This is a genomic window from Alteromonas sp. KUL150 (genome assembly GCF_009811475.1).
Lineage (GTDB): Bacteria > Pseudomonadota > Gammaproteobacteria > Enterobacterales > Alteromonadaceae > Alteromonas > Alteromonas gracilis.
Genome location: NZ_BLIJ01000052.1, coordinates 1 through 57,671, shown reverse-complemented (window position 1 = coordinate 57,671; position 57,671 = coordinate 1). Strand labels below are relative to the sequence as shown.

Genomic DNA, 57,671 nt, shown 5'->3' with positions numbered 1-57,671 from the left:
TAAAGCCCGCAGGGTTTATGCCGTAAGGCGTGTCGTCTAGAATATTGCCTTCCAAATCAACTTTCACTAAATTTGAGGCCGTGACTTCATCAAACCCAAGGCCAAAGGCGTTAACCAAGTAATGATCAGTGCCCGGTACCTTAGCTGAGATATGCGTGTAGATAAGGTCTCCCCATCGCATGTCTGCAACTAAGCGGTAGCAAGCGGCCAAATCGACACGTGTATTCCACTCTTGTTCAGATACTTTGCCTTTAAGGCTTAGGGTCGGCAGTGAAAACAAGCCAGTTCTCCTTTTTAAAACGTGTAGACAATTTACCAATACAGATATAGATGAACAACGATTTGTCAGTGCTGGTTTATAACGATTTGGGTATAGCCATCGCGCAAGGGAATAAGGTCGTCTGCAAATCGCATTGATTTCTCATCAATAGAGAATGGGTCGACCTTTACCAGCCCTTTTACCTCTAGTTTAGCCCATGGTGGAGCATCAAAGGCATCTGGAAGCGTTTCTACACCGGCATCTAATGCGCAGCCGAAAAGGGCTAGGCCATTTTTTGTCGTCGCTAAATATTGTGAAACCTCTACATTAAAACCGGTTTCTTCCCATGTCTCTCTATGAGCAGTGCATGCTGGCGATTCACTATTTGCAAGCCCACCCCCAGGGAAATCAAGTTTATTTGATAAGCGGTGTCGTATTAGCAGCACCTTTTTGTCAACTTTGATTAAGCACGCTGCAGCAGTAGCCACTGATGGGTTATCTATTTTTAGCGTGTCCAACCTAGCTGATAGCTCATCCGAAATACGACACAGAGGTTCGCTAGGTGCGCCTCCCGTACAGGAGAAAAGCGTTAAAACAGCGAATAAAGCTGATAAGTGAAATAAGTTGCGCATCGATTTGAGTAAAATACAAGTTGTGTCTGTTTAAGGTTATTAAAATATTAACGAAAAGAAAGCCACAGACTCTACGCAAAAAATAAAATAAAACAACAATAACGCAGTACATGAATTAACGTTTAACGACGCTTACCTAACAAATAAGCGATTTTTATGTACTTGAGTACCCATTGACTGATATTGACGATAAAAACTCATGTTCGATGGGACGCTTTTACCTATAGGAAAGGTTATGTCTTCACGATTTTCTTTATCGCCATTACTCATTGGCGTGGTGTTGCTTACTGGTGTTGTGGTGTACTTAAATATCCCTGAAGAACAAAGCGCAAACCAGAGCGGACCAAGGGCTACCCCCGTCAACACAGCGTTTGTTTCCTCACAAGCTTTTCCTATTACTATTGAATCTTTGGGCACTGCAATTGCCAACGAGTCAGTCAACATAACCGCCCAAGTTACCGACACGGTGAAAGTAATTAACTTTGAAGATGGTGATGAGGCGAAAAAAGGCGAGGTGCTTGTGCAGCTGAACGATACAGAAGAGCGAGCACGAGTCGAAGAGCTAAGAGCAAATATTGAGGAAGCAAAGCGTCAATATACGCGTATTGCTGATCTGCGACAGTCGAATGCCACATCTGAACAGCTGCTTGATGAGCAACAAGCTCGAGTAAAAGCGCTTGAGGCTCAGCTGGACATAGCGTTAGCCCAGCTTGATGATTTGCAAATTCGCGCGCCATTTAGCGGGCTTTTAGGTAACCGAGAAATCAGTATTGGTTCATTGGTACAGCCGGGCGATACCATTACTTCGTTAGATGATATCAGCGTGATTAAAGTTGATTTCAATATTGCTGAAAATCACTTGGCAAGTGTTGCAAAAGGGCAAACGCTGACCGCGTCTTCCGTGGCTTATCCCGGTGAGACTTTCAAAGGCAATATTTCGAATATAGATACACGCCTTGACCCCATTAGCCGCTCTATTCGAGTAAGAGCAACAATCGATAACCAAGACAAGCGTCTACGACCGGGTATGTTATTAACCGTCGTGGTTGAAAAGCGCGTTTTAAATACACTAGTGCTTCCTGAAAAAGCCTTAGTACCCGTACAAGATAAACAGTTTGTATACGTCATTAAAGATAATGTTGCCCATCAAACGGAAGTAGAAATAGGTGAGCGCCGTCCTGGCTTGGTTCAAATAGTCAGCGGTCTCAGCGAAGGGGATGAAGTCATAACCGAGGGGACGCTTCGCGTGCGAGACCAGTCTCCGGTTAACGTTCTTAACCGCTAAGGGAGCTCACTGCTATGTTGTTATCAGACGTTTCCGTAAAGCGCCCGGTATTTGCTACCGTTATCAATTTGCTATTGATTATCTTTGGTATTGTTGCGTTCACTATGTTGAGCTTGCGGGAATACCCAGATATTGACCCCCCAATCGTCTCGGTTAGCACAACGTATACAGGTGCATCGGCAAATATTGTTGAAACCCGTATCACCCAACTTTTGGAAGATAGAATTTCGGGGATTGAAGGTATCAAAAATGTTACCTCTACGTCTCGCAACGGTCGGTCTGACATTACCATCGAGTTTAAATTATCGCGGGATATTGATGCCGCCGCGAATGACGTACGTGAGCGAGTAAGCCGGGCGTTAAATAACTTGCCTGATCAGGCGGATCCCCCGGAAGTATCAAAAGCTAATTCAGATGAAAGCGCTGTTGTTTGGTATAACTTGCGAAGTACCAATCTAAATACGATGGAGCTAACGGATTACGCTGAACGTGTACTGGTAGATAGGTTATCTATTGTAGATGGCGTGGCGCGAGTGCAGCTAGGTGGTGGTAAACGCTATGCCATGAAAGTGTTTTTAGATCGCAACGCAATGGCCGCCCGAGGGATAACCGTAAGCGATGTCGAGCAAGTTATTCGTGCCGAAAATGTTGAACTACCAGCAGGTGAGGTGGAAAGTACCGACAGAAATTTTGAAGTGCGGGTGGCAAGAACCTTTCTATCTCCCGATGACTTTGCTGCGCTAACTGTTGCAGTAGGTGACAACGGCTATCTCGTTCGCTTAGGTGAAATTGCTCATGTTGAACTCACCGCAGAAGACGACGAAACCGAGTTTCGTGGCGATGGGGTAAATATGATAGGGCTGGGTATTATAAAACAGTCCAAAGCAAATACTCTTGACGTTGCACGAGCAGCAAAAGCGCAAATAAAAAAAATAGAGGCAACGCTTCCCGACAATATTTTCATTGTCCCAAGTTACGACTCATCTGTTTTTATTGAGGCGTCAATCGATGAGGTCTATGAAACGCTTGGCATTGCGATGTTGATGGTTGTTATCGTGATTTACCTTTTTCTAGGTAATATTCGCGCCACATTAATTCCAGCGGTTACCGTGCCTGTTTCGATAATTGCTGCTTTTATTGTGATGTATGCATTGGGTTTCTCTATCAACCTGCTTACCTTACTAGCAATGGTACTTGCCATTGGCTTGGTGGTTGATGACGCTATTGTTGTACTTGAAAACATTTACCGTCGTATCGAGATGGGAGAGCCTCCAATATTAGCGGCTTATCGCGGTGCAAAAGAAGTAGGTTTTGCCGTAATAGCTACAACTCTTGTGCTTATTTCTGTGTTTGTACCTCTGGTATTTCTAGAAGGAAATATAGGAAGGTTATTCACTGAATTTGCACTGGCGATTGCCGCCGCCGTTGCGTTCTCAAGCTTTACTGCGCTTACCCTTTCACCAATGATGGCGTCAAAAATTCTCAAAAAACGCACTCGCTCATCGGGTTTTGGGAGTTGGATGGATAAGCGTTTTTCACAACTTGAAAACGGGTATTTCAATACGCTGGGCAAAACACTGCATCAGCCTATTCTGATGTTATTAATGCTCGTTGTTGCGGTCATTGCGCTTGTTCAGTTGTCAGAGAAAGTACCAAGTGAGTTTGTTCCCAAAGAGGACAGGGGAAATTTCTTTATTCTGATGAATGCACAGGAAGGGGCAAGCTTTGAAAGTAATGCGAAAAACCTAGAGAAAATTGAAAGCATCTTAATGCCCTACAGAGAAAATGGAAAAATAAATCGCTTACTTGTACGAACCCCAGGGTTTGGCGGTAATGCGGGTATCGCGATTGTAGGTTCAGCCGATTGGGATGAGCGTGATTTTAGTACTTTTTCTCTTATGGATGAAATTAGCGGAAAACTGAATTCTGTTCCAGATGTGCGTGCTTTCGCCATAATGCGAAGCGGGATCTCGGGAGGCGGTTTAGGTCGGCCGGTGCAGTTTGTGCTACAAGGTGATACCTATGAAAATCTAGTTGCATGGCGTGACATCGTGCTTGAAAAAGCCACTAAAAATCCAGGTCTTATTCGCCTTGACTCAGACTATAAAGAAACGTCTCCTCAGCTCTTGGTAAATATTAATCGTGACAGGGCCGCAGATCTTGGTGTGTCTATTAGCGATATAGGTGGCACATTAGAAGTGATGTTAGGGCAGCGACGCGTATCCACTTTCCTTGATAGAGGTGAGGAATACGACGTAATTATGGAAGGGATCGAAGAAGATTTTAGAAGTCCCAACAGCATAGAAAACCTTTACGTACGCTCTGCGAGAACCGGAGAGCTTATCCCCATGGATAATTTGCTGACGTTTGAAGAGCAGGCAACATCAGCCCAGTTAAATCGTTACAACAGGATGCGAGCAGTAACGATTTCTGCAAACCTGGCAGACGGTTACACATTGGGAGAAGCGCTCAACTATCTTGAAAACATTGTTGCAACGGAGCTACCTGATAACGTATCGATAGATTACAAAGGTGAGTCTCAGCTTTATCAAGAAGCCGGCAACTCTTTTGTGTATGTATTCATTCTCGCTCTCGCCATCACATATCTTATTTTAGCTGCTCAGTTTGAAAGCTGGGTACATCCACTGGTGATAATGCTCACAGTGCCATTGGCACTAGTTGGTGCCTATATCGGTTTGTTTTTCAGTGGAATGACAATTAACATTTATAGCCAAATTGGCCTGGTTATGCTTATTGGACTCGCAGCTAAAAACGGCATACTCATTGTGGAGTTTGCCAATCAGTTGAGGGACGCGGGCATGGAATTTGAATATGCATTGAAACGCGCTGCAGCCCAGCGTTTGCGCCCCATCGTTATGACTGGTTTTACTACTGTATTTAGCTCTCTTCCCCTAGTACTTGCTTCAGGGCCCGGCGCTGAGAGCCGAATGGTGATAGGGATGGTTATTTTCTCCGGCGTCTTAGTTTCAGCGTTTATGACACTATACGTCGTGCCGACAGCCTATAGCTGGCTAGCTCGTAATACCGGTTCACCACTTAAACGAACCAAAGAAATTGAGCGACTTGAAGAAGAAATTCCTTACAAAAAAGGTGAATCATAATTCTATATGCAGGGCATTTGCCCTGCATTGTTAACCTCTTGGTCTGATAAACCATAAATTAATAACGTATTTTTCTTAATACGTTAGCATGTCTCGTCATCACTTTGTTAAAGTTTTGTTGAAATCTATCTTTTTGATATATTTGTTCTTTTCTAATTTTAAAGCGTCAAATTTTTCTATCTTATTCAGCGTCATAAGTATTAATTGTACCCATTAGACGTAGGTATAGTTGCTTAACTTTTTTCTTCCACTACACTGCGCAGCAATTACAGGTGTCTATATAAGTCACTCATTTATAGACATTAATTTTTTATGCTCAAATTGGCGATTATGGCGTTTGTGACTAATACTTACCACGTCGTAATTATATGAGCGAGCATGCCCATATTTGCCAGCCGCGACAACACACTCGAACTAAGATTCAAATAATAGTGTTTAAAGAGTAGATGGCGGTGAGCGCGTATATCAACATACTTTAGAGGACACATCATGAAGAAATGGATACTAGCAGCAGCCCTTTGTTGTAACGTTGCGGTTGCCGACGTCGCTGTTATCGTGCATCCCAGCAATGGTGACTCATTGGATAAAGACAGTATAAGCCGAATCTTCTTGAATAAGGCAAAAGCATTTCCTGGCGGCACGCAAGCAGAGCCTGTAGCGCTTGCGGAAGGGCAAGCGGCGACTGACGAATTTAATGGCAAAGTGTTGAACAAAACTGCAGCCCAGCTTACAGCGTTTTGGTCAAAGCTTGTGTTTACCGGTAAAGGTCAACCACCAACAGCATTAGGTAGTGATGCAGAGGTTGTTTCTGCAGTAGCGGGTAATCCTGGCGCCATCGGCTATGTCGATGCTAGCGCTGTGAACGACAGCGTGCGCGTTGTTGCAACCTTCTAACCTACTGTGTAATTAAAGAATTAAAGAATTAAGGAATACGCATGAAAACCAAACTTGCTATCTTATCTGTGGCTGGCCTTTTAGCTGCTCCAACAATGGCAGACATTCAGATTAATGGTTTCGCAAACTTGATTGCCGGCATGACGTTAGATGACGATGAATCAGTTTACGACTACGACAGTGACTTTAGCTTTGATCCAGCCAGTGTATTTGGTCTCCAAGTTCGTGGAGAAGTGAGCGATAAACTATCGGCGACGGCTCAGTTAGTTGGTCGCGGTAGAGATGACTACGACGCAGACTTCGAATGGGCTTATATGACTTATGTGTTGAATAACAATGTCAACATCAGTGCAGGTCGCCTACGTATGCCGCTCTTCAAATACTCAGCGTCACTTGATATCGGTTACTCTTACCACTGGCTTACACCACCAGATGCGGTTTACGGTATCGACTTTAACAATATCGACGGTGTTCGTGTGGATTACATGAACTATTCGGGGGACTGGGAATACGGTGCACAGTTTACAGTTGGTCGCGTTGAAGCTGACACTACTATTTCTGGCACACCTGCAGCGCTAGAGCTAGAAGATGTTGTTGCTGTTTCTTTTGAAGCGACGCGCGATTGGTTCAGTGCGCGTACATTGTTAGCGCGCGGTAAAACGAGCGCCGCTAATCCAGATTTCGACACCTTTGTCGGTGGTTTGGCGCAGTATGGCGCTTTCATACCTACCGCTTCAACCGCGGCTGAAGGTTTTAGTGTTAACGAAGACACGGGAACCTTCTTTGAGGTTGCCATTGATATCGATAAATACGATTGGTTCGTAGGTGCAGAATTTACACAAACAGAAGTTGACGGTTCTGTTATTGCTGATAACAAGGCATGGTATGTAACTGCTGGCATGCGTTTTGGCAAGTTCACTCCGCATATCACCTATGAAGTTGAAGAAGCTGATAATGGCGCCCAGTTAGGTCTAATAGCAGCTTTGCCTGCAACAATCGCCACAGGAGACGCAGTTGTTGATGCAACATGGAATGGGGCGGCTGGTACGGCTGGCATCTACCAAACAGCTGCGGGTATTGCTGCGCAGCAAAATCTTGATGTATCTGCAGTCACCGTTGGTTTGCGTTACGATGTTGAACCGGGTTTCGCGCTTAAAACTGACGTAACCTGGTACTCAGACGACCTAAACGATTTGAACGATGCTACACTTCTAAAAGTGGGTGTAAACTACACGTTCTAATACTCTGCTTGGCCTCGTATATCAATGCGAGGCCATAATTAAATTAAAGATTTTCGCTATTAAGTAGATAAAGTAGAACAAGATAGTTTTTCATTCATACTTAGAAAACTATTGAGCAAATATAATAACAGTGGAACAGCGAATGAACTTTTTAAAAAAAATGCCAATTGCGACTAAGATTTTCCTCATTCCGGGTATCGCAGCGCTAAGTTTTATTATTTACTTGCTTATTACTGTCTACACCGCCTTAAATAACGGTGCGACCCTTGAGCGTGTTCAAAAAGTTCAGTTCCCTGCGCTACAATTATCTGCTTCCACCCTTGTTGAAATGCAAAAAGTTCGTGATACCCTTTCAAGTGCGGTTACTACTGGCGACCAAGATACCCTTGTCATGGCGCAGGAACTTGCTGATGAGGCAAAAGCCGGTCTTTATCAGATAGCGTCTATTAGCCCTGATTTTCGCAATGATATTTCTCGAATTTCATCAGGGTTCGATGATTATTTTAAAGTCGCTTTCGACGTTTCTCAGTCCATGGTCAATGGAACCGCTGATTTTAGCCGCCTTGGTGAGCTTTCCTCAAAGATGAACAAGTCTTATGACGGTGTTATCGCGTCCATGTCCAAGTTCAGAGACGAACAACAAGCAGCGTTCGAGGATGCATTTGAAAATACAGACAGTGCAAATACCTCGTTAATCAGTACCGGGGTAATTTTAGCCATCGTTGTTACCATTTTACTGTTTGCTACTGCCGTACCTATCGTTAGGGGCATTAAGCAAAGCATCGACGATGTGGTCCGTTCACTTAAGGATATCGCACAAGAAAATGGCGACTTGACGGTACGCATCGAAACAAAAAGTGAAGACGAGATTGGTGATCTGGTTTACTGGTTTAATCAGTTCATGGATAAATTACAGGGCGTTGTGCGAGATGTAGTGGAAGCCAGCTTGCCCCTTTCTAACCTTGCCCAAAACTTACGTGGCGTTACCGAAGAGACTCAGCGTACGATAGATGTTCAGCAGCGTTCGGCCACTAACGCGAAACAGGCTGTAGATACAATGAGCGGCTCGGTTGATGGCGTTGCACACAGTGCTGCACAGGCCGCGAGCGATGCCAACGAGGCGACCAGTGCTGCAAGTGAAGGTCGTCAAATAGTACAGCAGACTGTAACCAGCATTCAGCAGTTAGCAGACAACGTGCGTGAAACCGCTGACGTGATAGCGCGACTTGAATCCGATTCAAACAAGGTGGGTTCTGTACTTGACGTTATTAAAGGAATAGCCGAGCAAACTAACTTACTTGCGCTTAACGCCGCCATTGAAGCGGCACGAGCAGGTGAGCAAGGCCGAGGCTTCGCTGTAGTTGCGGATGAAGTACGTACGTTGGCATCGCGTACCCAACAATCGACAGAAGAGATTCAAAGTACCATTGAACAATTACAAAGCGCAGCGCACTCTGCGGTAGAAGTCATGGCTCGCGGTACTGAACAAGCGTCTAGTAGCGTAGAAACTGCGAATAAGGCAGGAAGTAGCTTGGAAACAATCACAAGCACCATTGGTCGTATTAACCAGATGAATGAGCAGATTGCACATAACACAGAAGACCAGCGCACTGTGGCGGTAGACATAGTTCGTCATGTTGACGAAATTCATCATCGTACAGAGCAGACTGCTAGCCGCTCGGGAGAGTTAGGCACAATGTGTAATGAACTTGCAGACCTAGCACAGCACCTTGAGTCTATTGCTAAGCAGTTTAGGGTGTAGTAACAAAAGCTATTATAAGCAGCTAGTTAATGCTGTGATGAGCAACTTTAGTAAAGCCCCCATTAGGGGGCTTTTTTGCAGATATTCCCCTAACGCAATTAATTGATTGCCTTTACGACGCATAAAAAAATCCCCAGCAAGCTGGGGATTTTTATTAATGCGATTACCGCTAGAACTACTCGTCTAAGAAACTACGAAGCTGCTCAGAACGGCTAGGATGACGAAGCTTGCGAAGTGCTTTCGCTTCGATTTGACGAATACGCTCACGCGTTACATCAAACTGCTTACCCACTTCTTCAAGCGTATGGTCGGTGTTCATATCGATACCAAAACGCATACGAAGTACTTTAGCTTCTCTTGCTGTTAAACCCGCCAGTACTTCCTGAGTTGCGCCTTTCAAGCTTCCGCCTGTTGCTGAATCGAGGGGCTGGATAATTGTGCTGTCCTCGATAAAGTCACCAAGATGTGAATCTTCATCATCACCGATGGGGGTTTCCATCGAAATAGGCTCTTTAGCGATTTTAAGTACTTTGCGGATCTTATCCTCAGGCATCAACATGCGCTCAGATAATTCTTCAGGTGTAGGCTCGCGACCCATTTCTTGAAGCATCTGACGAGAGATACGATTTAGCTTATTAATCGTTTCAATCATATGAACAGGAATACGGATAGTACGCGCCTGGTCTGCGATTGAACGAGTAATAGCCTGACGAATCCACCACGTTGCATAGGTAGAAAACTTGTAACCACGACGGTATTCAAATTTATCTACTGCCTTCATTAGGCCAATATTACCTTCTTGGATAAGGTCAAGGAATTGAAGGCCGCGGTTGGTGTACTTCTTAGCGATTGAAATAACAAGACGCAAGTTAGCTTCAACCATCTCTTTCTTCGCGCGGCGTGCTTTGGCTTCACCGATAGACATGCGACGGTTGATGTCTTTGATATCAGCAATGACCAAGCCAGTTTCTTGCTCAACTTGGTTCATCTTGCTGATACAGCGCTCAATTTCTTCTTGGTTAACTGCAAGATCTGAGGCATAAGGTGCACCAGACTTAATTGTTTCGTGCAACCAAGCTGTCGACGTTTCGTTGCCAGCAAATGCTTTGATAAAATCTTTCTTAGGCATTTTAGCGTTAACGACGCAAAACTTCATAACAAGGCGTTCTTGAATGCGCACTTTATCCATCATTTCGCGCATGTTTTTAACCATGCGGTCGAACTGCTTAGGAACCAAGCGGAACTCTTTGAATACGTCGCTCAAAGCGTTAATTTGAGTACGCGCATCCGCGTGAGAGCGCCCTTTCTTCTCAATGACTTCACGGGTCTTGATGTACTGCTCACGAAGCTCTGTAAAGCGCTCACGTGCTAACTCAGGGTCAACACCGCTGTCGTCTTCTTCTTCGTCTTCGTCTTCGTCATCATCGCCATCTTCATCATCTAATTCTTCTTCAGACAATTCAGAACCAACGTGCGTTGCTGTTGGAGCAAGATCTTGATCATCATTAGGGTCAACAAAGCCAGAAATAATATCGCTTAGACGAATCTCTTCTGCTTCGTAAAGGTCCCACTGATCCAATAAGTATGTAATTGCTTCTGGATATTCGGCAACTGAACACTGAACCTGATTGATACCATCTTCGATTCGCTTAGCGATTTCAATTTCGCCTTCACGAGTAAGAAGTTCAACAGTACCCATTTCACGCATGTACATGCGAACCGGGTCAGTCGTACGGCCAATTTCACTTTCTACAGTAGCAAGTGCCTGTGCTGCTGCTTCTGCAGCATCTTCATCGGCATTTGCTTCTTGCATGAGAAGTTCGTCTGCATCAGGAGCTGATTCAGATACTTGAATTCCCATGTCATTAATCATGCGGATTATGTCTTCGATTTGATCAGAATCGACAATATCTTGCGGCAGGTGGTCGTTAACTTCTGCAAAGGTTAAGTAACCTTGCTCTTTACCTTTTGCAATCAGGAGTTTAATCTGAGACTGCTTGCTTTGCGCCATATAACCTACACTTCTCACATTCAATTAGTTTGCAATAGAAAAGACAACATACGTCTAGGTATGTTCCCTGATCTGCTGTAGTACTGCATTTGTATCAAGGCCGTTAATGCTCGATGCCACGCCGGTGTAAACCGTTACTTTTGCGATGCACATCTGCTCGGGTTTGGTTCTGCCCGTTTATGTTCGGCTATATCTTTGCTACTAGTATTGCTGCATATTTGTTCACTTCTTTAGCGTTAAGCCTAAATAAAGAAGCTTGCAGCGAATTAGCCAGTATAGCAGAATATGCGGTGGTTTTACCAGATTGATGGCCGATTTTTTAGCCAGTAATTTTCTTGCAGCCAACTGTCAAACCAGCCGGAGTTAAAAGTACTTACTACGTTAGAGCAGGCTAACCAGCAGTCTAAAAATCAAATTGATGACACGCGTGGCTAACTTTTCTGTCTTTCCCTCATAAGCAGGTTCAATTCCTGTTTCTCCGCTTGGGTAAGCGGCTGAACCCGCGAGCGTGAAATTAAGGTTTCAATTCGGCTATCAAAATGCCCATCGAGTAAGCGAGCGAAACTGTCGTTGTATACACGTTCAGCATCCTCGTCTTTTACTAAGTGTTCTTGTAACAATAATTTCGCGATAGTAGAAGAATGGGGATGGTCGCGGAAATTTTCAACAAGCTGTGCGGTTTTTGCTTTTGGATTTGCTAAACAGTAGCGATGAACATCGCGTAACAAATCCATACCCGCGGCAGTACTACCAGCAAAAATGTCTATCTGAACATCTTCGCATATCGACGCGAGTGCTGGTTTATCTATGAGCAAACGGATAAGCATCCGAAGAGGCGATAGCTTAGGCTTATTCACTTGATTTCGACTTGGGGAATACGCTTGCTTAGAGCCTTGATTTGCCCTCGTAATATCTTGTTGGAGCTTAAAGCGGTCGAACTCGCCAGTATGTTTCGCCAACTCTTCCAACAGCATTTGTTTCTGGTCTTCCCCTAGCGTACTTTCGATAAGCGGTAATGCCGCTTTTTTGAGCGCTATTTTGCCTTCAGGCGAGCCTACGTTGTGGGTTTTTAACAAATTTTCGAAAAAGAAACGTGACAGGGGCATGGCTTCATCAAGCATACCCATAAATGCTTCTTTACCTATTTGGCGTACCATAGTGTCTGGATCTTCACCATCGGGTAAGAATAAAAACGACAAACGTACGCCATCTTTTAACGCAGGTAGCGCATTTTCCAATGCGCGCCAAGCAGCTTCTCTGCCAGCTCTGTCGCCATCGTAGCAGCATACTATGTGCGACGTTGCGCGAACCAGCATTTGAATATGCTCAGGTGTCGTCGCAGTACCCAATGCAGCAGTGGCGATATTAATGTCAAATTGACTGAGTGCAACTACATCCATATAGCCTTCAACGATAACCACGGTATCTAGGTTACGATTATTTTGACGAGCAGAATAAAAACCAAATAGCTCGCTGCCTTTATGGAATATGCGAGTTTCGGGAGAGTTTAAGTATTTGGGGCCGCCATCATCGAGGACACGCCCACCAAACCCAACGACGCGGCCGCGCTTGTCTCGAATTGGAAACATAATTCGATCGCGAAAGAAGTCATACGTACGACCTTGGTCATTGCGATTAACAAGTTTTAAATCGATGAGTTGTTTAATGCGCTGTGGGTCTTTACCAAATGTATTAAGCAGGGCATCCCAACTATCTGGCGCATAGCCGATTTCCCATTGCTTAACGATATCGCCGCTGAGCCCACGATTTTTTAGATAGTCGATGGCCTTTTTGCTATTGCCGTTTTGGCGTAGCTGATGCTGAAAAAAGCGCGCAACTTGTTCCATCACTGCATAGTCGTCTTGTTGTTGTTGCTTTTTCTCTTCGCTCATCGCCGGTCGGCTGCCCTTTTCTCGGGGTACCTCAAGACCGTGGTAGCGAGCAAGTTCCTCAATAGCCTCTACAAACTCAAGGCGATCAAACTCCATGATAAAGGAGATAGCGTTGCCATGCGCTCCACAGCCAAAACAATGATAAAACTGCTTGTCTTGACTAACTGTAAAAGATGGAGATTTTTCGTTGTGGAAAGGACAGCACGCCTGATAGTTTTTGCCTGCTTTTTTAAGTTTTACTCGGCTATCGACCACTTCTACCACATCAGTACGTGATAAAAGATCATCTATGAAATCGCGCGGTATTTTTCCAGCCATGAGGGTATTTTTAAAAAGGACCATTAATGCATATGATGCAACGACGCCTTAGAAGGCCTATAGCAACATGATTAAGACAGTGGGTTACTTTAACAGGGAAGTTTAAAAATGAGAACAACGAAGGCGTGGTTACCCACACCCTCGCACTAGTTGGTTCAAGCTATAATTTACGCTTACGCGTTCAGGCGTGCCTTAATTTTTGCACTTAGCGCACCCATGTCCGTACGGCCTTGAACTTTAGGCTTTAAAGCGCCCATTACTTTACCCATATCCTGCATACCTGAAGCGCCTGTAGCGGCCATGGTTTCATCGATAAGGGCGTTTAGCTCGTCGTCACTTAAAGGCTGAGGAAGAAAATCTTCAATATAGGTAATTTCTTCTCTCTCTTTACTTGCTAGATCGTCACGATTAGCTGCATCGTACTGAGCTGCTGCGTCTTGGCGCTGTTTAACCATCTTGGTAAGTACAGCCAGAATCTGGCTATCATCAAGCGTTATTTGCTCATCAATTTCTTTTTGTTTGATGGCAGCCATAGCCATACGAATAGTACCAAGACGTAATTTTTCTTTTGCACGCATCGCATCTTTCTGCGCTGCTTTTAAATCATCAATTAGTGCCATGATGCTTCCTGTTTTTTATTAATAAATTAAGCTTATCAGGCGCTGCAAAAACTTACAGCAAAGATTACTATACCTTCAATCCTACGTTAAAAACCGAGTGTAATCATTTAGTAGGACTGCAAAGGATAAAAAATAAAGGCCCAGAAACGCGAAAGGTGCTGCAATTGCAACACCTTTCAGACTCGTTGGCTAACCCTATATTAGTAGAGTTTTACGCGACGTGCGTTTTCACGAGCTAGCTTCTTAAGATGACGCTTTTTAGCGGCAGCTTTCTTGCGCTTGCGTTCCCAAGTTGGCTTTTCGAAGAATTCACGACGACGAACTTCAGAAAGAACACCTGCTTTTTCACAAGAACGCTTAAAACGACGCAGCGCCACATCAAACGGCTCGTTTTCTCTAACTTTAACGATAGGCATTAAACACTCACCTCAAAACTTTTACTGTGTAAATCCGGGTAAAATTGTGCGCTAAAAAGGCCACCCGGGTTAAAAATGGTGCGAAATTCTAATCATATCTACAGAGAAAGTAAAGGATGAATTGCTAAAAAATAGCCAATATTGTGCATTTACCGTTCATTTACCTGATAACTGGCATTCCATGAATGTAGGATTAAAGGTAAACTCTGCGCTCGTTAAGCACCGTGTTCCTTAACTCGGCACAATTAAGCGCCCTTTTCAGACGATGTCCTTCATGATTTTTCTTTTTTTGAACGGTAATCGGTCAAAAACGTAAAACCGGATGTTTCTGATAAGGGTAGTATTATGATCGCGGCCGGATCATAAAGATGATCGCCACAGATCGCCAGTATTATTTACTTTGTTTTTGGTATTATTCGACAAGTACGGTTCATTAAAGTTGTGAACGTGTAAGCGCGTCCAAACGCAGAGCATTATCGTTAGTAGTAAAAAGGCTTACTCCCCATGCGTATTTTAGGAATTGAAACATCTTGTGACGAGACAGGCATCGCGGTTTACGATTATGAAAAAGGTTTGTTGTCACATGAGCTTTATAGTCAAGTTAAACTCCATGCAGATTATGGCGGTGTGGTCCCCGAACTTGCCTCCCGTGACCACGTTAGAAAAATCATTCCTCTCATTGAAAAAGCTATGGAAGATGCCAACACAAAGCCATCAGAAATCGACGGCGTTGCTTTTACTCAAGGACCAGGCTTGGTTGGGGCACTGCTTGTAGGATCTTCAGTAGGCCGTTCGCTGGCCTACGCATGGAATGTACCTGCGGTGGGCGTTCACCACATGGAAGGGCATTTGTTAGCGCCCATGCTTGAAGATGACGCGCCGGCATTTCCTTTCGTTGCTCTTTTGGTGTCTGGTGGCCACTCAATGCTGGTTAAAGTCGAAGGCATCGGTCAATACGAAGTACTTGGTGAGTCTATTGATGATGCCGCAGGCGAGGCGTTTGATAAAACGGCTAAGTTACTAGGGCTTGATTACCCTGGAGGGCCTTTGTTGGCGAAGTTAGCTGAAAAAGGCGAAGCAGGTCACTACAAGTTTCCACGTCCAATGACAGACAGACCGGGCCTTGATTTCAGCTTTAGTGGTTTAAAAACGTTTGCAGCGAACACCATTCGCGATGCTGACTTAACAGACAATACTGACTTGACCGCACAGCAGGTAGAGCAAACGAAAGCAAATATTGCCTATGCATTTCAAGAGGCGGTTGTCGATACGCTTATCATTAAATGTAAACGTGCGTTAAAGCAAACAGGTATGAAACGTTTAGTTATAGCGGGGGGCGTGAGTGCTAACACAATGCTACGCGCAGAGATGAAAGCCCTTATGCAAGACCTTAAGGGAGAGGTGTTTTATCCAAGCTTGGCGTATTGTACCGATAATGGTGCGATGATTGCCTATGCCGGTATGCAGCGTTTGAAAGCAGGAGAGACCTTAGCTTTGTCTTCTCAAGCTAAGCCGCGCTGGCCGCTGGATACCTTGACGGCTATTTAATATACGTCGATTGTTCGTCGCAAAACGTGCTCGTTGATGGTTTTCATTGAGCTGTTTACGACGAACGTTTGGCGTAGCCAATAACGTTTCGCGATGGAAATACACAAAAAGGCAATGAAAACATGCTTCACTGCCTTTACTGTTAATCAGATGAGCAAATAAGCAAGGGAAAGGCAGTATGAGGTTAGAAAACTGGACAACACGGTTCTCAGGCATGGTGAAATACTCGCTTGGTTTTTTTGTAACGTCACTCACTCTAGCAACGCTAATATCGTTCAATGTATTCGCTACGGGTCAGGTACTGCCAACTGGAACGCCAATGGCGCACGACTCAAAGGGGGACGCTGAAACAAATAAGCAATACGTAGTGATGATATCTTTAGACGGCTTTCGTCACGACTACATAGAGCTGCACAAAGCTAAGCATTTAAACGCCATTGCGAAGCAAGGGGTAAGGGCTGTGTCGATGACCCCTGTATACCCTTCCAACACCTTTCCCAACCACATATCTTTAGTTACCGGATTACTTCCCAAAAATCATGGCATTGTAAACAACCGGTTTTACGACAAATCGCGGCCGAACAAGGATAGCTTCGCACGATATGAACTTGGCGATGGTGGCGCAGACAGCACATGGATAAAAGCAACACCACTTTGGAATCTTGTTGAATATCACGGTATGAAGGCGGCTACTTTTTTCTGGCCAGAGTCTGACGCGCGTATATCTGGCGCATTACCCACTTACCACTATCATTATTCCAAATATTCCGATTACCAAGAGCGGGTTGATCAGATAGTCAACTGGCTCAAATTGCCTGAAATATCTCGTCCTCGCTTTATAGCTGGTTATTTTTCATTGACTGATTCAGTAGGTCACGACGAGGGGCCTTTCGCAGACAAAACTTACGATGCGGTTCAAAAAGTTGATGCGCTGATTGGCCAACTTTACCAGCGCATAAATCAACTAGATCTAAAGGTAAACTTAGTTGTTGTTTCCGACCACGGTATGACTCCGATAGACGAGGAGCAACTTCTGGACATAGCGTCACTGTCAATTCCAGAAAGCTTTATTATCGAAAATGCAGGGGCCCAGGTGCATTTGTATGCTAAAAATGACCTGTCTAACGAAGCAATCAGCAATGAAATGTCCCGCTTAGAGAAAATAGCCGAAAATCGCTTCATTGTGTTGAATAAAAAGCAGCGTGCGGCGCGTCACATGGAGGCAGGCAACAGAACGGGCGATATTATTATTGAAATTGCGCCACCCGCGCGTTTCAAGAATCCCAACAGTATGCATGTCAGTAAAGGAGGACACGGTTACCTCAATACGCTGCCTGACATGGGAGCGACGTTTGTCGCTGTAGGACCCGCGTTTGCATCAGGTACAACCCTTCCTCCATTTAGTAATCTGGAGGTATATCCAGCGCTGGCAAAAATTCTTGGTGTTGCACCGATTACACCTATAGATGGAGAGCTTGATGTGTTAAGAAAGGGGCTTATTCTTTAACTTTTCCTTTATCCCACACCTTACTTTCATTACCCGCTAGCAGGCGGGTAATGTTGTCTTTATGTCGCACTATAATAAGCAAAGAAAGCATTGCAACGGGAACGGTGTACAACGGCTTTATTAAAAACGTAAACAGAGGCGCTAGCGATACGGCGATAAGCGCGCCGAGTGAAGAGTAGCCGGTAAGAAAAACTATAATCACCCAACTTAGAATGAGCAGGCCCGCTAAATCAAGCCCAATAGGCAGCATAGCGCCAAATGCGGTAGCTACCGCTTTTCCACCTTGAAAACCAAAGTAGAGCGGGAAAATATGGCCTAGGCATGCGAATATGGCTATTAAACCCAGAGTGATAGGCTCTATACCTAAAAAATAGCTGCCATATACGGGAATAGTGCCTTTTAAAATGTCCATAACAAGAACAAGTAATGCGGGAACACGCCCACCTAGTCGGTAAACATTAGTTGCGCCTGGGTTTTTAGAACCGGCGGTTCTGGGGTCAGGTAATCCAAACAGTCGACTTATTACGACGGCACTTGAAAGTGAGCCAAAGAGGTAGGCGACAGCAATCATTAAAAGGGTTAGCGAAATCATTTATGCATTCTAGTTTTTAAAAGTATTTTTTAAGCATGTGCTATCTAAGTAAAGGGGCCTTTTTATTAGACAGATATGGGCTTTCTTACAAAGTGCGCCATGATGCACATTGCACCAAGCCGCCTAATTAAAATTATAAAACCTTGGTTGCTCCCAGTTGTCATACAGCGGTATAGTTACGACACATAAGCGTAAAGCTACTCCATCCAAACGTGATATACCACCGTTTAGCCTCAATATATGGGTGAAAGCGCAGTAGTAAGACCAGTAATCACGCCGATAACACGGCGATAGATTGGTTTGATAACAGTACAAGATGAAAAATTCCATGGGTAAAATATATATTACAGGTCTTGAGGTTGACACCCTGATTGGTGTTTATGATTGGGAACGCGAGCGCACAACCCAATTACTTCTTGACGTGACACTTGATGTTGACTTGCAAGCGGCTATGCAAAGCGATGACGTGGCCGACACCGTCGACTATGCAAAAGTCGCCGAATGTATCGTACAAGTGGGTAAAGAAAGCACGTTTGAACTACTTGAAGCTTTTGGTAGCAAAGTAATGAATTCCGTTCTTGAAAGCTTTCCAGCTAACGGAATTACACTTAAAATCGTAAAGCCAAATATCCTTCCCAACGCGCGAACGGTTGCTGTTGAAATGAGCAAAGAGCGGGTTTAATGTCTTCACACACCATATTGATTAGTATCGGTTCCAATATAGAGCGGGAACATTATACGCGGCGGTCTTTAGCGGCGTTAAAACACGTGTTCAGTGATGTCACCGTGTCTTCCGTTTACGAAAGTGAAGCGGTTGGGTTTAACGGTAACCCTTTTTACAACGCAGCAGCGCGGGCAACAACATCGAAAAGCATTGAAGAGGTGTGCGCCACGCTTAAATCTATCGAGAGAGAGAATGGCAGAGTGCACACAGACAAAAAGTTTTGTGCCAGAACCCTTGATCTTGATTTGCTTACCTATGATAGTGAGATAACCACAACCCCTGTGGTTTTGCCTCGCGAAGAAATTTGCTACAACGCGTTTGTGCTTTGGCCGTTAGCTGAACTTGTTCCCAACGACATTCACCCTGAAACGCAAGAAACCTATGCCCAAATGTGGCAAAACTTTGATAAACAAAAACAGCAACTATGGCCAATTGACTTTACTTGGAGTTAAGCAAAGGAATGACACTTTTCGAAATTATAATTTTAGCAATTATTCAGGGCGTGACTGAGTTTCTTCCTATTAGTAGCTCTGGGCATTTACTTTTACCCGCGGAACTCTTCGGATGGGTAAGCCAAGGCTTGGCCTTCGATGTTGCTGTGCACGTAGGAAGTCTACTTGCTGTCATGATTTATTTTCGCCAAGAGATAGGGCAAATGACGGTGGCTTGGGTAACGCAGGGTTTTAGCAAGCAGCAATCTACAGACAGCAAGTTAGCATGGTACGTCATTGTTGCGACCATTCCCGCTGTGATCATTGGCTTCTTAATGAAAGGCTGGATTGAAGATAATGCACGTACGGCTTTGGTGATAGCTGGCACTACCATTTTCTTTGGCTTATTACTTTGGTATGCGGATGCCACTGCTAAACGAGAAAAAGAGCTTGAAGGTTTAACATTAAAACAAGCTGTCTATATTGGTTTAGCACAAGTCTTGGCGTTAATTCCGGGGACATCTCGTTCAGGTATTACCATGACCGCAGGCTTGATGTTAGGGTTAAAGCGAGAAGCCTGCGCTCGTTTTTCTTTCTTATTATCAATTCCGGTTATTTTAGGTGCGGGACTTTTAGCTACCCTCGACTTACTTAATGCAAACGAGGCGGTTGACTGGTATGCGCTGCTATACGGCGCAGCGTTTTCTTTTGTAAGCGCCTATCTGTGTATTTATTTGTTTCTAAGCTGGATATCCCGCATTGGTATGCTGCCTTTCGTTATTTATCGTTTGGCATTAGGCGCTGTATTGCTATGGTTTGTGTTCGCGTAGCAACGAGCCATTAGCAAAGCGGCGAGTTCGAGGTTTTATGAGTATTAATTCGATGTGCATCGAACGTCACTGTTTAGACAATATTGAAAAATTACAGGCGTGAATGAAACGCGCCATAATTAATATGGAATAAGGAAGTGAGATATGGCAGAAACTATTTTTGATAAGATTATCAACAAAGAAATTCCAGCTGATATTTTGTACGAAGACGAACTTGCTCTGGCGTTTAAAGATATTAACCCTCAAGCTCCGACTCATTTTCTCGTTATACCGAAAAAGCAGATTGCGACGGTGAACGATATTGCAGAGGAAGACCGCGTTGTTGTGGGCCATTTATCTTTCATTGCCGCTAAAATCGCGAAAGAGCAGGGCTTTGCCGATCAGGGTTATCGTACGGTTATGAACTGCAATGAGTATGGCGGACAAACTGTGTATCATATTCACCTACATGTGCTAGCGGGTAAACCACTTGGCTGGCCTCCATACTCAGAGAATATGAAGCGCCACGTAGAGTAATCAAGGTTCCATAGGAAATATATAGTAAAGGCCGCACTTGCGTTTAAGGGCGGCCTTTTTGTTATATCCTTTGCTTAACCTTGATTAATCAGCAAGGCCCAGTATTTTCTTACCTTGGTTGAAGTGAATATCAACAGGAATACTTGCCGCTTCTAAACGTGCTAAATCAGATGCAAGGTCGGGTTTGATAACGCCCATGGTTTCAACCAGTTTCGCTACGCCATCGTAATCGCCGTCACCCTGCAATGTAAGAATAAGTTCAGATAATGCTTCAACAGCGGCACCCATCTTTTCCATATTCACGCGATATAGACCGTCTTCTGTTTTTTCAAACGCGCCTTGTTGGGCAAAGAAGTTGAAGCGGATCATGTTCGCTTTACCATGAGCAGAGCTTGCGCCGAAACGTACTGAGCGGAAGATACCCGCCATAAAGGTGACATAGTAATCTTCCAACGAACCTTCTGTGATTTCGCCTTTTTCAAGGAGGCTTTGCACCATATACAAACCCAGAATGTCTGCTTTGCCTTCTTCAAGGGCTGAAGCATGCTCTTTTAATGCGCCGCGCACGGTACTCGCACCATCCAATGTATTTTTAATACCAAGACCATGTGCTACCTCGTGGAACATGGTATTTGCAAAAAAGGCGTCGAAGGTAATATGTTTTCGCTGCTCGGGTACGATTAACGTGTCTGCAATAGGTACAAGAATAGTGTCGAATTTTGCGCGCATAGCGTTTTTAAGCTGAAGGCGACGGGTGCCTTTTTCTAGCTGAACACGTTCATCATTTGGCAAATTGATTGCGATGGTTTTGCTGCCCGCATTAGAATGCCCTGCATAATAAATAACGTCATAAGCATTAAGGTCGGCATCAGAACCCGGCATTTCAGCTTTATACGCCTCAGCAACCGGAAGCCCTTGCTGTAACTCAGGTAAGAAGGCTGCATATTTAGCGAGCTTGTCACTCCAAGCGAGGTCTTTAATTAGCACGTATGCTTCAAAGGCTGCGCGATAACCAAACAACTGATCTTCATAGCTTTCGATAGGGCCGATAACCAATTCAACCGGATTGGTTTTCATATCCATCCATGCCATATCAGAGGCGAGGTAGTCGTTTGATAGTAAGGCCTCTGAACGCAGTTGTAAGTATTGCTTAAAGCTCTCGTCTTCAGCGAGTGTGGACGCTTTTTTGAGAAGATCAGAAGCCTTCATCAATTCGCTTTTAAATGCTTCAGAGTAAGGCACTGAATAAAGGTTGCCTGCTTCGTCACGTTTAATCATGGAGTAAAGACCCTGTTTGTCTTTAAAGTTTGCCGTAGCAAACTCGGCTTTATCCATGTCGTGAGGGTAAAATTCGGCGCCAAGTGCTTTATCTTCATAGCCGCTAATAAAAGGCGTATCGCCGTTTAACCGGTCCCATGGGCCATAGTTTATGGCGGCAAAATGACGAACTTTTTCGTCGCTTATTGAAGAGAGAAAGGCATCTTTATCTTCGAAGAAAGCTTGCTTCCAAAATAAATCATCCATGATTTTCGATGCATCGATTAACAGAGAGAGCATTTCACGTTGATTATCGCTTAGGTGAGATAAATCACTCGTCAAATCTACACCGTGATAAATAGACAGGCGTGACTCATCAACTAACAATATTTGCTGTTTATCAGTATCAGGTGAGCTAGCTTGCGTTGTGTCGGCGCTCTTGCTGCAAGCTGAAAGTATGAATAGTCCAGCTACTGCGGCTGCAATAGGGGAGTAGCGTGAAAGTACTTTTTTCATATTATAATTACCGTTTAATCTGTCGTTGGGTAGGTAGCACACTATAGCTATGCTTTTGATTTAATACAAAAGTATGAAAAAAATTGCGTGAATTTGATAGTGCTCTGCCGCTTGTTGTCTATACTTTGAATAAGCCCTAGGTATTAGCGAAAATTTCGCTGTCACGTTTTCTATTTTTAGATGGTCGAAACCGAAGAGCTACTATAGTATGGTGTTAGAAACATCAAAGAAAAACAATAAACAGTTTGTATTTTCACGTGTCACATTTGGGTTTACACGAGTAGACGCAGGGAATGCAACGTTCAACAATTAATCTGTAACGCCGTGACTTGTCGCAGTCATCGATTAATCAGTAATGTAACTTATTGCCTTTTAAGGGCTATTTGGAACTTCCTAAGGGTAGAAATATGTCTACACAGAACGCGCTCTCAACCATTTTGGTTGAAAAAATTAATAATGATACGCTTGTACTTCCTACACTTCCCGCCATCGCGCTGAAAATTCGTAAAGCGGCAGATGATCCTGATATTAACCTTAATGCGATGGGTGATGTTATTGGTCAAGATCCATCACTTAGTGCAAGAATGATTAAGATCGCGAACAGCGCTTATATGGGGCGTAGTGTTAAAGTTAACTCCGTTAGTCAAGCGGTGACGCGCATTGGGCTGCGTCAGATAAAGAATATTTCCACGGCGTTAGCAATGGAACAGTTGTTTGTGTCTAAAAATGACGTGGTTGCGCGCTATTTACAAAAAGAATGGGCAAATACGGTGAATATTGTTGCTAGTTCTATGGCGGTACTGCAGCTTTATATTGCTCGAACTAAAAAGCGCGAAATGAGCATGGATACGATGACGCTAGCCGCGCTTGTGCACAACATTGGTGTACTTCCTATCTTAACAGAAGCAGAGCGTCATCCAGAGGTATTCGCAAACCCTTCATTTCTTGAGGTGGCAATTGACAAGTTAGCGGGCAGGATCGGCGCCAATATTATGGAGAAGTGGGGCTTCGGTGAAAGCTTTGTCAATGTTGCAAAAAATTGGAAAGACTTGAGCTATATTCCTGACGAGTTAAGTTATATCGACTTTGTTCGTGTGGGCGCTGCTGTATCAGGTGCTGCTAGTAGTCAAAAAGACGCGATTTTAAATCTAGCCATTCAGCGCGGTGTGGTAGAAGATATGGGTGAGCTTCACTCAGATGAGTTTGAAGAGCTAAGTAGCGCTGCCAAGCAAATCTTCCTCTAACGTAGGTTGTTTAGAAAAAGGGACTAAGCGCGTTATCCTATGTAGACGAGCATTAGTGGTCAATATGAGAAAGCCGATAGCGTTGAGTTATCGGCTTTTTTTGTCCATCTCAGTTAACGTGGGTGTTCTGGCGGCTTCTGAATATAAAGAAGTAGTAAACCTAAACCTAACCCCCAGACCGCAGAGGTCATGGAAAATAAACTGAAGCCTGACGCCGTACAAAGCATGGTAAGCATTGCAGGTGCTCTGTGATGTTCAACTTCCATAGCGCGCGCCACGGCGCTTTGGAGTGTGGCCAGCAACGCTAGTCCGGCAAGAAGGTGAATGATAATACTGGGCATACTGACAAATAACGCCACGACCACAGACGCTAACAGCCCCATAAATAAATACGCCACGCCGGCTGCTATTGCAGCTCTGTAGCGTTGCGACTTTTCGCTATCAGCTTGCTCGCCCATACACAGCGCTGCGGTAATGGCTGCCAGGTTAAAAGTAAACCCACCGAAAGGCGCCAATAGTGCTTGCACAATGGCAATGCCTGATAAAATTGGCTTGTGGTCGGGCGTGTATCCATGAGCGTGATGAATAGCAATGCCTGGTAAGTTTTGGGAAAGTGTAGTGATGAGAAAAAGAGGAAAGGCTAACCCAATAGCCGCACTTAAAGAGAAGCTAGGTGTAACCCAAATAGGAGCCGGTAGTGTAAAATTCGATGCCATTTCTGGTGAAAACATCGATGCGTCGCCCGGTAAAGATATAACGCCGTGTGAACTGCCCATAAATACACTAATACCCACCGACATAACCAGTAATATCAGCATTAGATAGCGGGGAAATAAACGGCTCCCAACGAGATAGGCCGCAATAAATAACGCGACTAAATACGGCGCTTCATTTACATCACTGAATATCGCTAAACATATAGGTAAGAGAATACCCGCCAAAAGTGCAGATGAAATTGCAGGAGGAATTCGACTTATCTGTTTCAGCAGACTACGGCTTTGCGCGGTCACAAGAGAAAGTAAAGCGCATATGACAAATGCCCCAATGGCTTCACTTAATCGGTAGTCACCAATACTCGTTAATAGAAAAGCCGCACCAGGTGTAGACCATGCGGTAACAATGGGCAGTTTGGAGAGCCATGAAAACAGAATGCAGGTAATGCCCATACCTAGACCAAGTGCGAGTAACCAGCTTACTACCATATCGTCACTGGCGCCGGCTTTGCGCGCTACATCGATAATGATAACAACAGAGCTGCTATAACCTACCGTAACGGCGGTAAGCCCCGCGCTGATATGGCTTAACTTCCATTTACTCATAAAAATACCCGTGCTAGAACGTCGACCCTAAATGGATTGAGCGATAAAAACAGACTCACTATGTTTATCGAATTTTTATCGTTAAAGTATGCTATCTTATCGAACTGTGCGCTATAGCGCACATAGCGAAACATAGCACTTGTGCGTTATAGCGCACAAGTGCTTTGATAGCATCTGCGAAAAAATAAAAGGCTCTGATCAGATGACAAAAGCGAATACGCCGCCTTCTGCTATTTCGAAAAGTATTTCCCAACACCTGCAATCGGTTCGCAAAGCGCGGGGGCTTTCCCTTGATAAAACAGCGCAGTTGACGGGGGTATCTAAAGCTATGCTAGGGCAAATAGAGAGAGGTGAGTCGAGTCCTACCATTGCAACGCTGTGGAAGATAGCCACAGGCCTTGAATGTTCGTTTTCTTCTTTCTTATCTGATGACGACGTTGAACTTTCCTCTCAACATGCCGAGCATAAGTTCGCTAATGATATAAACGTAACCATAAAAACCTTATTTCCATTTAGCGCTGCGACACAGTTTGAGATGTTCGAGCTTTGTTTAAAGAACTTTCATGAACAGCATTCTTCGGCTCACCAAATAGGCGTCACCGAACATATTCACGTTTTACAAGGAAAGTTAGGTGTGTTGCAAGGTGGTCAGTGGCAGGAATATAAGGCACAAGAGCAATGTATATTGCGAGCAGATCAGCCTCACGGTTATCGAGACGAGGAAGGGGAAACCCGTTTTATTGTGGTAATTCACTATCCACATTGAAACGACGTTATAGTATTCGCCAATGCACCACACATTAATAAAAACGTGGTGTAGATAATACCGCCGAATGGCCTGATTATCCTTGTAATAATAATCAGGCGCTATTATAGCGATGGGGTATCGTTGACGTTACCCCACGACTATCCGAACAGTTTTACAAACTGTCGTCGTTAAGATTAAGTGCGCCACGAAGAAAGTTGAGCAGCGTACAAATTTCCGCTGACATTAGCGCGAACTCTGCGTCAAGGCGGGCCTCAACCTGATCTTTAGGTACGTCGTCAGTCTCTTCTTTAATGCGGTCTGTGAACTTAATGCGCTTAATAGCACCGTCTTCACAAATAATAGCGGTTAGCGTTTCTGCATATTCAAATGCGACTTTTTGAACCAGTTTACCTGCATCTAGATGAATACTGATTTCTTCACTGTCTAGCGGCTGATTCTTACAACGTATAACGCTGCCTGTGTCATCGGTTGATTTAAGTTCAGCTTCTTCAAGTAGGCCTACGCCTTCTGGCGTTGACTCAGTAACCCAGTGGGTAAGTTCGCTTTGAAGGCTTCTACGCGTGAACGGCACAACCGGTAGTGAACCTATAGCCTTTCTTACCATTGCCAAAAAGGCTTCGGCTTTCCCATCAGAAGACGCATCAACCACTACTAAATTGTCGGCAAGTGATATAAAGCCGTGAGTGTAGGTATTTTTCGTAAAGGCCTGGGGCAGCAAGCGGGTCTGAATTTCTTGCTTGAGGTCGGCTTTGGCTTTTTTGCCAACCGGCGAGCCGGTTTCCATTTCGATCTTAGCTGTCATTTCATCAAGTTCAGCATTTACTACAGCCGAAGGAAGAATTTTTTCTTGTTTCTTTAATGTTATCCAAAAACGCTGTTGAACAACATGAAACATAGTGCCTTGCTTTCCAGCTTGAGAGAACGGGGAAGCAAACCCCATGGTTGCCAAATCTTGGCTGCCGCACGGTCTGAAAGCATGCTCGTTAAGGGCGCGCTCTAAATCGCCCTCGTCTAGCGATAGCGGCTGAGTAATTTGATAGGCTTTTACGTTTTTAAACCACATAGTGTAAGCATTCTCTTGATAGAAATAGGGCGCAAGCGTACCAATGTAGACGGAGCTGTGCAATTGAATAAAAGACGCTTACAAGAATAAAAGCGCGTATGCTACGCGCTTATGTTGAGACAAAACTTTTCAGGGGGGGATATTAGTTTTTAGGAAAACGAATGAAGTACTCTAAGCCTTTATCGATAGAGCTTTGTGCTTCTATCTGCCCATTCAGTGACTGTGTTACCAAGTTATACATGATGTGCGTGCCCAAACCACTGCCACCTTTGCCTCGTTTGGTGGTATAGAAAGCGTCAAAGAGTTTGCTCAACTCTTCTTCACTGAGTCCTTTACCGTCGTCGCTGTAATAAAGACTTACCGTATTATTTTCTTCTTTTACCTCTAGGGTAATGGAGCCCTTAGCCCGCCCTTCAAAGCCATGGGTAATCGAGTTCATAACCATATTCGTAACGATTTGGGCAATAGCGCCCGGCGCGCACGTAACCACCAGGTTTTGTGGGCAAGAGACATTGATTTGGTATTCGGTATGTTTAAAGCTTGGTTTCAGCGATTGAATGATTTCGTTGATATAGTCATTTAAATTAATTTCTCGTTCAGTCTCGCTTGTCTGGTCTACCGCAACCTGCTTAAAGCTAGCAATGAGGTCAGAGGCACGCTCGAGATTATTCAGCAATAATAGCGCTGTTTGTTCTGCCTCATCGATAAAACTCGCCATATTTTTACTGGTGAGGCTTTTGTCTTCAAAGTCCGTTTTTAAATTATTAAGTCTCTCTTGAAGAAAACTAGCGGCGGTGACACCGACCCCAAGCGGCGTATTTACATCATGTGCAATACCAGCTACCAAACCACCAAGTGATGCCATGCGCTCAGACTCTAGCAGCTGCTCTTGTGCATGTTTTAGCGTATCCATTGAGCCAGCTAACTCCTTATTGCGTTGTCTTAGCTCTGCTTCAATGTATTGGCGGTTTTCGTTTTCTTGCCGAAGCTCTCGCTGATGAGCTATCAGCTCGTCCTTTTGTTGTTCGAGATCGAGCATTATTTGCGATAAAGACGCGGTCTTTTTCGCGACTTCTTGTTCCAAAATGAGGTTTTGGTCATCCAACTTTTTGTTCGCAAGGGTTAACTCATTTTGCGCTTCGTTTAATTTATTATTCGAAGCGATAAGGTCGTCAATGACGCCATTGTAAGACTCTTTAAGCTGAAGTAACTCATTGTCATCTTCTAGTTTTATATTGAGTTTGCTCTCTTCAGGATGTTGGGGATCAAAGTTTTCCATCTGCTCAGTAATAGTTTGCAGAGGCTCTGAAAGCATGGTGCGAAACGCGGTCATGAATAGAAAAACTAGGAAGGTGGTCTTCACAATTGCGTTGCCGATAAGAAAAAAGACCCCAACTTCGATACGACTAAAAATTGTGTCGAAGCTTGAATACAGGGTTACGTCGCCTACAGTTGACTCTCGCCCTGAAAATTTAAATACCAGAGGAAAACTGAAGCTAAAAACACCGCCAGAGTGGTCTTCAATAATTTCGCGGTCTACAGGGGCTGGTGAGCGCTTAGCACGAAGACCGTACTCGGCAATGTAATTGCCATTTTCGCCGCGGACTTGAAGGCCTTCAACAATAGGCAAAGACATCAAACCTTCTGAGATGGCACGGACTTGGTCATGATTTAGTTCCCACAAAGCACGAGTAAGGCTAGACGAAAACGTATTTTTCAACGTCTGCAGTTCGCTTTCCACATGATTTTTTGTGCTGAGGTACTCTGTAAAAATCTGACCTACCGTAACAAGCAGCGTCAGTGAGAAATATACTGACAATACTCTGGTTAAGAGCTTCCTTGATAACCCTGTCTTGACCGCGGCCATTTATAAACATACCCCTGTTACATCAGATCTATGATTTACGACACCTTTGCGACTTAAATACTTGTTTGCTGATAAGGTGTTGGTAATTTTGACAATTCAAGAATATGCGTAAACGTGTCAATAAACAAGATTGAGTGATTAAACTTTGGACGGAACCTATTTATAAGTGTCTTAAGCTTGACACATTAATGTAATCGTTTTAATAAAACTGTCACAGACCACATTAATAATAGCGGCGATTAAAATGAGCAGGAATATAACGATGTCTCGTACAGTGTTGGTGGTTGAGGACGAAGCGCCCATTCGTGAAATGTTAAAGTTTGTATTAGAACAATCAGGATTTAACATTATTGAAGCAGAAGACTTCGATGTCGCGCAAGAAAAAATTTGTGAGCCGTATCCAGACTTAATATTGTTAGACTGGATGCTACCCGGTGGTAGCGGTGTGCAGTTGGCAAAAAGCTTGAAGCAGCACGAGTTCACACGTGATATTCCTGTCATTATGCTTACAGCGCGCGGAGAAGAAGAAGATAAAATTCGCGGTCTAGATGCTGGCGCTGATGACTATGTGACAAAGCCTTTCTCGCCAAAAGAGTTAGTTGCGCGGATCAAGGCAGTAATGCGCCGGGTTACACCAACCTCTAGCGAAGAGCCGATAGAATTTAATGGTCTTAAGCTAGAGCCGGTATCTCATCGCGTTATGGCGAATGACGACCCGCTAGATATGGGCCCAACAGAATTTAAGCTTCTTCACTTTTTCATGACGCACCCAGAACGTGTATACAGTCGAGAGTTATTGCTTGATAATGTCTGGGGAACCAACGTATATGTTGAAGACAGAACAGTCGATGTGCATATTCGACGTCTGCGTAAGGCCATATCTCGTCACGGTCACGATGCAATGATTCAAACAGTGCGCGGCGCAGGCTATCGTTTTTCTACTAAGCTATAAAGCAAATAAAATGAAGGGAGAAACACATAGTTGCTCCCTTTAGTTTTTTCGCCCTAACTGATGTGCGCTTCTTTTTACTCTTAACAACGCGAGCTATCTCATGTATTACCCGTTCTCTTGGCTGAGAAGTACACTGCGCTTAATATTATTCCTTGTGATATTTGCGCTGGTCGGGTGGTATTTAGATGACATGCTACTTGCTGTTGCTATTGGCGCAACGCTTCTGCTGCTGTTTAATTATTGGCATCTTTATAAGCTGAATCGCTGGCTATGGCACAGCCGTAAGATGTCTCCTCCCACGGTACGTGGCGTGTGGGAGCATATTTATGAAGGTATTTATTACCTTCAGCGCCGCAATCGAAACAAACGCAAAGAACTAGGCGAATTAGTTAAGCGCTTTCGGGAAGGTTCTGAAGCCTTACCTGATGCGGCGGTTGTAGTAGACGCAAAGGCGTGCATTATGTGGTGTAACCGCCTGGCACGCTTAGATTTAGGGCTGAAATGGCCTCAAGACTCAGGTCGCCGCATAGATAATTTGATCCGTCACCCTGAGTTTATTCAGTATTTCCATGCGGGCAACTACAAGTATCCCATTGAAGTGCCATCGCCCACCAATCCAAACAAAACCTTCGAATATCGCATCATGCCTTATGGTGACGAGCATCTTTTACTTATTGCCCGTGATATTACCCGTGTTTCACAGCTCGAGGAAATGCGAAAAGATTTTGTGGCGAATGTATCTCATGAGCTTCGCACGCCGCTAACGGTTATTAACGGATATCTTGAAATTCTTCCTATTGATGAAGACTCTGATCCATTCATGCAAAAGGCGATGAAAGAAATGACATCGCAAACGCAACGTATGCAAAGTTTGATTGAAGACTTATTGGTATTGTCGCGCATTGAAGCAAGCTCAGAGCGAATCTATGAGAATGTGGTTAATGTCCCTGTCATGCTCGCGCAAGTTGAACGAGAAGCGCAATCACTGAACAAAGAGAAAAATCATACAATTACATTTCACGTGGATGAAGATCTTTACGTATTTGGTGTAGAAACTGAGCTTCGAAGTGCGTGTTCGAATCTTGTGTTCAACGCCGTACACTACACCCCCGCTGGCGGTGAAATTAACGTATATTGGCAGCGTGAGGTCAATGGTGCACAGTTTTCAGTGGTAGATAACGGCGATGGTATCGAACAAAATCATCTCAATCGCTTAACCGAGCGCTTTTACCGCGTGGATAAAGCGCGATCAAGAAAAACCGGGGGGTCTGGTTTGGGCCTATCCATTGTAAAACACGTGCTGAGCCATCATAATTCGCGCTTGGAAATTTCAAGTACGTTGGGAGAGGGAAGCACCTTCTCGTTTGTTCTGGACAACGAACTCATTACAGAAAAGCTTTAAATTGGGGAGGTTACGTGTTTGAAAGGCGAGGAAAGATGATAAAGCGGTTCTGTTTTATTTCAAACGTACTTTTACTCGTTGTACTATTTTTGTCTGCCAACGCGTTTGCAAGTTCTTCAAAAGATACGCCTACTCAAACAGCTTCTCATGCTTACGACGTTCCAACTTACGAGCGAGCGCCTGGCGTAGCGGGAAAAATATCGTCTGTCGGCTCCGATACGCTCGCTAATTTAATGACATTTTGGTCACAGGAATTCAAAACGTTCTATCCCCAAGTGGGGTTTCAGATCCAAGCATCAGGTTCATCGACAGCACCACCTGCTCTTATTGAGGGCACGGCAACAATAGGCCCAATGAGCCGAGAGTTAAAGCCCAGTGAAATCCGAGACTTCACGCGAATACACGGCTACCCCCCCACTGTCTTAAAAGTTGCGATGGATGCCATCGCTATCTTTGTAGACAGACGAAACCCACTTCCAGGTATGACGTTAGAGCAAGTAGATGCCGTGTTTTCGGAAACACAGTTTTGCGGGAGCGACAATGAAATAACAAATTGGTCGCAGCTTGGTGTTGATAATATCGCTTATCGTTCTCCCATCCGTCTTTATGGAAGAAACTCCGTTTCAGGTACTTACGGCTTGTTTAAAGTGATGGCATTGTGCGATGGTGACTTTAAAAATACGGTGAATGAACAGCCAGGCTCGGCCTCTGTGGTATTGTCTGTGGCCAGTGGTACAGGTGCTATTGGCTACGCCGCCTACGGCTACAAAACAGCAGGCGTTCGTGCGTTGCCGCTAGGGGATACACTTGATGATTTAATACCTTTATCTATCGACACCGTTCGTAACGAGACCTACCCCTTTGCTCGTTTTCTTTATCTCGTTATTAATAAGAAGCCAAATGAACCATTACCTACATTAGAAAGAGAATTTCTTCGCTACATTTTGTCAAAGGAAGGGCAGCAGCAGGTATTAAGAGACGGATACTTCCCTATAAGGGAAGATGTCCTTGTGCGTCAACGGCGTTTACTTACAGAGTAAGCAATTTGTCATAATTGCGTCATAAATTGCTTTTCTGCGTTCCCTAACTTTATTCTAGGTGATTGATTCTAGAGCTCGTTCACTCTAGGGCGCGCTTTTGATGAAATTAGTCGCCGCAATTACACTAGTCATAAGTATAAGAAAAATAAAAAAATAATTTTTGAAGCTCGATTTTTTTTAGCCTCGCCCTCTTTCAGTTAGCAAAAATTTGAACTTTTTATATGAAACTTTTGTTACAGCGCCTTAATGTAACAAATGTGTCATTTACCTCAGTTAAAGTTTCCGCGTTTTCTAAATCCATAATTATACCGTACCTGGAGAAACACATGGAACTTAAGCAACTTTTCAAAGCTTCAGCGATTGCTACTGCGCTTGTGCTAGCTGGCTGTGGCGGCGACATCAATATCAGCGAAGGCGATATTGATAACAGCGTTACTAATACTACTAATAACAATGGCAGTGACACTGACGGCGGCAACACTGGCGGTGATACAGGTTCAACTGACACTGCTCCAGGTGAAGTAAGCTCTTTTCTAAGTGGCGAAGTTTCTGAAGCATTCGGCCAAACGGTTGAAGTACGTGTTCTTTCTGGTCGTTTGACTGCAGACGATGCAGATGCACAAGGCGTTGTTACACTAACAAACGACAAAGTATGGGCGCTTGAAGGTCCAGTTTTCGTTGGTAATGACAAAGCTGACAGCGTAACGCTTGCTATTGAAGAAGGCACTGTAATCTTTGGTCGTACTGGTGCTGATTACCTTGTAGTTAGCCGTGACTCAAAAATTGAAGCAGAAGGTACAGCATCTTCTCCAATCATCATGACTTCATTCAACGATGTTGTTGGCGACGAAGTTGGTGCTGGTCAATGGGGTGGTGTTGTTATCCTTGGTAACGGTACATCAACTAAGTGCCCACAAGATGGTTCTGACTGCGCGCTTCAGGTTGAAGGTGCAGAAGAAGGTGCAGTATTTGGTGGTACAGACGATACAGACAGCTCTGGTATCCTTAAATACGTAGTAGTTAAGTACGCTGGTTTTGAAATTGCGCCAGACAACGAACTTAACGGTATCACTTTCGGTGGTGTTGGTTCAGGTACAGAAGTTGACTATGTACAAGTACACAGCAACGCAGATGACGGTGTAGAATTCTTCGGCGGTGCGGTAAACGCGAAACACCTAGTTTTAACGGCTAACCAAGATGACTCAGTAGACTGGGACAACGGTTATAAAGGTAAGCTTCAGTACGTTTATGTTCAGCATGCCGCTGACAACTCTGACGCGAACCGCGGTATTGAAGGTGACGGCGACGGTGGTGACGGTCTAGAATTCTCTAAGCCAATGATCGCTAACATGACAGTGATCGGTAACACTTTCGATACAGCTGACGCTGACTCTGAAGGTCTACTACTTCGCGACCAAACTGGCGCAAACCTAATGAACTTCCTTATCACTGGTCCAGAAGCAATGGGCGAGTGTTTAGAAATGGACACTGACGAAACGGTTCAAGCTAACCTTTCTGACGGTGACCTAACCATGACTTACTCAGCGATTGCTTGTTCTGAGCCGTTCAATACGCCAGAGGGTGCAGTTGACCTAGAAGCATGGTTCACAGGCCAAGAAGGTAACCAGCTAATCGCGTTTGAAGACCGTGCAAATCTTGGTCTTAACCCGGACGGTACACTTACAGCAGAAAGCGCACTTCTTACTGCTGGTGGCGACGCATCTACATTGCTTGATACTTTCTTTGAAGCAAACACATTCGTTGGTGCTGTTGGTGAAGACGACTGGCGTCAAGGTTGGGCATTCGGTTTCGGTGGCGGTAACATCGAACTAGCACAATCTGCTTCTGGTTGCCCGTCAGGTACAACGTCAATTACGCCAGTAGACGGTTCAACCACTACGTGCGAAGTGTCTGGCACTATCACGTCTGACCTTACCCTTACAGAAGGTAACTTCTACGCGCTTTCAGGTGCAGTATTCGTAGGTGGCGACAAAGAAAACAGCGCAACCCTTACTGTCGAGCCTGGCGTAACTGTTTATGGCGCATCTGGTAACGACTACCTAGTAATTAGCCGTGACTCAGAGATTAATGCAAACGGTACTGCTGAAAACCCAATCACGTTTACTTCACGTGACCACGTTGTTGGCGGCCTTGAGGCGGGTGAAGCTGGCCAATGGGGCGGCATGATCGTTCTAGGTAACGGTGAATCTACTAAGTGTCCTCAGGACGGTACTGATTGTTCACTTCAAGTTGAAGGTGCACAAGAAGGTGCAGTGTTCGGTGGTACAGATAACACTGATAGTTCTGGTACGCTTCGCTACGTTCGCGTAATGCACGGTGGTTTCGAAATCGCCCCAGATAACGAACTAAACGGTATCACGTTTGGCGGTGTAGGTTCTGGTACTACTGTTGAGTATGTACAAGTACACAAAAACGCGGATGATGGTGTTGAGTTCTTTGGTGGTGCAGTAAACGTTAAGTACCTTACGCTAACAGGCATTCAAGATGACTCTGTAGACTGGGATAACGGCTACGTAGGTAAGCTTCAGTTCGTACTAGTTAAGCACGCTGAAGACAACTCTGATGCTAACCGCGCAATTGAAGGTGACGGTGACGGCGGTGACGGTCTAGCGTTCTCTAACCCAATGATTGCTAACATGACTATCATTGGTAACGAGTTCGACACTGCTGACGCTGACTCAGAAGGTGTTCTACTTCGTGACCAAACTAACGCGCAGTTATACAACTTCGTAGTCACTGGCCCAGCGGGTATGGGTGAGTGTTTCGAAGCTGACCTTAGCGATGGCGACACTACGCTACTTGCTAACATGGACGGCACTAACACGCCTCAGCTTACTTTTGAAACATCTGTACTAGCGTGTGCGGAAAATATCAAAGACTCTGGCGACTTTAGCCAAGAAGAGTGGTTCACTGCGCAAACAGGTAACAGCCTACTTGATAATACTGCGACAGTACTTAACGGTATCTACACAGTAGACGCAACTGCTGCGACTGACGTATCGACGCTAGACAGTTTCTTCTCTTCTGTAGACTTTATCGGTGCGGTTAAAGACGCTGATAACGACTGGACTGCAGGATGGACTGTAGGCCTTGAATAAGGCCCAGTTCGCATAGCTAAAAACAAGCAAGTGCGTTGCAAAAAGTGGCGCACTTGCTTTTAAGTTTGTAAGACACGAATAATTTTCGTGAAAGTATTCCTTTCTAAAGAGGTTCATCATGAACAGACCTGCTAACAGGTTTCTTCTAAAGCCCATTAGCTTAGCCGTTGCAGCAAGTATCTTGTTTCCAGCGACTATAGCCAACGCTCAATCAAATGAAGAAGAAGTGATTGAGGAAGTTGTCGCAACTGGTACACGCCTAAAGGGTACCGCGACAGCAGTAATGGAAGAACGTAAAAATCAAGCCTTCGTTGCTGATATTATGGGTGCTGAGCAGATTGCTCGTACTGGTGACAGTGATGCTGCGGGTGCACTTCGCCGGGTAACTGGTCTAACACTGGTAGATGGTCGTTTTATCTACGTTCGTGGTCTTGGTGAGCGTTACTCATCAACACAACTAAATGGCGCGATCGTGCCAAGCCCGGATCCAACGCGTAACGTAATCCCCCTCGACTTATTCCCGTCGAGCATTATCGAAAGCCTTGCGGTTCAGAAATCGTATTCACCATCTATGCCCGCTGCTTTCGGCGGTGGTAACGTAAATATTCGTTTAAAATCTATTCCTACACAGCGTGTTTTCAACATATCAGCTGCGGTTGGTATTGATACAGAAAACTCGGGTGACGTGTTAGATTATGCTGGTGGCGGTCGCGACTGGACAGGTGAAGACGACGGTACTCGTGGTGTTTCTGCTGCTATTCAAGAACGTTGGGATTCAAAGAATTTCCTGGACGACCTAGAGCCAGAAGAAGCATTAGAACTGTTCAAGGGTGTTAACAGAGAATACGGTCTAGAAAGAGAGTCTGCCGATCCTGATATGCGTTTTAACGTAACTTACGGAGACAGTTACGATTACGACGACGACTGGCGTTTTGGCTTTTTGGTAACTTCACGTTACTCAGCCCAAACCCGCTCTTCTGAAGAATACGAGCTACAAGATCCTGACTTAGTAGGCGATGACATTATCAATGTACGCTTCTTTGACGATATTCAAGGTACTGAGCAAACGGTGACTTGGTCTTCACTATTAACACTAGGTGTAGACTACAACCGTCAACATCGTATTGATTACAGCCTTATTGTACTAAACGATACGCGCGATGAAATTCGCGAAATGTTTGGTAACACGGAAAACTTGAACCAAGCAGAAGGCTTGCGTATTCGCGATATCGACGTTCAATACGAAGAGCGCTCGCTATATACCAATCAGATTAAAGGTCAACACACCATCCCAGAACTTAACTTCATGGGTATTGATTGGACTTACTCATTGGGTCGCTCTGTACGTCATGCGCCGGGTAACTTCAATGCGCGTTTCGTAATGGAAGACGTGAACCAAGACGGCATCTTTGATGATGAAAACGAAATCTTCTTGTCAGATGCACAAACTGCGGCTCGATATACGTTTCAAGACCTTCATGACCGCTTGGAGAACTTTGGTTATAACGTGACTTACCCGATGACAATGGGTAAGTGGGAAACTGAGTACAAAGTGGGTGCAAGCTTTGTAACCAAAACTCGTACTGCAGAAAACCGCCGTTTCGATATCAATACGTTAGGTGTTGAAGACCGTTCAATATTAGATGGTAACGACTTTAGCGAAATCTTCAGCGACAGCGTTTTAGACAGCCTGTCTTTGTCTAGCCGACCTATCATTCGTGATACGACTATTGCTGGTGATGACTATGTAGCGGGTCAGAAAATTGATGCGTACTATCTAGAAGCTGATTTCTTCTATGACAACAAGTGGCGTTTCACTGGTGGTGCTCGTTATGAAGACTTCCGTCAGGTAGTGGCGCCGCTAGACCCGCGCACAAACCAGTTTGACTTGAGTGACGAAGCAGATCGTTCACAGCTTGCGTTCCAAGAAGACGGTTTCTATCCAGCGCTGGCAGTGACTTACTTCTTAGAAGACGATATGCAGCTGCGTGCAAGTATCGGTCAAACGGTTGTACGTCCCGATCTTCGTGAAGTGTCATCAGCAACTTACTTAGACCCGTTAACTAACTTCCCTATTGCGGGTACACCTGGTGTAAGCACTACAGATATCATTAACTATGATTTACGTTGGGAGTGGTACCGGGAAGCGGGTAACAACGTGTCTGTAGGTCTTTTCTACAAAGACATGGAGGCGCCTATCGAATCGGTTCAGTCTCCGGCTCAGGATGGTCCACCGCTAATTCGTATTGCTAACGCTGAATCTGGCGAGGTGTACGGGGTTGAAGTTGAATTCCTACAAGACTTAGCCTTCATTGGCGACGGTATTTGGGACAACTTGTTTACTACAGGTAACATCACTGTCAGTGATTCTGAAATCGTATTAGATCGTCAGAATATCGTTGAGCAAACTGGTGTTTCTGCGGCAATTACTAATGTTGAGCGCCGAATGACCGGCCACTCTCAGTATGTACTTAACATGCAGTTGGGTTATGACTCAGATAATGGTGAACACTCTGCGTCATTAGTATACAACGTATTCGGTGAGCGTATTCTAATTCCGGGTATTGATGGCTTCGACGATAACTTCGAACAACCATTCCATTCACTGGATATGGTGTATAAGTATTACCCAGACTTTAATAGCACTGTCACATTACGTGTTCAGAATATCCTAGGTGAAGATCGTGAAATTGAATTCAACGATACGCTGCTTAGGTCAGAGACAAGAGGTACGGGTATTAGATTGTCATTTAAGTATGACTTCTAAACCCTAACTTATTACAGAGGCCGCTAATCAGCGGCCTTTTTTATGTTTAATAGATGACAGTTTGGTCTATTTATGACAGTTCCGTAATAAAACTGTCACAGAAAACTCCTATCCTACGCGCAGAAATTTATAGTCGGATACAACCGATTTCTTTTAACTTTAAAGGTTTGAATGTATGAAGCTTATCAATGCTTTGCTAGTTGCAGGTGCGCTGACAGCGACACCCGTACTGGCACAAGACGATGAAGTCTTAAAACCCGTTGTCGATGAGGCAGCGAAAATAAACGAGTCAGCGGCGAAATCGCAAGAAAAGATCAACGGTATTACCGATCAAATCGACAGCAAACTTCAACAGTTCAAAACTTTGATGAAAGAAATCGAAGGCCTTGAGGTTTATAACACTCAGCTTCGTAAGCAAATCAGTAACCAAGAACAAGAAATGGCAGACCTAAACTCGGCTATTGACGAAGTGTCAGTTGTTGAGCGTCAAATCACGCCACTAATGATGCGCATGATTGACGGCCTAGAGCAGTTCGTTGCGCTAGACGTACCATTCCTTCCAGAAGAGCGCGCAAATCGCGTTGCTGACCTTCGCGCTATGATGGACCGTGCCGATGTGGCTGCGTCTGAGAAGTTCCGCCGCGTAATGGAAGCGTATCAAGTAGAGATGGACTACGGCCGTACTATGGAAGCATACAGCGGTATTCATTCAATTAACGGTCAAGAGCGTGACGTTGAATTTCTACGCCTTGGTCGCACAGCGCTAATTTATCAAACACGTGATGCAAGCATGCAAGGTGTTTGGAACAAGCAAACTCGTCAGTGGGAAGAGCTTGATAGCAGCTACCGTACACAAATTACAAAAGGTCTGCGCATGGCGAAGAAGCAACTTGCACCAGACTTGCTAATGCTGCCAGTGGCAATTACAGACTAAGAGGTTGATGAGAATGTTTAATTCAGTAAAACGTATCGCTGTTGGTCTAGCAGCCCTTAGCATCAGCGTTGGTGCTTTCGCACAAAGCGACCGTGCTATGGACTTGGACGCACTTCTTAAACAGCTAGAAGAAGGTCAGTTCGCACAGTCACAGCAAAACAAACAGCGCGAACGTGATTTCCAAGCGCAACGTGCAGAGCAAGATCGCATTCTTCGCGAAACTCGTGAAAAGCGCGACCAAATGCTTGCACAATCAGAGCAGCTTGAAACTCAGTTCGAAGAAAACGAATTTAAGCTTGCTGACTTAAACGGTGCACTAGACACACGTCTTGGTTCATTGAAAGAACTGTTCGGTGTGTTACAGCAAATTGCTGGCGACACCAAAAACAAATTCTATAACTCAGTGGTCTCTGCACAAATCCCTGGCCGTGCTGACTTTCTTGATAAGATGGCACAAGACATGGGGTCAAGTTCAAAACTAGCATCAATTGAAGAAATTGAGCGCGTTTGGTTTGAAATGCAGCGCGAAATGACTGAAGCTGGCAAAGTAACTACGTTCAAGACAGACGTTGTTGAAGCGGGCGGTGAAAAAGTGAATAAGTCTGTTGTTCGCGTAGGTCCTTTTGCACTTGTTGCTGATGGTAAATACCTAGAGTACAACGGTGTAACAGGTACAGTATCTGAACTTGTACGTCAGCCAGCAGATCGTTACATGGACTCTGCTGCTGAACTACAAGCATCAAGCGGTGAATTAGTTCAGTTCGGTATCGACCCAACGGGTGGTTCAATCTTAGGTCTTCTTGTTCAAGCGCCTAACCTTCAAGAGCGTGTAGAGCAGGGCGGTGTAGTAGGTTACATCATTCTTATCGTAGGTGCATTCGGTTTACTACTTGCTCTAGAACGTCTTGTAACGCTGTCGCTTATTCGCATGAAAGTGAACAAACAGCTTAAGAGCAAAGAAGTAAACACTAACAACCCACTTGGCCGTGTACTTAAGGTACGTGACGAGCATCCAAATGCTGATGTTGAAGCGCTTGAACTTCACCTTACAGAAGCGATTTTAGGCGAAGTGCCTAAGCTAGGCCGCAACCTAACTATCATCAAGATTATCTCAGTAGTTGCACCGCTTATGGGTCTACTAGGTACGGTAACGGGTATGATTAATACCTTCCAGGCAATTACCTTGTTTGGTACCGGTGACCCGAAACTAATGGCAGGTGGTATTTCAACTGCACTTGTAACAACAGTACTAGGGTTAGTTGTAGCGATTCCAATGACACTGCTTTATGCAATGCTTAACACGCGTTCTAAGAACATTGTGTACATCCTACAAGAACAGGCGTCTGGCGTAATTGCAGAGCGCGCTGAGCGAGGCTAATCATGATCGAGTTTCTAGAAGCAATTCGCGATTTCACAGAAACAGGTGGTCAGGTTCTCCTGGTCATCGGTCTGCTGATATTCGTTATGTGGCTTTTGATCCTCGAGCGTGCGATGTATCTGATGGTTTGGCACAAGCAAGCTAAGAAAGAAGCGGTTGCGATGTGGACAGCACGTACCGACCGCTCATCTTGGTTCGCTGAGCAAGTTCGTCAGAAAACGATTTCACAGTTAACTATGCGTCTTAACGGTAGCATTCCTATTATTCAAGCACTGGTCGCGCTTTGTCCGCTGCTAGGCTTGATGGGAACGGTAACCGGTATGATTGAAGTGTTTGATGTAATGGCGATTGCGGGCTCAGGTAATGCTCGTTCAATGGCATCAGGTGTATCAAAAGCCACTATCCCCACAATGGCGGGTATGGTTGGCGCGCTTTCAGGCGTATTCGCCGCTACTTGGTTAACCCGTACGGTGAAATCAGAACGCACGCATCTTGAGGATGCATTGATTATTCAACGTTAATGCTAGTTAAGCGTTAAGGTAAGGTATTTATTATGAAGCAGCACTTTCAAAACTTAGTCGATGAAGAAGAAGCAGCCATCGACATGACGCCCATGCTGGACGTTGTATTTATCATGTTGATCTTCTTCATTGTGACTGCGTCATTTGTGAAAGAAGCCGGTATTGATGTTAACCGTCCAGAAGCAGCAACTGCTGTGAAAAAGGACCGCGCTAATATCCTTATCGCAATTTCAGATAAAGGCGAAATTTGGATTAACAAACGTCGTATCGACGTTCGCGCAGTACAAGCGAACATTGAGCGTCTTCGCGCAGAAAACCCACAGGGTTCTGTTGTTATACAAGCTGATAAAAAGGCTACAACAGAAACCCTGATTAAGGTTATGGACGCGTCGCGAGCCGCTGGCGTTTACGATGTTTCGATTGCAGCCCAAGAGCAATAAATCATGCCACGATATTTAATCGCATTTGTACTATCCCTTGCGATCACGTTAGGCCTGTTCTTCTTGATGCAATCGCTTATCAAGATGGGTGGCAGCGCACTAACTGAGCCGCCTAAGGGAAGCGTGCTTGACTTTGTTAGGGTCAAGCAGGATGAACAGGTTGAGAAAAAAGATCGTAAGCCGAAGAAGCCACCCAAGCCAGAAGAGCCGCCCCCGCAAATGGAGCAGCCTCAGATGGACTCACCTTCTCCTGACGCCGAAGGTACGTCAATGGACTTCGGTGCTGAAGTGGGAGACGACATCTCTTTAGACGGAGGCCTAGCCCTTGAGTCAGGCGACGGTGAATACCTTCCAATTGTTAAAGTTGCGCCGGTATATCCGCGACGTGCACTTCAACGGGGCATTGAAGGCTTTGTTATTGTTGAATTTACGGTGACTAAGCAAGGTGCGGTGCGCGACCCAATTGTTGTAGAAGCAAACCCAGAAGGTATATTTGAACAAGCGGCTATCGATGCTGCCATGAAGTTTAAATATAAGCCTCGCGTGGTTAACGGTGAAGCAACAGAAGTGTCTGGTGTACAAAACCGTATTTCGTTCCAAATTGACGGGTAACAGATCATGATGAGAAAACAGACGAATACATTGCTTAGTGCACTGGCGTTTGCATTTGCATCGGCCACGGTATCTGTACCCAGCATGTTGGTTGCCAATGATGCTGTTGCGCAAGAGCAAAAAGCGAGCGAGAAGAAAACTCGCCGTGTACCCACGCTACGCGGTAAGGTTTACGAGCAGTTAGCCCGCGCACAAACGGCGGCGGATGAAGCCGGTAACGTTGAAGAAGCTATCGCTATTTTGAAAGAAGTAGAAGATAAGTCTGACTCAATGAATGCCTACGAAAAAGCCATGATGTACAACTTTTTCGGCTTCATTTATTACAACAACGAAGACTATACAAAAGCGTTGGAATCGTTTGCTAGAGTGGTAGAGCAGCAGCCTATTCCTGAAAAGTTCGAAATGACAACGCTTTTCAGCTTGGCTCAGCTTAACCTAATGCAGGGGAATTACGACGACACCATCACTTATTTAGAACGTTGGGAAAGCCTAAATACAGGCCCTGTACCGGTTAAAAACAAAGTCATCAAAGCCCAAGCGTACTATCAGAATAAGAAGTACGACGAAGCGGCAATGTGGATTTCTGAAGCGGTTGCCGATCACGAAGCTGAAGGCATGATCCCTGACGAAGGCTGGTTAATACTTCAGCGTGCTATTTTTTATGAACTCAAGCAGCCTCAAAAGGTTAAAGACGTTCTTACTAAAATGGTGAAGTTGTTTGACGAGCCTAAATATTGGATCCAGCTAGCTGGTATGTACGGTGAGCTAGGTGAAGAACGCAAGCAGCTTGCTATTATGGAAACGGCTTATCAGCGTGGTTTTGTTAATACGTCAGCTGATGTGTTTAACATGGCACAGCTTTATTACTATCACCGTGTACCGTATAAAGGTGCTAAATTGATGGAACAAGCAATGAACGACGGTGTGTTAGAGAAAAACTTGCGCAACCTTAAGTTCTTAGGCCAAAGCTGGTCACTTGCTAAAGAGCAAGACAAAGCCATTCCCGTTATGATGCAAGCCGCTGAGCTTTCTGACGATGGTGAATTAGATGCACAGTTAGCGCAAATTCTTCTTAATGAAGAGCGTTTTGACGATGCCATCTCTGCGGCAGACCGTGCGGTTGAAAAAGGTGATTTGAGAAACCCGGGTTTGGTTTACTTGATCAAAGGCATGGCACTTTACAATAAGAAGCAATATGCCCTTGCGCTTAATCAGCTAGCTGAAGCAGAAAAGCATCAGAAAAGCCGTGCTATGGCGCAGCAGTGGAAGCAGTTTGTGCAGGGCGAAAAACGTCAGGCAGACGCCATTGCAGCTGAGTTAGGTGCAAGTTAGTAGCAGCGAAGTTCGAAGCTTAAAAATTCAAAGGGTCGAGTAATCGACCCTTTTTTGTGCGTGCTAGTTTTTAATTTAATATTTGATAGGTTTACTCTAACTGCGCCTTTATTCCAAATATGCGGCTGTTTGTGCTATTAAAAGTTGTGACGACATCTCGTAATTATCTATGCGGACTGGTATTAAAGGTTTTTAGGAAGTAAATCACTCACTGACACAACCTTTCCTTCCGCTTCTAATTGGTTCCAATAGTGCTTGGTTTCGATAATTTCGTTTTTTATTGATAAAAAGCAGTCAACTAATCTAGGGTCAAAATGCTTACCTGCACCTTGAAGTAAATAGTCGAATGCCTCTCCATCATCCCATGCTTTTTTGTAAGGGCGCTTCATTGTAAGGGCATCAAAAACATCTGCAATGGCTACAATACGGGCGCTTTCTGGGATGCTCTCTCCTGCCAATCCATGCGGATAGCCAGCACCATTCCATTTTTCGTGGTGACATAGGGCAATCTCAGCAGCAAGATTAAACAGTGGAGTATCACAACGGGAGAGAATTTTATGTCCTATTTGCGCGTGAGATTGCATAACTTCCATTTCACTGTTTGTAAGCCTGCGCGGCGCTTTTAAAATTGAGTCAGGTATTCCTATTTTTCCTGTATCGTGCATGGGGGCGGCTTGCGCGAGTAAGCATGCATCATCATAAGACCAGCCCGAGGCCATGGCTAAGCATTTGCTATAAGCAGCCATGCGCCAAATATGATGCCCCGTGTCCGTATCATTGTAATGGCCTGCAGCCGCTAGCATGGTAATAGCACTTTGCTGACTTTTGCTAAGTTCCTCAGTGCGTTTAGCCACTAACTTTTCTGTAGTGCGCATTTGATGTGCGAGACTGAGATGGGTTTTTACTCGCATCAGCGCTATGCTAGGTGAGACAGGTTTCGTAATGTAATCTACTGCACCAAGCTTAAACCCTTTTTCTTCACTTTCGCCTTGGGTAAGAGCTGTCACGAAAATCACAGGAATCTGGCTAAGTACTGCATCTGATTTAAGTCGCTCACATACCTCAAACCCATCCATATCCGGCATCATGATATCGAGTAAGATAAGGTCAGGCGTATGTTGCTTGGCAATTTTAAGGGCTATAGGCCCTGAGGGGGCGACTTTAACACTGTAAAAAGGGCTGAGTATGCCCAGTAATATATCAATATTCGCCGGCTCGTCGTCAACGACAAGAATATTAAATACGTGTTCGGCGTTGTTAGGTACTTTCATGGATAACGTCATTAATAAGAGTTTCTATAACAGTTAAAGCGCTTTCAAAATCATAAACAGAAGTCAGTTGCTTTAAATGAGCGATGGTGTGTGAGTGGCTTGATTCACTATATTGTGTGGCGAGCAAAGATATATGCTCTAGCGCTTTTGCATCATAGGTTTCAAGCGCGTCTTTTGTCTGCCTTAAAGAAGCAAGTAAAGCGCCGTTGTCAACAGTAGGATCGTCATGGTTTTTTTCAATTTCATCATTTTTATCAATGGTATGAGCGATCAGTCGCAGTGTGGCATCCAATGCATAAGACAAGTCTGAAACATGTTTTGCGATAGCGGTATCAGGTCGTTGTAGCGACTCAAGTAAAACCTCAAGGCAGCGTTCTAGCGTAGTAGCCCCTATTTTACGCGCATCAACGAGTAGCGCGTTTAGCAGGTCGCTCGTATGTAAAGGCGACTGTATGATGTTAAGTAAGTCTGTCATTACGCTGCGTTGACTGTATGCGGTGTAGAACGCCAACAGCGATATGGTAAATTCGTCTGAACGTTCGGGCACATCAATGTCGATGTAACCTGCGTGAATGTGAGAGTCGATAGTGTGGACTATTTCATCGGCCGTTGCTGGCTTCACTAAGTGATAGCACATACCTGCCGTTAATGCTTTTTCTGAGGCTTCATTAGTCTCATCTGCACTTAGCGCGATTATAGGAGTCAGCCATCCCTCTCTGTTTACGAGCTTATCTGCAACATCATAGCCTGAAATTCCAGGTAAGTGGCAATCCAGCAAAATTGCGTCAAAGGTGTTCGATTCGCAAAGGGTCAGCGCGTGCTCTCCTGTGGCAGCTGTCACGACCGTCATACCTAAATCGACTAAGATTTGCTGGCTTATTTCAAGGCTTATTAGGTCGTCATCTACCACTAAGATACGCTTGTTTGACAACCGTTTGGCCCGCCATTTTTTACTTTCAAGTCTCTCTTTTGCGGCTTCGCCAAATGGCAATTGAAGTGGAGATAGTGCCGAGATTAACTCTCTATCAGAGAACGGTAATTCCACAACTCTGAATTCATTGTAACGCTTTTTTCCTAAGCGTTTTTGTACGTCCGCTCTACTGAGTGGGCTTACTAGAATATTGCAACATAGCTGAAAATCGTCGTTATTATTCAACCGGTCTAAAAAAGTTTTCCAGCTCGCCTCCTTATCACTCAAAAATGCGATGGTTTGCTGCCCGGTTGAAGCAAAGCGTGCTTCGTGCTCATCAACAATTTCGCAATTGATGCTAAGCCTCTTCAGCGTTTGAGCGAGAATTTGACATCCTCGCGCTACGCTGTCGTGCGTTTGAATACAAAGTACATCGGAGGGCAAAGATACTGGCAGGAATGGCTTTATAACGGGGCCTTCATCGACGCAGACTGGAAGCGAAAAAGCGAAACTGCTACCTTCGTGAATCTTACTTTTAAGGGTAAGCTCCCCGCCCATCAGTTCTACAAGACGTTTGCAAATAGCCAAACCCAGCCCGGTACCACCAAACTTCCTCGAGATGGAGGCATCTGCTTGTACAAACGCGTTAAAGAGCTTTGACTTCCCTGCATCGCTAATACCCATACCGGTATCGCTTACATTGAAAAAGAGTTTGTCTTCTCGCTTAATAACTTTAAGCACTACATAACCATTGTCTGTGAACTTGATTGCATTGCTTAAAAGGTTGAGTAGAACCTGATAAATTTTTTCGCTGTCACCACGGCATGGTGAATTCGTGTTGTAGCGTATATCGAAAAGTAGCTGTAAACCTTTCTGCTGCGCCTTAACTTGAAAAACTTGCGCAAGCTTCTCAATGGTTTTAGTTAGGGTGAAAGGTTCGTTTAATATATCCACCTTATTAGCTTCAACTTTAGAAAAATCTAAAATACTATTCATTAGTTCTAGCAAGGCATTAGAGCTTCGCTGGACCTTTTCAAGGTATTGCTGGCGTTGGTCTTCGTCCTGCGTTTCCAAGGCTAGGTGAGTAAGCCCAATAATAGCATTCATAGGCGTTCTAATTTCGTGACTCATGGTGGCGAGAAAGTCACTTTTCGCCTTATTCGCGCCTTGAGCGGTGTCATAAGCTTTCTGTAATTTATGCTCGATAGCTTTTCGACTGCTTATGTCGCTAAAGACTCCAACATGTCCATCTGGCCTGCCGTCTTCGTCAAGCAGCGGAACGGCAACGATAGAGATAGGAAACAAACGCCCCCGTTTATCCGTAAAGTAATCTTCGTAAGAAGCGTAAGATTTGCCCGCTCTTATGGTCAAATTGACTGGACATTCTTCCCTAGGTAGAAGTGTACCATCCCCTTTTTGATAATGAACGGTATCGTGAAACCGTCGGCCTTCAAGTTCCTCGACGGTCCAGCCTAAAAGTCGAGAAGCCGCTGGGTTGAGAAACTGAGCTTTTCCCTCGCTATTGACCGCATATACCCCTTCGCCGATGCTATTGGTAATACTTTGGTAAAAGGCGCGATCCTCTTTTAGTTTGCGGGCAAGGCGCATTTGTTCCGACATGTCTGTGCAGATAACGACAAGGCGATTGACTCGCGTGTTGTATTCCACAATCGGTACGACCGTGGCAAATACTGTCCATGGCTCATTCGTCTTAGTAAAACTGTGCAGTTCTCCTTGCCAAATTTCACCTTTAATCAGCGTTCCTAATATTCTGTTTTGCTCTGCAATTGGAATGTTTTGGATGCGGAAAATGGCGGTACTCTTTCCGATTAATTCGTCGCGAGAAAATCCGGAAAGCTGACAGCATTTATCATTCGCCGACAGCAAAATGCCATTGAGATCTATAGTTGCCACGATACCGTGTTTATCCATGGCTTTGCGCTGGAGCAATAGCTCATTATTCGCGTTTTTCTGTTCGTTGATCAGTTCATAGGTCAGCGCACTGAGATCGGAAAGATTGGTAAAATTTTCATCTATGAGCGGCTTGTTTCGCTCTTCAAGCAATTGATTTACTGCACGTCTAAGGGTTTCAATGACGGCTTTCTGTTCGCTGTACTCTTGGCGAACTTTTTCGTTTACCGTCATCAGTTCCTCTGAACTGATGCGCAAACTTCTATCTCTTAGCGTTATATCTCTTTCAAAGAAAGCGTAAGACTCATCGACTCGTGAAATAAGCGATGCTAGCCCTTGTTTGAAATCAGCCGTTCCCTCAATTTGATCGTCATCGCTTTTAGATTTGAGGTCATTGAGCCAGCGCTCGAGTGTCACTGTATCGTCGAGGTTGAATGCTCGGCGCAACTGGCGCTCTAATAGTGGGGTCAAGTTGCTTCCCTTAATAACATAATAGTCAACGTCTGGTTGTGTAACTCACATTGGGCCTTATTAAGTAAGGGGCTAATTTCACCATAGGAATAAAAGCCAGCAATACATACTTGACCAGTAAGTTGACGGTCTATTTCCTCAATTTCTTCTTCAACCCGGTCACCCATAACCAGTTTGCGTCCAACACAGCTAGTAACAAGGGCAAGACAATCAGCATGATAGTTAGGGGTTGAATTGGTAATACCGTCTATAGCCCTATGAGCGCCATCGATAAGATCATCCGTCGACGCGTGCATTAAACGTAGGTAGTGACTTTGTTGAACTTCGCCTGCCAAGATTAAGCTTTTCGATGATTCATCTATGCCGAGTATCGTTCTAATGACCTGTGTAGGTTGACCTTCCTCGTTTAAAACTTCGAAGGGAAACAAGAGCCCACTTGCAGGAAGGTCGTTTGCGTATTCGCCCAGGTACTCTTTATAGATATCAAGCGCAGGTCTACCGTCTAATTCAAAGAGCTGATTCGCAGTAGCTGATGTTACTGCTCTCGCCGGGCCAAACGAACGCCAGCCGCCATGAGCACTATAATCAAACGACAAACTATCACCATAAAAAGCGATAGCGGCAACGCTTCTGCTGTCGACGCCTTCAGGGTGCAACACATAAGTTTGTTCAAACGCGCCATAGTCTCCGGCTAGTCCTCCGCTTATTCCTACATTTTCGGGTAACTTGCTCGTCAAGCCTTCTAACAAGGCTGAGCCGTTTACATCAACACCGGGCGCGAGGAGATAAACACCTCTTAGCCCTTCATTGTCTATATCACCTGCCAATGATTGCCCGGTTTTAAATGAGCTCCCCATGTCTTGTAAACGTGTATGGTAGATTTTAACTTGTGCACTGCTACTGAAACGTACTGCGACGAGAGTGATACCATTTTCAAAAACTCTGTTGCCAGAAATTTCACCTGCAGTACTACATCCAATGCAATTGTGACAGATTTCAGTCAGCGTTTTACGAAATGAGGGAATAAGAAAAAATGTCGGCGAAGCGAAGGCGATAACAAACGATGGTGAAAACGCTCTCAACGCCTCACTCTCAGACTGTAGCTTTTCTAAGCTGGTAAAAAACAGCGTCTTTGAAAGCATTGATATGGATTATGGATTACTCATTGGTACTTTATAGTAACAACTGAGCAAATTTACAATTTTTGGAGGTTATTCTTTCGTAGTAATAAACTGATTTTTAGAGAAAAACAGCCGTTTAAGAAAATACTTAAACGGCTGTTTTTTTTATCATGCGGAGCGAAGTTCTCTTCGCAAAATTTTACCAACGGTAGATTTAGGTAGCTCGTCAAGAATAGTAATAGATTTTGGGATCTTATAATTAGTTAATTGCTTTCTGCAGTGTTCGATAACGTCGTCGGTAGATACGTCGGCAGATACAGTAATGAAGGCACAAACCTTTTCACCCGTTTTGTCATCAGGTTTGCCCACGACGGCTGCTTCCATTACGCTAGGGTGCGTGGTTAAAACGTCTTCAATTTCATTGGGGTAAACGTTAAAGCCAGAAACAATAATCATGTCTTTTAAGCGGTCTACGATTTTTATAGCGCCTGACTCGGTGCGTATACCAATGTCCCCGGTTTTAAAGAAACCGTCTTCGGTCATTACTTTAGCGGTCTCGTCATCCCGGTTCCAATAACCCATCATAACTTGGGGGCCGCGCACTGCTATCTGCCCAGACTCGCCCTCGGCCACAGGTTTATCTGAACTGTCTAATAGTGACACTTCGGTATCTTCTAATTCATGACCTACCGTGCCAATTTCTTCTTTTCCGGGGATGTTGAATGAAACCACAGGCGCCGTTTCAGAAAGACCATAACCTTCGGTAATGGTGTTGCCGGTAACATCTTGCCATATGGAAACGGCAGCCTGAGTAAGGGCGGTGCCCCCTGACATAGTAAGGTGAAGCTTAGAGAAATCTAATTTCGAGAACTCAGGATGGCGCCCTAAGCCAACAAATAAGGTATTAATACCCATGAAAGCAGAAATCTTGTGTGGCTTGAGTGTTTGAATAAAGCCGTCAATATCTCGTGGATTTGGAATAAGGATGATTTGCGTACCCTTAGCAAATAGCGCCATCATACCTACCGTGAATGCATAAATGTGATAAAGAGGTAGCGGGCATACAAGCACTTCTTCACCGTCTTTAAAGCCTTCTCCGATGCGCTCTAGCATTTGAATGCAGTTAGCTAGCACGTTCTTGTTACTTAAAGCCGCTCCCTTAGATACACCTGTGGTTCCCCCTGTATATTGCAACATAGCAAGCTCATCTAGATTTATAGAAGGGCGTTCGAATTGAGGTAACTCACTTCCTATTTCGATTGCTTTACTTAGTGATATCGTACCGTCAAGCGAGGGTGCTGTGTTAGGGTCTAAAAGTTCAGTTGCAGATGTAGTGATGACTGTACTGATGTCTGTTTCAGTCTGTATGCTGTTGAACTTTGGAAGTAAATCGCCAAGAATGACCAAGGCTTTTGCACCACTGTCAGTAAACTGATGTTTCATTTCCCTTTCTGTATAAAGGGGGTTGGTGTTGACTACCACTAAACCCGCTCGTAATGCTGCATATACGGCAATGGGATTTTGAATTAAGTTAGGAAGTTGAATGGCTACTTTAGTGCCCGGGGCAAGTTTAGCTTCGTGAACAAAATATCGCGCTAGTGCAGACGATTTGCTATCTATTTCAGCAAACGTGAGGGTTTGTCCAAGTGCCGTGTAAGCGGGCCTATCGGCAAACTGGTGCATTACATGTTCAATGTAGTCGGCTAGACAGGTCACGTTATCAGGATAAGTTATCATAATGCTTGTTCCTAGTAGGGCATGGTAATTAGGCATTCGTTATACAGTACCAAACTTAACCTTTTATTTACATCTGTGTTAATTTATTCGGCACTATCAATATTATTTATGTTTTTGCTTTAAATTTATTACCTAAGTAGGCAAAGACACACCCCGCAATAAGCCCTGCTAAACACTGCGCTAGTAAACCAGCTAAAGAACGAGCGCCAGCGATAAGCGTAACGTTAAGAATAGGCTGCATTGCCATGAGCATTATTCCAAAAGACACGGCTCCAGCTAATGAAAACAATGCTAAGCGGGTAGGGAATGGTGCACTTTCAGTTCGCCTGCTATAAATACGATCGATAAGGTACTGCGTAATGAAAAAGGCAAGGGCGAGTGTCACCGCGATAATAACGCCATAGGTTGGAAGGAGCCCCAGTAAATCTTGCCTTATCATGAAAAGCCAGTCGCTAAACCCAATAGAAACGTCAATCTTTGTAAGCTCCGTCAATACCGCCGTTGTGTGAAAAATACTCGCTAATATAAAGCCTGCGGCCCATGCGAGTATGAAAACAAAAAATGTATGTCGTAAGAATTTTTTCATTGTTTTAGCCAAAAAGCTTCCGGTCCTTGTTATAGATAAAATGTAGGTTTGACCTATCAAGCTGCTATTTTTTATCGAAAGTGCACGACATAACATAGTACGTTTATCCACATACAACAATCAGTTGATTTATTCGTCAACGCCACGGGTTATTAAAGCGCAGCTCGCCAGGCTAACTGGTATTTATTTGTTAAAATGTGCTGCCCATCCGACAAATCGAGTCTTTGCAAAAGGCTTTTTAACCCAATGCTATACCGACGAAACGGGAAGGTTAGAGGGAAAGTTGGTTTAACATTTAACCGATCTGTTCTTCACAGATGTCCGTAAAGATTAACGAATATTTATGGAAATATATTAGCTGGGAGAAAAGTTAACTTTCGTCTTCTGTCAAAATTAGAGGCAAGTTCAGTTTCCCAGCTATGACCTAGAAGGCACTAGCATGTCAGATGAACAACACACTACCCCAAAGCTACTGCTCGCGTTAACGCCAGTTGTACTTACATTGATGATATTAGGCACGCAGATATTTTACTTTGGCGTGTTCGAACCCCACATTCCGCTTGCTATTGGCGTGGCGCTCACAAGTCTTGTCGGTATTTATCTTGGCCTCACATGGTTAGATATTCGCGCAGGAATATTTAAAGTCATCTTGGTAGCGCTACCGTCCGTAAGCGTTCTTATTGTTGTAGGGATGATTATCGGTATATGGATTGCCAGCGGGACTGTGCCTACTATTATTTATTACGGCCTTAAAACCTTGTCTCCTCAAATTTTTCTTGCGGCTGGCATGGTTATTTGTGCGGTTGTATCAGTATCGCTAGGTACAAGCTGGGGAAGTGTGGGGACAGTCGGGCTCGCACTAATGGGAATTGGTGAAGGTTTTGATATACCCATGTACTGGACTGCGGGTGCTGTGGTGTCGGGGGCATTCTTCGGAGACAAGGTTTCCCCTTTATCTGATACGACAAATCTTGCGCCTGCTGTTACAGGAACTGACGTTTTTTCACATATCAAGAATATGATGGCCACTACCATCCCAGCGATGTTGATTGCGTTTCTAATCTATCTCGGCGTCGGTTACTTCGTAATCGATTCACAAAGTGTCTCTTTTGTGAAAATTGAGGCGATCACTACATCCTTAGAGTCTAATTTTACCATTTCCGGTTGGGCACTGGTGCCGGCTCTTGTTGTTATGGCATTGGCATTAAAGAAATTCTCCCCACTTCCTTCTTTATTTGCAGGTGTTGTTGTGGGCGGCGCTTTTGCGATGGTGATGCAAGGGCAAAGCCTTCAGGCTGTATTTGACTATGCGAATAACGGATATGCTATTCAAACTAATATCGTCGAGATTGATACATTGCTGAATCGAGGTGGTGTTCAATCAATGATGTGGACAATCTCGTTAGTGCTTATCGCTCTAGCATTTGGAGGGGCGCTCGAGACGACAGGCTGCTTGAGAAGTATTATTAATGCGATAAAAAGCAAAGCGAAGACGTTTGCTAGTACGCAGGTTGCGGCGGTTGGTACGGCGTTCTCAACTAACTTAGTAGCGGGCGACCCCTATTTGTCGGTAGCGCTGCCAGGACGGATGTATTCTCCGGTTTACCGCGGAATGGGCTACTCTACTCTTAATCTTTCGCGAGGTATTGAAGAGGGAGGAACGTTAATGTCACCTCTCATTCCTTGGAATGCAGGCGGAGCATTTGTTATATCCGCACTTGGTTTGGGCGTGTCGGGTGGCAACCTAGAAAACTTGCTATATATTCCGCTGGCATTTGCCTGCTGGACCGCGCCTCTCATTGGCATCTTCTATGCCTATGTTGGTTGGTTTTCACCTAAAGCCACCGAGAAAGAGCGTGAAGAGTGGAAGTCGACGGGGGCAAAAATTGCGAAGTTTAACGACGACGGAACGCCAGTCACCGATTGAACAGCTCCGACTAATAACTTGCAAAGCGCATAAGGCTTAACGTAGATTCATTAACACGGTTTTTGAACGAGACTTTTTTGAGATCCGATAAAAAGTCTCGTTTTCAATTGTGTCTGTGTTGTCCAACTCTTTTGAGTAGTCCGTTATGAATAATATAAAAAACGCTGTAGCGCTCTCAATATTGCTTGTTCTAAGCGTGAAATGTTGTCTTGCGCGCGTAGATGACTATGTTATTCGCGAGCACGCAGGCGGGCTGGCTTTTCCTAAGTCGATGACTTTGCTGCCTGATAATTCACTGTTAATTTCACATAAGCACGGAGTGATTACCCGAGTCACCAGTGAAAAAACGCAAAAGGAATTTTCATTGTCTTTGCCCGAGCTTTACAGTGAGGGGCAGGGCGGTGTACTTGATTTGCTGGTTATTAGTGGGTTTAGCGAATCTCACCACATGACGTCGGGCGAACTTTTAATATCGTACTCAAAGGGAACCGCAGAGGACAATCGGCTGGCGATTGTGTCAGCGACATTTTCTTTCAGTGAAGGGATTACAAACCTCAAGCCTGTTTTTGAAGTGAACGACGGGAAATATACGCCTGTGCACTACGGCGGTAAATTGCTCAAATTACCTGAAGGCGGCTATCTCGTAACAACAGGAGACGGCTTTGATTACCGAGAACAAGCGCAGGTTATTAGTTCCCATTTAGGTAAAATCATAGGTTTTACACTAGATGGCCAACCGTTGCCATCCCCCGCGTTTGAAGAAGCGCCATACGTTTACAGCTTGGGCCATCGTAATCCGCAAGGACTGGTGAACTTTAACGGAGACATCTATCAGCACGAGCACGGTCCGGATGGTGGCGATGAATTAAATCTTATTGTAAAAGGTAATAATTATGGCTGGCCGGTAATTACTAAAGGACTCGATTACTCGGGTGCCCGAATTTCTCCTTTCATTCAATACAAGGGGATGGAAAACCCATTGGTTGATTGGACGCCTTCTATTGCTCCCTCTTCCATGGCGGTTTATGCGCATACCGCGTTCGCGTCGTTAGAAAATACGTTACTGGTTAGTTCACTCAAAGCACAGCATTTATTCGCCGTTTATGAGGCCGCCAATGGTTGGAAAGCCGTGCCCATAATCGACCAACTAGAGACACGACTTCGAGACGTAAAGGTCGATGCAAGTGGTAATATTTGGGTTTTGACAGACGGCGAAAATGCAAAAATTTTCAAAATTTCTCCATCGTAAGTGATGGACGACGCTTTGATTTAGTGTGAAGCACTACCAATACAGAGGATTAAAGGTCAGACCAATAGAGGTCGTGCAGAGATAAACTTGTATGTAATTTGTACTGGTAGTACCATAAATATTGTAAATGTCTGGCATAAATACAACACGGTTATTTATTTGGTTCGTCATTCAATAATAAACAAAAACAATAGAGTGAATTTCAGAGTGAATTTTTAACGCAATGAAAATAAAGCATAAAATTTCAATTTTTCGCATTTCTGTCCTTTTTATACGCTAACAGAGACAAGGTTCAAGGGCGTATGTATAGGTAAAATATCGGTTCGCACATACCCCATCTCTTTTTATGCAAACATTACGTAAGCCGTGAAAATCGGTTAAAATACCCTTCATTTTTATATGCGTATAGCTAAGACCGACTTAACACTACGCCCAAGTAAAACTAAGACCGAGAGAACTATATGAGTTTGTATTCAGAATATCTGGCAGAGATCGAAAACCGTAAAACGGAATTAGGTCTTAACCCTAAGCCTATTGACAGTGCAGATCTGCTGTCTGAAATTATTGCTCAAATCAAAGATACAACAAACGAGCACCGCGAAGACTCTCTAAAATTCTTTATCTATAACACGTTGCCGGGTACCACTCCTGCAGCTGTTGTTAAAGCACAGTTTCTAAAGGAAATTGTACTTGGCGAAGAACAAGTAGAAGAAATTACGCCTGAGTTTGCACTTGAACTTCTTTCACACATGAAAGGTGGTCCATCTGTAGAAGCACTTTTAGACCTAGCGCTTTCTGATAATGAAGCAGTTGCTAAACCAGCAGCTGAAGTATTGAAAACTCAGGTTTATCTGTACGAAGCGGATACTGAGCGTTTAGAGACAGCATTTAAAGCGGGTAACGCGATTGCTAAAGACGTACTAGAAAGCTATGCAAAAGCTGAGTTCTTTACCAAGCTGCCTGACGTTCCAGAAAAAATTGAAGTGGTAACTTATATTGCCGCAGAAGGTGATATCTCAACTGACCTTCTTTCTCCAGGTAACCAAGCGCACTCTCGTGCAGACCGTGAACTTCACGGTAAGTGCATGATCACCCCTGAAGCACAGCAAGAAATCGTTGAGTTAGGCAAAAAGCACCCTAACGCCAAAGTAATGCTAATTGCTGAAAAAGGCACCATGGGCGTAGGTTCATCACGTATGTCTGGTGTGAACAACGTTGCACTATGGGCCGGTGAACCAACAAGTCCTTACATCCCGTTCGTAAACAAAGCGCCAATTGTTGCTGGTACTAATGGTATCGCCCCAATCTTTCTAACTACCGTAGATGTAACCGGTGGTATTGGTCTTGACCTTAAAAACTGGGTTAAGAAAACAGACGAAAACGGTGAAATTGTTCGCGATGCTAACGGCGACCCAGTGCTAGAAGAAGCGTACTCGGTAGCAACAGGTACGGTGTTAACTATCGATACCAAAGCGAAGAAGCTTTACAACGGTTCAGAAGAATTAGCTGACGTGTCTGCGTCGTTTACTCCTCAAAAAATGGAGTTCATGAAGGCGGGTGGTTCTTACGCGGTAGTATTCGGTAAGCAGCTACAGTCTTTTGCAGCACGCACGTTAGGTATTGAGGCGCCAGCGGTATACGCACCTTCTAAAGAAGTATCGCACGAAGGGCAAGGCCTAACTGCTGTTGAGAAAATCTTTAATCGCAATGCGGTTGGCGTAAACTCTGATGCACCACTGCACGCTGGTTCTGATGTGCGCGTTAGAGTAAATATCGTCGGTTCTCAGGACACCACGGGCCCAATGACTTGCCAAGAGCTAGAGTCAATGGCTGCGTCAACAATCTCTCCACTTGTTGACGGTGCATATCAGTCTGGCTGTCACACAGCGTCGGTTTGGGATAAGAAAGCGCAGGCTAACATTCCTAAGCTTATGTCATTCATGAACAACTTTGGTGTAATCACAGCACGTGACCCTAAAGGTGTGTATCACTCAATGACTGACGTTATTCACAAAGTGCTTAACGACATCACGGTAGACGACCGCGCTATCATCATTGGTGGTGACTCACACACCCGTATGTCAAAAGGTGTAGCATTCGGTGCCGACTCAGGCACGGTTGCATTAGCACTTGCAACAGGCGAAGCGGCAATGCCAATTCCAGAGTCTGTGAAAGTGACCTTTAAAGGCAGCATGAAAGAGCACATGGACTTCCGTGACGTGGTTCACGCGACACAAGCGCAAATGCTGAAGCAATTCGCTGGTGAGAACGTATTCCAAGGCCGTGTAATTGAAGTACAAATCGGTACTTTACTGGCTGACCAAGCGTTTACTTTCACCGACTGGACTGCAGAAATGAAAGCGAAAGCGTCAATCTGTATTTCTGACAACGAAACTATGATTGCGTCTCTTGAGCTTGCCAAGACGCGTATTCAAATCATGATCGATAAGGGTATGGACAATGAAGCTAATATGCTTCAGGGGCTAATTGACCTTGCCGATAAGCGTATCGCTGAAATTAAGTCTGGTGAAGAGCCAGCGCTTGCACCAGATGACAATGCTAAGTACTACGCAGAAGTGGTTGTTGATTTGGACCAAATCGACGAGCCAATGATTGCTGACCCAGACGTAAACAACGACGACGTATCTAAGCGTTATACTCACGATGTTATCCGCCCGGTTTCTTACTACGATGGTAAGCCAGTAGACCTAGGCTTCGTGGGTTCTTGTATGGTACACAAAGGCGACATGCAAATCATCGCACAAATGCTACGTAACCTAGAGAAGCTTAACGGCTCTGTAGAATTCAAAGCACCACTTGTTGTTGCGCCACCAACATATAACATTGTTGATGAGCTAAAAGCAGAAGGTGATTGGGAAGTACTTGCGAAATACGCAGGCTTCGAGTTCGACGATGCTAAGCCTAAAGAAGCGGCGCGTACTAAGTACGACAACATTCTTTACCTAGAACGTCCTGGATGTAACCTATGTATGGGTAACCAAGAAAAAGCTGAGCCGGGCGATACAGTAATTGCAACGTCTACTCGTTTGTTCCAAGGTCGTGTTGTAGCTGACTCTGAAGAGAAGAAAGGTGAGTCGCTACTTGGCTCTACGCCGCTAGTAGTACTTTCAACCGTACTTGGTCGCTTCCCAACAACGGAAGAGTACAAGCAAGCGGTTGCAGGCATTGACCTAACCAAGTTTGCTCCGCCTTCTGAAGACTTGGCAGTTAAGCCTAAGTTCGAAGCTGATGTAGCGGTTAAGCGCGTATAAGCTTTTAACGCTAAGTAAATCTTAAAAAGCCCCAACATAGTTTGGGGCTTTTTTGTACCTAAAATTATGGGGTCAGAGTCTGAG

At 44.6% G+C, this 57,671-nt stretch carries 43 protein-coding genes (1 of these 43 running past the window's edge); 27 read left to right on the top strand and 16 right to left on the bottom strand.

Annotated elements, in window-relative coordinates; all coding sequences use genetic code 11:
- Both GVO62_RS12630 and GVO62_RS12625 read right to left on the bottom strand, forming a co-directional pair.
- Positions 1-280, bottom strand: partial view of a class II aldolase/adducin family protein gene (locus GVO62_RS12630; RefSeq protein WP_159119546.1) — the start only. 488 nt of this gene lie to the left of the window's left edge; 280 of the gene's 768 nt are visible here — the first part of the coding sequence; the start codon lies at positions 278-280; its stop codon lies beyond the left edge, outside the window.
- Positions 281-345: 65 nt separating this feature from the next.
- Positions 346-891 (bottom strand): NUDIX hydrolase, encoded by a 546-nt coding sequence (locus GVO62_RS12625; RefSeq protein WP_159119545.1) that lies wholly within the window; start codon positions 889-891, stop codon positions 346-348.
- A 235-nt stretch (positions 892-1,126) separates the two neighbouring features.
- Between GVO62_RS12625 and GVO62_RS12620 the strand changes: the two genes are divergently transcribed.
- The 5 genes from GVO62_RS12620 to GVO62_RS12600 all read left to right on the top strand — a co-directional run bounded on the left by GVO62_RS12620 (position 1,127) and on the right by GVO62_RS12600 (position 9,195).
- Positions 1,127-2,176, top strand: coding sequence for an efflux RND transporter periplasmic adaptor subunit (locus GVO62_RS12620; protein ID WP_159119544.1), 1,050 nt, complete (start codon positions 1,127-1,129; stop codon positions 2,174-2,176).
- A gap of 14 nt (positions 2,177-2,190) precedes the next feature.
- The gene (locus GVO62_RS12615) at positions 2,191-5,298 is read left to right on the top strand and encodes an efflux RND transporter permease subunit (protein WP_159119543.1); all 3,108 of its coding nucleotides are present in this window, start codon (positions 2,191-2,193) and stop codon (positions 5,296-5,298) included.
- Positions 5,299-5,787: 489 nt separating this feature from the next.
- Positions 5,788-6,192: a substrate-binding domain-containing protein gene (locus tag GVO62_RS12610; RefSeq protein WP_159119542.1), complete on the top strand. Its 405-nt coding sequence runs from the start codon at positions 5,788-5,790 to the stop codon at positions 6,190-6,192.
- A gap of 41 nt (positions 6,193-6,233) precedes the next feature.
- Positions 6,234-7,433 (top strand): topoisomerase IV, encoded by a 1,200-nt coding sequence (locus tag GVO62_RS12605; RefSeq protein WP_159119541.1) that lies wholly within the window; start codon positions 6,234-6,236, stop codon positions 7,431-7,433.
- Positions 7,434-7,575: 142 nt separating this feature from the next.
- On the top strand, positions 7,576-9,195 hold the full coding sequence (locus GVO62_RS12600; RefSeq protein WP_159119540.1) for a methyl-accepting chemotaxis protein: 1,620 nt from the start codon (positions 7,576-7,578) through the stop codon (positions 9,193-9,195).
- A gap of 175 nt (positions 9,196-9,370) precedes the next feature.
- Here GVO62_RS12600 and rpoD read toward each other — a convergent pair whose 3' ends face one another.
- From rpoD to rpsU, 4 genes are all read right to left on the bottom strand, one after another.
- Complete coding sequence (rpoD, locus tag GVO62_RS12595) at positions 9,371-11,206, bottom strand: RNA polymerase sigma factor RpoD (RefSeq protein ID WP_159119539.1); 1,836 nt, start codon at positions 11,204-11,206, stop codon at positions 9,371-9,373.
- 431 nt (positions 11,207-11,637) lie between these two features.
- Positions 11,638-13,416 (bottom strand): DNA primase, encoded by a 1,779-nt coding sequence (gene dnaG / locus GVO62_RS12590; protein WP_159119538.1) that lies wholly within the window; start codon positions 13,414-13,416, stop codon positions 11,638-11,640.
- Positions 13,417-13,589: 173 nt separating this feature from the next.
- Positions 13,590-14,036 carry a GatB/YqeY domain-containing protein gene (locus tag GVO62_RS12585; protein ID WP_159119537.1) on the bottom strand — a complete coding sequence of 149 codons (447 nt, stop codon included), beginning with the start codon at positions 14,034-14,036 and terminating at the stop codon, positions 13,590-13,592.
- 200 nt (positions 14,037-14,236) lie between these two features.
- Positions 14,237-14,452, bottom strand: coding sequence for a 30S ribosomal protein S21 (gene rpsU, locus GVO62_RS12580; RefSeq protein ID WP_012517258.1), 216 nt, complete (start codon positions 14,450-14,452; stop codon positions 14,237-14,239).
- Between the two features lie 504 nt (positions 14,453-14,956).
- On the opposite strand from rpsU, the gene tsaD reads away from it, so the two are divergent.
- Positions 14,957-16,000, top strand: a complete 1,044-nt coding sequence (tsaD, locus tag GVO62_RS12575; RefSeq protein ID WP_159119536.1) for a tRNA (adenosine(37)-N6)-threonylcarbamoyltransferase complex transferase subunit TsaD — start codon at positions 14,957-14,959, stop codon at positions 15,998-16,000.
- Between the two features lie 319 nt (positions 16,001-16,319).
- Positions 16,320-17,507 (top strand): alkaline phosphatase family protein, encoded by a 1,188-nt coding sequence (locus GVO62_RS12570; RefSeq protein ID WP_373996020.1) that lies wholly within the window; start codon positions 16,320-16,322, stop codon positions 17,505-17,507.
- On the opposite strand, the gene plsY is transcribed toward GVO62_RS12570, so the two are convergent.
- The gene (plsY, locus tag GVO62_RS12565; RefSeq protein WP_159119534.1) at positions 17,497-18,099 is read right to left on the bottom strand and encodes a glycerol-3-phosphate 1-O-acyltransferase PlsY; all 603 of its coding nucleotides are present in this window, start codon (positions 18,097-18,099) and stop codon (positions 17,497-17,499) included. The genes GVO62_RS12570 and plsY overlap by 11 nt on opposite strands.
- A gap of 328 nt (positions 18,100-18,427) precedes the next feature.
- On the opposite strand from plsY, the gene folB reads away from it, so the two are divergent.
- The 4 genes from folB (at position 18,428) to GVO62_RS12545 (ending at position 20,600) form a co-directional block, all read left to right on the top strand.
- Positions 18,428-18,781, top strand: a complete 354-nt coding sequence (folB, locus tag GVO62_RS12560) for a dihydroneopterin aldolase (protein WP_105930739.1) — start codon at positions 18,428-18,430, stop codon at positions 18,779-18,781.
- On the top strand, positions 18,781-19,275 hold the full coding sequence (gene folK / locus GVO62_RS12555; RefSeq protein WP_159119533.1) for a 2-amino-4-hydroxy-6-hydroxymethyldihydropteridine diphosphokinase: 495 nt from the start codon (positions 18,781-18,783) through the stop codon (positions 19,273-19,275). Before folB ends, folK begins: the two co-directional genes overlap by 1 nt.
- A gap of 8 nt (positions 19,276-19,283) precedes the next feature.
- Positions 19,284-20,084 carry an undecaprenyl-diphosphate phosphatase gene (locus tag GVO62_RS12550; protein WP_159119532.1) on the top strand — a complete coding sequence of 267 codons (801 nt, stop codon included), beginning with the start codon at positions 19,284-19,286 and terminating at the stop codon, positions 20,082-20,084.
- A gap of 144 nt (positions 20,085-20,228) precedes the next feature.
- Entirely contained in the window at positions 20,229-20,600 is a 372-nt protein-coding gene (locus tag GVO62_RS12545; protein ID WP_159119531.1) for a histidine triad nucleotide-binding protein, read from the top strand.
- Positions 20,601-20,684: 84 nt separating this feature from the next.
- Here the strand turns inward: GVO62_RS12545 and GVO62_RS12540 are convergent, their stop codons facing one another.
- On the bottom strand, positions 20,685-22,373 hold the full coding sequence (locus GVO62_RS12540) for a dipeptidyl-peptidase 3 family protein (protein ID WP_159119530.1): 1,689 nt from the start codon (positions 22,371-22,373) through the stop codon (positions 20,685-20,687).
- A 407-nt stretch (positions 22,374-22,780) separates the two neighbouring features.
- Here GVO62_RS12540 and GVO62_RS12535 point away from each other — a divergent pair, with 407 nt between their 5' ends.
- Positions 22,781-23,617 (top strand): HDOD domain-containing protein, encoded by an 837-nt coding sequence (locus GVO62_RS12535; RefSeq protein ID WP_159119529.1) that lies wholly within the window; start codon positions 22,781-22,783, stop codon positions 23,615-23,617.
- A gap of 113 nt (positions 23,618-23,730) precedes the next feature.
- Here GVO62_RS12535 and GVO62_RS12530 read toward each other — a convergent pair whose 3' ends face one another.
- Positions 23,731-24,936 (bottom strand): benzoate/H(+) symporter BenE family transporter, encoded by a 1,206-nt coding sequence (locus GVO62_RS12530; RefSeq protein WP_159119528.1) that lies wholly within the window; start codon positions 24,934-24,936, stop codon positions 23,731-23,733.
- A gap of 202 nt (positions 24,937-25,138) precedes the next feature.
- On the opposite strand from GVO62_RS12530, the gene GVO62_RS12525 reads away from it, so the two are divergent.
- On the top strand, positions 25,139-25,702 hold the full coding sequence (locus tag GVO62_RS12525; RefSeq protein WP_159119527.1) for a helix-turn-helix domain-containing protein: 564 nt from the start codon (positions 25,139-25,141) through the stop codon (positions 25,700-25,702).
- 154 nt (positions 25,703-25,856) lie between these two features.
- Here the strand turns inward: GVO62_RS12525 and rdgC are convergent, their stop codons facing one another.
- Together rdgC and GVO62_RS12515 are read right to left on the bottom strand one after the other, a co-directional pair.
- A complete protein-coding gene (gene rdgC / locus GVO62_RS12520; RefSeq protein WP_105930856.1) occupies positions 25,857-26,768 on the bottom strand; it encodes a recombination-associated protein RdgC in 912 nt (303 codons plus the stop codon).
- 142 nt (positions 26,769-26,910) lie between these two features.
- A complete protein-coding gene (locus tag GVO62_RS12515; RefSeq protein WP_159119526.1) occupies positions 26,911-28,635 on the bottom strand; it encodes a sensor histidine kinase in 1,725 nt (574 codons plus the stop codon).
- A gap of 262 nt (positions 28,636-28,897) precedes the next feature.
- Between GVO62_RS12515 and phoB the strand changes: the two genes are divergently transcribed.
- The 11 genes from phoB (at position 28,898) to GVO62_RS12460 (ending at position 43,132) form a co-directional block, all read left to right on the top strand.
- Positions 28,898-29,587, top strand: a complete 690-nt coding sequence (phoB, locus tag GVO62_RS12510; protein ID WP_120960870.1) for a phosphate regulon transcriptional regulator PhoB — start codon at positions 28,898-28,900, stop codon at positions 29,585-29,587.
- 100 nt (positions 29,588-29,687) lie between these two features.
- Positions 29,688-30,989: a phosphate regulon sensor histidine kinase PhoR gene (phoR, locus tag GVO62_RS12505; RefSeq protein WP_159119525.1), complete on the top strand. Its 1,302-nt coding sequence runs from the start codon at positions 29,688-29,690 to the stop codon at positions 30,987-30,989.
- A 35-nt stretch (positions 30,990-31,024) separates the two neighbouring features.
- Positions 31,025-32,029 carry a PstS family phosphate ABC transporter substrate-binding protein gene (locus GVO62_RS12500; protein ID WP_159119524.1) on the top strand — a complete coding sequence of 335 codons (1,005 nt, stop codon included), beginning with the start codon at positions 31,025-31,027 and terminating at the stop codon, positions 32,027-32,029.
- 326 nt (positions 32,030-32,355) lie between these two features.
- Positions 32,356-35,148, top strand: a complete 2,793-nt coding sequence (locus tag GVO62_RS12495; RefSeq protein WP_159119523.1) for a hypothetical protein — start codon at positions 32,356-32,358, stop codon at positions 35,146-35,148.
- A 118-nt stretch (positions 35,149-35,266) separates the two neighbouring features.
- Positions 35,267-37,915 carry a TonB-dependent receptor domain-containing protein gene (locus GVO62_RS12490; RefSeq protein WP_159119522.1) on the top strand — a complete coding sequence of 883 codons (2,649 nt, stop codon included), beginning with the start codon at positions 35,267-35,269 and terminating at the stop codon, positions 37,913-37,915.
- 175 nt (positions 37,916-38,090) lie between these two features.
- Positions 38,091-38,849: a DUF3450 domain-containing protein gene (locus GVO62_RS12485; RefSeq protein ID WP_159119521.1), complete on the top strand. Its 759-nt coding sequence runs from the start codon at positions 38,091-38,093 to the stop codon at positions 38,847-38,849.
- Positions 38,850-38,862: 13 nt separating this feature from the next.
- On the top strand, positions 38,863-40,227 hold the full coding sequence (locus GVO62_RS12480) for a MotA/TolQ/ExbB proton channel family protein (RefSeq protein ID WP_159119520.1): 1,365 nt from the start codon (positions 38,863-38,865) through the stop codon (positions 40,225-40,227).
- Between the two features lie 2 nt (positions 40,228-40,229).
- The gene (locus tag GVO62_RS12475; RefSeq protein ID WP_120960856.1) at positions 40,230-40,748 is read left to right on the top strand and encodes a MotA/TolQ/ExbB proton channel family protein; all 519 of its coding nucleotides are present in this window, start codon (positions 40,230-40,232) and stop codon (positions 40,746-40,748) included.
- A gap of 32 nt (positions 40,749-40,780) precedes the next feature.
- Complete coding sequence (locus GVO62_RS12470; RefSeq protein ID WP_014948289.1) at positions 40,781-41,188, top strand: ExbD/TolR family protein; 408 nt, start codon at positions 40,781-40,783, stop codon at positions 41,186-41,188.
- A gap of 3 nt (positions 41,189-41,191) precedes the next feature.
- Complete coding sequence (locus tag GVO62_RS12465; protein WP_159119519.1) at positions 41,192-41,800, top strand: energy transducer TonB; 609 nt, start codon at positions 41,192-41,194, stop codon at positions 41,798-41,800.
- A 6-nt stretch (positions 41,801-41,806) separates the two neighbouring features.
- The gene (locus GVO62_RS12460) at positions 41,807-43,132 is read left to right on the top strand and encodes a tetratricopeptide repeat protein (protein WP_159119518.1); all 1,326 of its coding nucleotides are present in this window, start codon (positions 41,807-41,809) and stop codon (positions 43,130-43,132) included.
- Between the two features lie 182 nt (positions 43,133-43,314).
- Here the strand turns inward: GVO62_RS12460 and GVO62_RS12455 are convergent, their stop codons facing one another.
- The 5 genes from GVO62_RS12455 to GVO62_RS12435 all read right to left on the bottom strand — a co-directional run bounded on the left by GVO62_RS12455 (position 43,315) and on the right by GVO62_RS12435 (position 51,139).
- Positions 43,315-44,403 (bottom strand): response regulator, encoded by a 1,089-nt coding sequence (locus tag GVO62_RS12455; protein ID WP_159119517.1) that lies wholly within the window; start codon positions 44,401-44,403, stop codon positions 43,315-43,317.
- Complete coding sequence (locus tag GVO62_RS12450; RefSeq protein ID WP_159119516.1) at positions 44,390-47,695, bottom strand: PAS domain-containing hybrid sensor histidine kinase/response regulator; 3,306 nt, start codon at positions 47,693-47,695, stop codon at positions 44,390-44,392. The genes GVO62_RS12455 and GVO62_RS12450 overlap by 14 nt, the downstream gene beginning before the upstream one ends.
- The gene (locus tag GVO62_RS12445; RefSeq protein ID WP_159119515.1) at positions 47,692-48,837 is read right to left on the bottom strand and encodes an FIST signal transduction protein; all 1,146 of its coding nucleotides are present in this window, start codon (positions 48,835-48,837) and stop codon (positions 47,692-47,694) included. The genes GVO62_RS12450 and GVO62_RS12445 overlap by 4 nt, the downstream gene beginning before the upstream one ends.
- A gap of 147 nt (positions 48,838-48,984) precedes the next feature.
- Complete coding sequence (locus GVO62_RS12440; RefSeq protein ID WP_159119514.1) at positions 48,985-50,553, bottom strand: AMP-binding protein; 1,569 nt, start codon at positions 50,551-50,553, stop codon at positions 48,985-48,987.
- 106 nt (positions 50,554-50,659) lie between these two features.
- Positions 50,660-51,139 carry a hypothetical protein gene (locus GVO62_RS12435; protein ID WP_201282658.1) on the bottom strand — a complete coding sequence of 160 codons (480 nt, stop codon included), beginning with the start codon at positions 51,137-51,139 and terminating at the stop codon, positions 50,660-50,662.
- Positions 51,140-51,578: 439 nt separating this feature from the next.
- Between GVO62_RS12435 and nhaC the strand changes: the two genes are divergently transcribed.
- From nhaC to GVO62_RS12420, 3 genes are all read left to right on the top strand, one after another.
- Positions 51,579-53,066 (top strand): Na+/H+ antiporter NhaC, encoded by a 1,488-nt coding sequence (gene nhaC / locus GVO62_RS12430; protein WP_159119513.1) that lies wholly within the window; start codon positions 51,579-51,581, stop codon positions 53,064-53,066.
- A 145-nt stretch (positions 53,067-53,211) separates the two neighbouring features.
- Positions 53,212-54,315, top strand: a complete 1,104-nt coding sequence (locus GVO62_RS12425) for a PQQ-dependent sugar dehydrogenase (RefSeq protein ID WP_159119512.1) — start codon at positions 53,212-53,214, stop codon at positions 54,313-54,315.
- A gap of 461 nt (positions 54,316-54,776) precedes the next feature.
- Complete coding sequence (locus tag GVO62_RS12420; RefSeq protein ID WP_159119511.1) at positions 54,777-57,587, top strand: bifunctional aconitate hydratase 2/2-methylisocitrate dehydratase; 2,811 nt, start codon at positions 54,777-54,779, stop codon at positions 57,585-57,587.
- Positions 57,588-57,671 lie beyond the last annotated feature (84 nt).

Excerpts from the sequence above, each read along its gene's own strand:
- GVO62_RS12475 (WP_120960856.1), top strand. The coding sequence starts at position 40,230 with ATGATCGAGTTTCTAGAAGCAATTCGCGATTTCACAGAAACAGGTGGT.
- GVO62_RS12455 (WP_159119517.1), bottom strand. The coding sequence starts at position 44,403 with ATGAAAGTACCTAACAACGCCGAACACGTATTTAATATTCTTGTCGTT.
- GVO62_RS12420 (WP_159119511.1), top strand. The coding sequence starts at position 54,777 with ATGAGTTTGTATTCAGAATATCTGGCAGAGATCGAAAACCGTAAAACG.
- rpoD (WP_159119539.1), bottom strand. The coding sequence starts at position 11,206 with ATGGCGCAAAGCAAGCAGTCTCAGATTAAACTCCTGATTGCAAAAGGT.
- GVO62_RS12585 (WP_159119537.1), bottom strand. The coding sequence starts at position 14,036 with ATGGCACTAATTGATGATTTAAAAGCAGCGCAGAAAGATGCGATGCGT.
- GVO62_RS12460 (WP_159119518.1), top strand. The coding sequence starts at position 41,807 with ATGATGAGAAAACAGACGAATACATTGCTTAGTGCACTGGCGTTTGCA.
- GVO62_RS12535 (WP_159119529.1), top strand. The coding sequence starts at position 22,781 with ATGTCTACACAGAACGCGCTCTCAACCATTTTGGTTGAAAAAATTAAT.
- GVO62_RS12465 (WP_159119519.1), top strand. The coding sequence starts at position 41,192 with ATGCCACGATATTTAATCGCATTTGTACTATCCCTTGCGATCACGTTA.
- GVO62_RS12615 (WP_159119543.1), top strand. The coding sequence starts at position 2,191 with ATGTTGTTATCAGACGTTTCCGTAAAGCGCCCGGTATTTGCTACCGTT.
- GVO62_RS12495 (WP_159119523.1), top strand. The coding sequence starts at position 32,356 with ATGGAACTTAAGCAACTTTTCAAAGCTTCAGCGATTGCTACTGCGCTT.
- GVO62_RS12435 (WP_201282658.1), bottom strand. The coding sequence starts at position 51,139 with ATGAAAAAATTCTTACGACATACATTTTTTGTTTTCATACTCGCATGG.
- GVO62_RS12550 (WP_159119532.1), top strand. The coding sequence starts at position 19,284 with ATGACACTTTTCGAAATTATAATTTTAGCAATTATTCAGGGCGTGACT.
- plsY (WP_159119534.1), bottom strand. The coding sequence starts at position 18,099 with ATGATTTCGCTAACCCTTTTAATGATTGCTGTCGCCTACCTCTTTGGC.
- nhaC (WP_159119513.1), top strand. The coding sequence starts at position 51,579 with ATGTCAGATGAACAACACACTACCCCAAAGCTACTGCTCGCGTTAACG.
- GVO62_RS12425 (WP_159119512.1), top strand. The coding sequence starts at position 53,212 with ATGAATAATATAAAAAACGCTGTAGCGCTCTCAATATTGCTTGTTCTA.
- GVO62_RS12440 (WP_159119514.1), bottom strand. The coding sequence starts at position 50,553 with ATGATAACTTATCCTGATAACGTGACCTGTCTAGCCGACTACATTGAA.
- GVO62_RS12490 (WP_159119522.1), top strand. The coding sequence starts at position 35,267 with ATGAACAGACCTGCTAACAGGTTTCTTCTAAAGCCCATTAGCTTAGCC.
- GVO62_RS12525 (WP_159119527.1), top strand. The coding sequence starts at position 25,139 with ATGACAAAAGCGAATACGCCGCCTTCTGCTATTTCGAAAAGTATTTCC.
- phoB (WP_120960870.1), top strand. The coding sequence starts at position 28,898 with ATGTCTCGTACAGTGTTGGTGGTTGAGGACGAAGCGCCCATTCGTGAA.
- GVO62_RS12445 (WP_159119515.1), bottom strand. The coding sequence starts at position 48,837 with ATGCTTTCAAAGACGCTGTTTTTTACCAGCTTAGAAAAGCTACAGTCT.
- folK (WP_159119533.1), top strand. The coding sequence starts at position 18,781 with ATGTCTTCACACACCATATTGATTAGTATCGGTTCCAATATAGAGCGG.
- GVO62_RS12625 (WP_159119545.1), bottom strand. The coding sequence starts at position 891 with ATGCGCAACTTATTTCACTTATCAGCTTTATTCGCTGTTTTAACGCTT.
- rdgC (WP_105930856.1), bottom strand. The coding sequence starts at position 26,768 with ATGTGGTTTAAAAACGTAAAAGCCTATCAAATTACTCAGCCGCTATCG.
- GVO62_RS12470 (WP_014948289.1), top strand. The coding sequence starts at position 40,781 with ATGAAGCAGCACTTTCAAAACTTAGTCGATGAAGAAGAAGCAGCCATC.
- rpsU (WP_012517258.1), bottom strand. The coding sequence starts at position 14,452 with ATGCCTATCGTTAAAGTTAGAGAAAACGAGCCGTTTGATGTGGCGCTG.
- GVO62_RS12600 (WP_159119540.1), top strand. The coding sequence starts at position 7,576 with ATGAACTTTTTAAAAAAAATGCCAATTGCGACTAAGATTTTCCTCATT.
- GVO62_RS12620 (WP_159119544.1), top strand. The coding sequence starts at position 1,127 with ATGTCTTCACGATTTTCTTTATCGCCATTACTCATTGGCGTGGTGTTG.
- phoR (WP_159119525.1), top strand. The coding sequence starts at position 29,688 with ATGTATTACCCGTTCTCTTGGCTGAGAAGTACACTGCGCTTAATATTA.
- tsaD (WP_159119536.1), top strand. The coding sequence starts at position 14,957 with ATGCGTATTTTAGGAATTGAAACATCTTGTGACGAGACAGGCATCGCG.
- GVO62_RS12485 (WP_159119521.1), top strand. The coding sequence starts at position 38,091 with ATGAAGCTTATCAATGCTTTGCTAGTTGCAGGTGCGCTGACAGCGACA.
- GVO62_RS12515 (WP_159119526.1), bottom strand. The coding sequence starts at position 28,635 with ATGGCCGCGGTCAAGACAGGGTTATCAAGGAAGCTCTTAACCAGAGTA.
- GVO62_RS12540 (WP_159119530.1), bottom strand. The coding sequence starts at position 22,373 with ATGAAAAAAGTACTTTCACGCTACTCCCCTATTGCAGCCGCAGTAGCT.
- GVO62_RS12530 (WP_159119528.1), bottom strand. The coding sequence starts at position 24,936 with ATGAGTAAATGGAAGTTAAGCCATATCAGCGCGGGGCTTACCGCCGTT.
- GVO62_RS12570 (WP_373996020.1), top strand. The coding sequence starts at position 16,320 with ATGGCGCACGACTCAAAGGGGGACGCTGAAACAAATAAGCAATACGTA.
- dnaG (WP_159119538.1), bottom strand. The coding sequence starts at position 13,416 with ATGGCTGGAAAAATACCGCGCGATTTCATAGATGATCTTTTATCACGT.
- GVO62_RS12500 (WP_159119524.1), top strand. The coding sequence starts at position 31,025 with ATGATAAAGCGGTTCTGTTTTATTTCAAACGTACTTTTACTCGTTGTA.
- GVO62_RS12610 (WP_159119542.1), top strand. The coding sequence starts at position 5,788 with ATGAAGAAATGGATACTAGCAGCAGCCCTTTGTTGTAACGTTGCGGTT.
- GVO62_RS12480 (WP_159119520.1), top strand. The coding sequence starts at position 38,863 with ATGTTTAATTCAGTAAAACGTATCGCTGTTGGTCTAGCAGCCCTTAGC.
- folB (WP_105930739.1), top strand. The coding sequence starts at position 18,428 with ATGGGTAAAATATATATTACAGGTCTTGAGGTTGACACCCTGATTGGT.
- GVO62_RS12605 (WP_159119541.1), top strand. The coding sequence starts at position 6,234 with ATGAAAACCAAACTTGCTATCTTATCTGTGGCTGGCCTTTTAGCTGCT.
- GVO62_RS12545 (WP_159119531.1), top strand. The coding sequence starts at position 20,229 with ATGGCAGAAACTATTTTTGATAAGATTATCAACAAAGAAATTCCAGCT.